57 protein-coding genes and 2 tRNA genes (2 of these 59 cut by a window edge) are annotated in these 57671 nt (G+C 49.0%); 50 read left to right on the top strand and 9 right to left on the bottom strand.

Features of this window, described 5'->3' with window-relative positions:
• Positions 1-1776: the 5' portion of a pyruvate dehydrogenase (acetyl-transferring), homodimeric type gene (gene aceE / locus LG200_RS08985; RefSeq protein ID WP_226757219.1), read on the bottom strand. Its footprint begins 879 nt before the window's first position; only the first 1776 of its 2655 coding nucleotides appear in the window; it begins with the start codon at positions 1774-1776; its stop codon lies beyond the left edge, outside the window.
• The gene (locus LG200_RS08980) at positions 1767-2039 is read right to left on the bottom strand and encodes a hypothetical protein (RefSeq protein ID WP_226757218.1); all 273 of its coding nucleotides are present in this window, start codon (positions 2037-2039) and stop codon (positions 1767-1769) included. Before LG200_RS08980 ends, aceE begins: the two co-directional genes overlap by 10 nt.
• Positions 2040-2176: 137 nt before the next feature.
• Between LG200_RS08980 and LG200_RS08975 the strand changes: the two genes are divergently transcribed.
• Both LG200_RS08975 and arfB read left to right on the top strand, forming a co-directional pair.
• Positions 2177-2317, top strand: coding sequence for a hypothetical protein (locus LG200_RS08975; protein ID WP_226757217.1), 141 nt, complete (start codon positions 2177-2179; stop codon positions 2315-2317).
• Between the two features lie 8 nt (positions 2318-2325).
• Positions 2326-2739, top strand: coding sequence for an alternative ribosome rescue aminoacyl-tRNA hydrolase ArfB (arfB, locus tag LG200_RS08970; RefSeq protein WP_226757216.1), 414 nt, complete (start codon positions 2326-2328; stop codon positions 2737-2739).
• A gap of 56 nt (positions 2740-2795) precedes the next feature.
• On the opposite strand, the gene LG200_RS08965 is transcribed toward arfB, so the two are convergent.
• The 5 genes from LG200_RS08965 to LG200_RS08945 form a co-directional block, all read right to left on the bottom strand.
• On the bottom strand, positions 2796-4493 hold the full coding sequence (locus LG200_RS08965) for a potassium channel family protein (RefSeq protein ID WP_226757338.1): 1698 nt from the start codon (positions 4491-4493) through the stop codon (positions 2796-2798).
• 74 nt (positions 4494-4567) lie between these two features.
• Complete coding sequence (locus tag LG200_RS08960) at positions 4568-4939, bottom strand: DUF6394 family protein (protein WP_226757215.1); 372 nt, start codon at positions 4937-4939, stop codon at positions 4568-4570.
• An 82-nt stretch (positions 4940-5021) separates the two neighbouring features.
• A complete protein-coding gene (locus LG200_RS08955; RefSeq protein WP_226757214.1) occupies positions 5022-6506 on the bottom strand; it encodes a CYTH and CHAD domain-containing protein in 1485 nt (494 codons plus the stop codon).
• On the bottom strand, positions 6496-7155 hold the full coding sequence (locus LG200_RS08950; RefSeq protein ID WP_226757213.1) for a ParA family protein: 660 nt from the start codon (positions 7153-7155) through the stop codon (positions 6496-6498). Before LG200_RS08950 ends, LG200_RS08955 begins: the two co-directional genes overlap by 11 nt.
• Before the next feature lie 37 nt (positions 7156-7192).
• Complete coding sequence (locus tag LG200_RS08945; protein ID WP_226757337.1) at positions 7193-7645, bottom strand: SixA phosphatase family protein; 453 nt, start codon at positions 7643-7645, stop codon at positions 7193-7195.
• Between the two features lie 73 nt (positions 7646-7718).
• Between LG200_RS08945 and LG200_RS08940 the strand changes: the two genes are divergently transcribed.
• From LG200_RS08940 to LG200_RS08780, 33 genes are all read left to right on the top strand, one after another.
• Positions 7719-8690, top strand: a complete 972-nt coding sequence (locus LG200_RS08940; protein ID WP_226757212.1) for a hypothetical protein — start codon at positions 7719-7721, stop codon at positions 8688-8690.
• Positions 8662-10356 carry a single-stranded-DNA-specific exonuclease RecJ gene (gene recJ / locus LG200_RS08935; RefSeq protein ID WP_226757211.1) on the top strand — a complete coding sequence of 565 codons (1695 nt, stop codon included), beginning with the start codon at positions 8662-8664 and terminating at the stop codon, positions 10354-10356. Before LG200_RS08940 ends, recJ begins: the two co-directional genes overlap by 29 nt.
• A 102-nt stretch (positions 10357-10458) precedes the next feature.
• Positions 10459-11217: a triose-phosphate isomerase gene (gene tpiA, locus LG200_RS08930; protein ID WP_226757210.1), complete on the top strand. Its 759-nt coding sequence runs from the start codon at positions 10459-10461 to the stop codon at positions 11215-11217.
• A 23-nt stretch (positions 11218-11240) separates the two neighbouring features.
• Complete coding sequence (gene secG, locus LG200_RS08925; RefSeq protein ID WP_226757209.1) at positions 11241-11576, top strand: preprotein translocase subunit SecG; 336 nt, start codon at positions 11241-11243, stop codon at positions 11574-11576.
• Positions 11577-11599: 23 nt separating this feature from the next.
• Positions 11600-11684 (top strand) — tRNA-Leu (locus LG200_RS08920).
• Between the two features lie 620 nt (positions 11685-12304).
• The gene (locus LG200_RS08915) at positions 12305-12661 is read left to right on the top strand and encodes an NADH-quinone oxidoreductase subunit A (protein ID WP_226757208.1); all 357 of its coding nucleotides are present in this window, start codon (positions 12305-12307) and stop codon (positions 12659-12661) included.
• A gap of 58 nt (positions 12662-12719) precedes the next feature.
• Complete coding sequence (locus LG200_RS08910) at positions 12720-13196, top strand: NuoB/complex I 20 kDa subunit family protein (protein ID WP_226757207.1); 477 nt, start codon at positions 12720-12722, stop codon at positions 13194-13196.
• Positions 13197-13208: 12 nt separating this feature from the next.
• Positions 13209-13802, top strand: a complete 594-nt coding sequence (locus LG200_RS08905) for an NADH-quinone oxidoreductase subunit C (protein ID WP_226757206.1) — start codon at positions 13209-13211, stop codon at positions 13800-13802.
• On the top strand, positions 13795-15048 hold the full coding sequence (locus tag LG200_RS08900; RefSeq protein WP_226757205.1) for an NADH-quinone oxidoreductase subunit D: 1254 nt from the start codon (positions 13795-13797) through the stop codon (positions 15046-15048). Before LG200_RS08905 ends, LG200_RS08900 begins: the two co-directional genes overlap by 8 nt.
• Positions 15045-15524, top strand: coding sequence for an NADH-quinone oxidoreductase subunit NuoE (gene nuoE / locus LG200_RS08895; protein WP_226757204.1), 480 nt, complete (start codon positions 15045-15047; stop codon positions 15522-15524). Before LG200_RS08900 ends, nuoE begins: the two co-directional genes overlap by 4 nt.
• Positions 15521-16831 carry an NADH-quinone oxidoreductase subunit NuoF gene (gene nuoF / locus LG200_RS08890; protein ID WP_226757203.1) on the top strand — a complete coding sequence of 437 codons (1311 nt, stop codon included), beginning with the start codon at positions 15521-15523 and terminating at the stop codon, positions 16829-16831. The genes nuoE and nuoF overlap by 4 nt, the downstream gene beginning before the upstream one ends.
• Positions 16824-19247 carry an NADH-quinone oxidoreductase subunit NuoG gene (gene nuoG / locus LG200_RS08885; RefSeq protein ID WP_226757202.1) on the top strand — a complete coding sequence of 808 codons (2424 nt, stop codon included), beginning with the start codon at positions 16824-16826 and terminating at the stop codon, positions 19245-19247. Before nuoF ends, nuoG begins: the two co-directional genes overlap by 8 nt.
• Positions 19244-20263, top strand: coding sequence for an NADH-quinone oxidoreductase subunit NuoH (nuoH, locus tag LG200_RS08880; protein WP_226757201.1), 1020 nt, complete (start codon positions 19244-19246; stop codon positions 20261-20263). Before nuoG ends, nuoH begins: the two co-directional genes overlap by 4 nt.
• Positions 20264-20332: 69 nt before the next feature.
• On the top strand, positions 20333-20824 hold the full coding sequence (gene nuoI, locus LG200_RS08875) for an NADH-quinone oxidoreductase subunit NuoI (RefSeq protein WP_226757200.1): 492 nt from the start codon (positions 20333-20335) through the stop codon (positions 20822-20824).
• A gap of 129 nt (positions 20825-20953) precedes the next feature.
• Positions 20954-21598, top strand: a complete 645-nt coding sequence (locus LG200_RS08870) for an NADH-quinone oxidoreductase subunit J (protein ID WP_226757199.1) — start codon at positions 20954-20956, stop codon at positions 21596-21598.
• Entirely contained in the window at positions 21595-21903 is a 309-nt protein-coding gene (nuoK, locus tag LG200_RS08865; protein ID WP_226757198.1) for an NADH-quinone oxidoreductase subunit NuoK, read from the top strand. The genes LG200_RS08870 and nuoK overlap by 4 nt, the downstream gene beginning before the upstream one ends.
• Positions 21904-21956: 53 nt before the next feature.
• Positions 21957-24026, top strand: coding sequence for an NADH-quinone oxidoreductase subunit L (nuoL, locus tag LG200_RS08860; protein WP_226757197.1), 2070 nt, complete (start codon positions 21957-21959; stop codon positions 24024-24026).
• 6 nt (positions 24027-24032) lie between these two features.
• On the top strand, positions 24033-25520 hold the full coding sequence (locus tag LG200_RS08855; RefSeq protein ID WP_226757196.1) for an NADH-quinone oxidoreductase subunit M: 1488 nt from the start codon (positions 24033-24035) through the stop codon (positions 25518-25520).
• A gap of 19 nt (positions 25521-25539) precedes the next feature.
• The gene (gene nuoN / locus LG200_RS08850) at positions 25540-26988 is read left to right on the top strand and encodes an NADH-quinone oxidoreductase subunit NuoN (protein WP_226757195.1); all 1449 of its coding nucleotides are present in this window, start codon (positions 25540-25542) and stop codon (positions 26986-26988) included.
• Between the two features lie 4 nt (positions 26989-26992).
• The gene (locus LG200_RS08845) at positions 26993-27280 is read left to right on the top strand and encodes a DUF2818 family protein (RefSeq protein ID WP_226757194.1); all 288 of its coding nucleotides are present in this window, start codon (positions 26993-26995) and stop codon (positions 27278-27280) included.
• A gap of 2 nt (positions 27281-27282) precedes the next feature.
• Positions 27283-27867: an NUDIX domain-containing protein gene (locus tag LG200_RS08840; protein ID WP_226757193.1), complete on the top strand. Its 585-nt coding sequence runs from the start codon at positions 27283-27285 to the stop codon at positions 27865-27867.
• Positions 27864-28697 (top strand): SDR family oxidoreductase, encoded by an 834-nt coding sequence (locus tag LG200_RS08835; protein ID WP_226757192.1) that lies wholly within the window; start codon positions 27864-27866, stop codon positions 28695-28697. Before LG200_RS08840 ends, LG200_RS08835 begins: the two co-directional genes overlap by 4 nt.
• A 367-nt stretch (positions 28698-29064) precedes the next feature.
• Positions 29065-30864, top strand: coding sequence for a methanol/ethanol family PQQ-dependent dehydrogenase (locus LG200_RS08830; RefSeq protein ID WP_226757191.1), 1800 nt, complete (start codon positions 29065-29067; stop codon positions 30862-30864).
• An 87-nt stretch (positions 30865-30951) separates the two neighbouring features.
• Entirely contained in the window at positions 30952-31794 is an 843-nt protein-coding gene (moxJ, locus tag LG200_RS08825) for a methanol oxidation system protein MoxJ (protein WP_226757190.1), read from the top strand.
• A 33-nt stretch (positions 31795-31827) separates the two neighbouring features.
• The gene (gene moxG / locus LG200_RS08820; RefSeq protein ID WP_404809793.1) at positions 31828-32322 is read left to right on the top strand and encodes a cytochrome c(L), periplasmic; all 495 of its coding nucleotides are present in this window, start codon (positions 31828-31830) and stop codon (positions 32320-32322) included.
• Between the two features lie 99 nt (positions 32323-32421).
• Entirely contained in the window at positions 32422-32697 is a 276-nt protein-coding gene (locus LG200_RS08815; RefSeq protein WP_226757189.1) for a methanol dehydrogenase [cytochrome c] subunit, read from the top strand.
• 124 nt (positions 32698-32821) lie between these two features.
• Positions 32822-33841, top strand: a complete 1020-nt coding sequence (locus tag LG200_RS08810; RefSeq protein WP_226757188.1) for an AAA family ATPase — start codon at positions 32822-32824, stop codon at positions 33839-33841.
• Positions 33842-33860: 19 nt separating this feature from the next.
• Positions 33861-34724, top strand: coding sequence for a DUF58 domain-containing protein (locus LG200_RS08805; RefSeq protein WP_226757187.1), 864 nt, complete (start codon positions 33861-33863; stop codon positions 34722-34724).
• A complete protein-coding gene (locus LG200_RS08800) occupies positions 34724-35605 on the top strand; it encodes a hypothetical protein (RefSeq protein WP_226757186.1) in 882 nt (293 codons plus the stop codon). The genes LG200_RS08805 and LG200_RS08800 overlap by 1 nt, the downstream gene beginning before the upstream one ends.
• On the top strand, positions 35602-36603 hold the full coding sequence (locus tag LG200_RS08795) for a vWA domain-containing protein (RefSeq protein WP_226757185.1): 1002 nt from the start codon (positions 35602-35604) through the stop codon (positions 36601-36603). Before LG200_RS08800 ends, LG200_RS08795 begins: the two co-directional genes overlap by 4 nt.
• Positions 36588-37160, top strand: coding sequence for a soluble NSF attachment family protein (locus LG200_RS08790; RefSeq protein WP_226757184.1), 573 nt, complete (start codon positions 36588-36590; stop codon positions 37158-37160). Before LG200_RS08795 ends, LG200_RS08790 begins: the two co-directional genes overlap by 16 nt.
• Positions 37157-38188 (top strand): vWA domain-containing protein, encoded by a 1032-nt coding sequence (locus LG200_RS08785; RefSeq protein ID WP_226757183.1) that lies wholly within the window; start codon positions 37157-37159, stop codon positions 38186-38188. The genes LG200_RS08790 and LG200_RS08785 overlap by 4 nt, the downstream gene beginning before the upstream one ends.
• Positions 38185-38688 carry an SRPBCC family protein gene (locus LG200_RS08780; protein WP_226757182.1) on the top strand — a complete coding sequence of 168 codons (504 nt, stop codon included), beginning with the start codon at positions 38185-38187 and terminating at the stop codon, positions 38686-38688. The genes LG200_RS08785 and LG200_RS08780 overlap by 4 nt, the downstream gene beginning before the upstream one ends.
• A gap of 60 nt (positions 38689-38748) precedes the next feature.
• Here the strand turns inward: LG200_RS08780 and LG200_RS08775 are convergent, their stop codons facing one another.
• Complete coding sequence (locus LG200_RS08775; RefSeq protein ID WP_226757181.1) at positions 38749-40209, bottom strand: pyridoxal phosphate-dependent decarboxylase family protein; 1461 nt, start codon at positions 40207-40209, stop codon at positions 38749-38751.
• On the bottom strand, positions 40206-40844 hold the full coding sequence (locus LG200_RS08770; protein WP_226757180.1) for a 2OG-Fe(II) oxygenase: 639 nt from the start codon (positions 40842-40844) through the stop codon (positions 40206-40208). Before LG200_RS08770 ends, LG200_RS08775 begins: the two co-directional genes overlap by 4 nt.
• A 155-nt stretch (positions 40845-40999) precedes the next feature.
• On the opposite strand from LG200_RS08770, the gene LG200_RS08765 reads away from it, so the two are divergent.
• From LG200_RS08765 to LG200_RS14150, 15 genes are all read left to right on the top strand, one after another.
• A tRNA-Val gene (locus tag LG200_RS08765) sits at positions 41000-41076 on the top strand.
• A gap of 294 nt (positions 41077-41370) precedes the next feature.
• Complete coding sequence (locus LG200_RS08760) at positions 41371-43998, top strand: TonB-dependent receptor (protein ID WP_226757179.1); 2628 nt, start codon at positions 41371-41373, stop codon at positions 43996-43998.
• Positions 43999-44631: 633 nt separating this feature from the next.
• Complete coding sequence (locus LG200_RS08755) at positions 44632-45471, top strand: PEP-CTERM sorting domain-containing protein (RefSeq protein WP_226757178.1); 840 nt, start codon at positions 44632-44634, stop codon at positions 45469-45471.
• 118 nt (positions 45472-45589) lie between these two features.
• The gene (locus LG200_RS08750) at positions 45590-46429 is read left to right on the top strand and encodes a PEP-CTERM sorting domain-containing protein (protein ID WP_226757177.1); all 840 of its coding nucleotides are present in this window, start codon (positions 45590-45592) and stop codon (positions 46427-46429) included.
• 141 nt (positions 46430-46570) lie between these two features.
• Entirely contained in the window at positions 46571-47245 is a 675-nt protein-coding gene (locus tag LG200_RS08745) for a CAAX prenyl protease-related protein (protein WP_226757176.1), read from the top strand.
• 19 nt (positions 47246-47264) lie between these two features.
• Positions 47265-48488: an XrtB/PEP-CTERM-associated polysaccharide biosynthesis outer membrane protein EpsL gene (gene epsL, locus LG200_RS08740; RefSeq protein ID WP_226757175.1), complete on the top strand. Its 1224-nt coding sequence runs from the start codon at positions 47265-47267 to the stop codon at positions 48486-48488.
• 10 nt (positions 48489-48498) lie between these two features.
• Entirely contained in the window at positions 48499-49884 is a 1386-nt protein-coding gene (locus LG200_RS08735) for an undecaprenyl-phosphate glucose phosphotransferase (RefSeq protein WP_226757174.1), read from the top strand.
• A gap of 34 nt (positions 49885-49918) precedes the next feature.
• On the top strand, positions 49919-50878 hold the full coding sequence (locus LG200_RS08730; RefSeq protein ID WP_226757173.1) for an EpsD family peptidyl-prolyl cis-trans isomerase: 960 nt from the start codon (positions 49919-49921) through the stop codon (positions 50876-50878).
• Between the two features lie 30 nt (positions 50879-50908).
• Positions 50909-51703 (top strand): polysaccharide export protein EpsE, encoded by a 795-nt coding sequence (gene epsE, locus LG200_RS08725; protein WP_226757172.1) that lies wholly within the window; start codon positions 50909-50911, stop codon positions 51701-51703.
• Between the two features lie 30 nt (positions 51704-51733).
• The gene (gene epsF / locus LG200_RS08720; RefSeq protein WP_226757171.1) at positions 51734-53131 is read left to right on the top strand and encodes a chain length determinant protein EpsF; all 1398 of its coding nucleotides are present in this window, start codon (positions 51734-51736) and stop codon (positions 53129-53131) included.
• 8 nt (positions 53132-53139) lie between these two features.
• Positions 53140-54021 (top strand): chain length determinant protein tyrosine kinase EpsG, encoded by an 882-nt coding sequence (gene epsG / locus LG200_RS08715; RefSeq protein WP_226757170.1) that lies wholly within the window; start codon positions 53140-53142, stop codon positions 54019-54021.
• A 14-nt stretch (positions 54022-54035) separates the two neighbouring features.
• Positions 54036-54908, top strand: a complete 873-nt coding sequence (gene xrtB, locus LG200_RS08710; protein ID WP_226757169.1) for an exosortase B — start codon at positions 54036-54038, stop codon at positions 54906-54908.
• Positions 54905-55597 carry an exosortase-associated protein EpsI, B-type gene (gene epsI, locus LG200_RS08705; RefSeq protein ID WP_226757168.1) on the top strand — a complete coding sequence of 231 codons (693 nt, stop codon included), beginning with the start codon at positions 54905-54907 and terminating at the stop codon, positions 55595-55597. The genes xrtB and epsI overlap by 4 nt, the downstream gene beginning before the upstream one ends.
• A complete protein-coding gene (locus tag LG200_RS08700; RefSeq protein ID WP_226757167.1) occupies positions 55597-57108 on the top strand; it encodes a hypothetical protein in 1512 nt (503 codons plus the stop codon). Before epsI ends, LG200_RS08700 begins: the two co-directional genes overlap by 1 nt.
• Positions 57105-57671, top strand: partial view of a glycosyltransferase family 4 protein gene (locus tag LG200_RS14150; protein ID WP_226757166.1) — the beginning only. It continues 651 nt past the right edge of the window; only the first 567 of its 1218 coding nucleotides appear in the window; it begins with the start codon at positions 57105-57107; the stop codon falls past the right edge of the window. Before LG200_RS08700 ends, LG200_RS14150 begins: the two co-directional genes overlap by 4 nt.

Here is a 57671-nt window from a genome sequence, read left to right as displayed (position 1 = left end):
CGGGACCATCTGCACGCCGCTCACGCTGTAGGAGGTGGCAGCAGCAATCCATGACGAGAACGAGCCAGCCTCGTTGATGCCTTCCTCCAGGATCTGGCCGTCCTTGGATTCCTTGTAGAACATTACCTGGTCGGCATCCTGCGGTTCGTAGAGCTGGCCGACGGAAGAGTAGATGCCGAGCTGGCGGAACATGCCTTCCATGCCGAAAGTTCTGGCTTCGTCAGGCACGATAGGTACGACATACTTGCCGATCTGCTTGTCCCGCAGCAGGGTGGAGAGGATACGCACGAATGCCATGGTGGTGGAGATTTCACGCTCACCGGTGGCGCCCAGCATATTCTCGAAAGCCGAAAGCTCTGGCACGGTCAGCTCATTGCCCTTGCGACGGCGGGATGGCACAAAGCCACCCATCGCTTCACGGCGGGATTTCAAGTACTGCATTTCCGGGCTGTCATCTGCCGGACGGTAGAACGACAGGTTTTCCACCTGTTCATCAGTCAGCGGCAGGTCAAAACGGGTACGGAAGGCCTTCAGCGTTTCCACGCCCATGCTCTTTTGCTGGTGGGTGGTGTTCTGGCCTTCGCCTTCCTGGCCCATGCCATAACCCTTGACGGTCTTGGCCAGGATCACGGTAGGCTGGCCCTTATGGTTAACCGCGGAGTGATAGGCCGCATAAACCTTGTGCGGGTCGTGGCCGCCACGGTTCAGGCGCCAGATGTCTTCATCGGACATCGCTGCGACCATTTCCTTCAGTTCAGGATATTTGCCGAAGAAGTGCTCGCGCGTATAGGCGCCGCCCTTGGCCTTGAAGTTCTGGTATTCGCCGTCCACGCATTCTTCCATGCGTTTTTTGAGCAAGCCGTCCTTGTCCATCGCCAGCAATGGGTCCCAGTAGGAGCCCCACAATACTTTCAGTACGTTCCAGCCGGAGCCACGGAATGCGGCCTCGAATTCCTGGATCACCTTGCCGTTGCCGCGTACCGGGCCATCCAGGCGCTGCAGGTTACAGTTGATGACAAAAATCAGGTTGTCCAGCTTTTCACGGGCGGCCAGTGAGATGGCGCCCAGTGACTCAGGCTCATCCATTTCGCCGTCGCCACAGAACACCCAGACCTTGCGGTCTGAGGTGTCGGCAATGCCACGGTCATGCAGATACTTGAGGAAACGAGCCTGGTAAATGCCCTGCAATGGGCCAAGCCCCATGGAGACGGTGGGGAACTGCCAGAAGTCAGGCATCAGCCAAGGATGCGGGTAAGAGGAAAGTCCATTGCCTTCCGTTTCAATACGGAAATTGGACATTTGCTCCTCGGTCAATCTGCCTTCAAGGAAGGCGCGTGCATAGACGCCTGGTGAGGAATGGCCCTGGAAGTAAATCAGGTCACCGCCGAAGTTTTCATTGGCGGCACGGAAAAAGTGGTTGAAGCCGGTGTCATACAGGGTTGCGGCTGACTGGAAGCTGGCGATATGGCCGCCGACGCCGGGGGATTTCTCGTTGGCGCGCAACACGGTCATGATCGCGTTCCAGCGGATCAGGGCGCGGATCTTGCGTTCCATGGCAGTGTCGCCAGGATGCTTGGGCTGCAGGTGCGCGGGAATGGTGTTTACGTAAGCCGTGGTTGCGTTGTACGGTAAATATGCACCTGAGCGGCGAGCCTTGTCGATCAGCGTTTCCAGCAGGAAGTGCGCTCGCTCGGTTCCCTCGTTCTCAAGTACCGATGAGATGGCTTCAAGCCATTCCTGGGTTTCTTGAGGGTCAATATCGGGGGTCAATGCCATGTAGGATTCTCCGGGAAACTTTTATGATTCGCTTGGGTATAATCAACTTGATGCAGCATCAAGCTTGAAATGTCGTTATGGCTTGAGGCCGTTTTGAAGTCGCTATATTGGCTTTTTTGGCTGTTCAGGTCAAGTTTTGCCGCTTCAGCCAGCGCATGAAACCAAGGGCCTAACCCGCTAAAAACAAGAGGAATCTTATAGCCGTGCAATTCAAGCAGCTTGCGGCGGTGGCTGATGAAAAATCCCTCGCCAATGCCAGTCATATACTGTTTGTTCTACCCAGAAATAAACCATCAGCATTACCGTTGGCGTTAGTGCTGGAGGCCAGGCTGCAATGTGCACCCAGCAAATATACCGACCTGGCAAATACCCCTGTCTGCTGACTTGCCTAATGGTGGCTATGGGTGAAGCGGTGGGCGCGAGTGTGCAAGCTTTTGATGAGGATTATAAGGAAGACCTCGAAAGCAGTATTGCCGATATCAAGCAATGCACGATGGAAGGTGGTGCTGATCATACTATTGGCCGCCCTTTTTCTTTATGATTGGCAGCATGATGGATTATTTTGATTTGTTAATCCCTTTACATGAAGTGGAATTGAGTGCTGTTCGCGCGCAAGGAGCGGGCGGGCAAAACGTCAACAAAGTTTCCAGTGCCATACATCTTCGTTTTGACGTAAAGGCTTCCTCCTTGCCCGAACCTGTGAAAGCACGTTTGTTGCGTTTGCATGACCATCGTATTACAAGAGACGGAATGGTGATCATCAAGGCCCAGGTTCATCGCAGCCAGGAGCTCAATCGTGAGGATGCATTGCGGCGTTTACATGAGCTGGTGGCCAGTGTGGCGGTATTGCCCAAGGTACGCAGGCCCACCCAGCCTACGCGAGGTGCTCAGAGACGCAGGCTGGATGGAAAAAGTCAGCGTGGCGAAGTCAAGGCGTTACGGCGCAAGGTCGTTGATGGTTGAGGTCAGCGTATTGGGTGCAGATGTTTCTCTCCAGGGCTGGCCGTGCGTGAGGGCTGCTATTTTGTTTTTTCTTGAGGTCTGCCTGGCCTGCGCAGTCGCATGATTTTTCTTGTCATCCAGCGCCACAGCCAGCCATCGGCAATTTCCCGGCCATTGATGATCCAGGTCAGTGTCTTGTGATTGCTCAAGGCGATAGGTTGCGCAGCCTTGCCAGACGAGCTGCCACAGAATAGCAGGCGATCACCTACATATAATTGCGTAGTCAGTTTGGGCAGGAGCTCATACTTCCCGCTGCGTACCAGCATCAGCGGCACCAGCGGCAGTTTTCGCACCCGGTTACCTGGATCGCGTGTCAGTGCATCCAGGGTGACCGGAAGGCCCCATGCAATCAGGTTGGCAACGGCAGGGCTATGTTCGTTATCCACAGTGACCCCCCAGGCGTCCGGCACATTCTCCCCTACAATGCCGACCAGTTGGCTGATGAGCTGGTTGGCCCAGTTGTTGTCCTGTGTGCGTACCAGTTGCAGGAAGTGCGTCATCATGGGCGTAATCATGCGGGCCAGGCATTCATGGGCAATGATGTCGCTGGGGTCCATCGAGATGTCAGCGTTGAAGTGCTCAAACAGGGGTTCATTAAAACGACGGTTCTTGCGGACAACCACGAATAGGTCAGGGTTGATTTTTTGTGCTGTCATCACAATGGACAGGTTATTGATGTCGTTATTGGTACCGGCGATGATGCCGACTGCATCCTCAATTCCCGCCTCTATCAGGGTTGCTGCTTCAGTGCCGCTGCCTACGATACAGTTTTCACAGTGAGTGAGTTCAGGGTCAGCCTCAATGACTACCGTCGTGATCTGTTCTCGCTCCAGGTTTTCGACAACGGCTTTGCCAAATCGGCCATACCCGCAGACAATCCACTTGCCTATGGGCGGTACCTTAGGCAGCACCAGCGTGTCTCCGGGTACTCCCGTTAGCCATTTGTGCAATAAATAAGTGCCAATAGCATGCACTTCCATCCCCAACTGGTCGCCAAATAGCAGGTAAGGGTTGAGAATGTGGTCAGTACCGAATGAGGCCATATTGGCAGCCACTTCATCATCTTCGGCCCTGGCCAGTACTGTGAGGTTGGGGTTGAGCAATTTGGCTCCGACAGCGACAGCCAGGTTGACGTGGTCATTGTCTGTGAGTGCTGCAATGCCCTTGCACATGGGATGGCGTACCCCTGCCCTCAGCAGGGTGTCGGGTAATTGAGCATCCGAACATAGGGCGGGGATATCGAACTGGTAGTCCTCAAGCTCGAGGTCGTTGACCCTGTCTTGGTTCATTTCAGTGACCACCACGCGTATACCTTTGTGATCCAGTGCCTTGACCAGCAGGCTACCGGTTTCGCCATAGCCAGAAACAATATAGAACGGCTCATGCAGGTGGTTGACCGCGCGCGCAAAACTGGCAGTAGTGAGTGCCTGCTTTAGGGCAGGATCCTGGAATAGTGAAATGATTTTCCCTATGGCATAGAACCAGGGAATCACTGTCAGGTAAATCGAGAACGTCATCCACAGGCGCTGGGTGGGGCTGTACGGGTAAGGAACCTCCCCAAACCCAATGGTGGTGGCGGTATAGCTGACGACATAGAGCGCCTCGAAAATGCTCATATGCCAGGGCTGGCCTTTGTCGTCCAGTCCCGGCATCAGGGTCAGCCCGATGATCGCGATGGTATACGTGACGATGACCGTGATCAGCGGCGCTCGCATGCGTCGCAGGATCAGGAAAAATATATTATTCAATCGCGAATTCCGCCAAGGCCGGGATGGCTAGGTGCCTAGCATCAGCGACGCAGGGTAATGGTTTCTGCCAGCAGCAGGATGACAGAGGTGATATTGGCAAGCAAGGCACCACCGCTGAGGGAGACTACGCGCGCTGTAGTGCCGGCCTCGTCGCTTCCGACAAATGCAACCCAGACTACAGCGGCTGCAATCAACTGCAAGTCCGCCACCAGGCTGGTGGAAAGATGGATGGCACCAATCTGCGTACGATCGCCAAACTTGAGCACGGTGGCAATCAGATTCACCACGATGGCGGCATAAAGCTCATATATATGGTGGTGGATAGGGTTATCGCTACCACCAATAAAAAAGCCGAAATTCAGCGTCATTGCTAATACGATGAAAAATCCAAAAACAACTTTTTCCAGGTTCATGGCAATCTCTTGAAATTAACAGGCAGGCATTCGCTACCGTGAATGGTTGCGAGTTTAGTGGATTTTCCCTGACAGGGCATCCTTACCAGAAATTTTTTGCCTCTTTGAGGGTTTTCCATGCGCTGATCAACGATTTCCTGTTGCGTTTTTCATGTTTGTTGGCCCAGTTGAGGTAGGCCGTTAACTCAGGCTGCAATTCAGGGGCACGTTTGGCCAGGTTGCCGACCAAGGTGCGTGTCACACTGATATCATTGAGCTTGCCTAGTAGTTGCTGTAATTCCCCCAGCGCTTGGCGAAACTGTACGGCATGGCGTTGTGTTTTTTTGCCAGGATAAAGCGGGCTGAAAAAATCAATTGCATAGCGCAACCGACGGGCAGTGATTCGAACGCGGTGCCGTTCATCATCGACCAGTGTGTGCAGTTTCTTGCCTTGAAAGAGCAATTTCTGCCATATTTTTCCCAGTTTTTTACTGGCGGTGCTGGCGAGTGCATGCTTGCCAGCTGTCGGGCCATTCGCCACCGTCAAGCCCAGTTGCAGCAGCAAGCGCTGATAGCGCTGGCTATTCAGGCCAGCACGCAACTTGCCATAGGCACGTTTATGTGCACTTTTTGCGCGCTGGTAGAGTCCGGCAGCATTGGCCTGGGACAGGTTGGCCTTGGGCAATGACTCTGTCAGTAATACGTCCAGATCGCGTGCACTGGCCAGCAGTTCATTGAGCCAGCGCAGCTCTGCATCCAGGAATTCGTCATCCAGCCGGAACAGGCGGAGTGCGATGCGTAGTCGGCGCAAGGCTGTCCGCATTTGATGCACGCCTTCAGGATCTGTGCCAATCACGACAATATCCTGATTGTCCTGTAAGTGGCGCAGGCATTCCCAGCCGATTTTTTCAAACGCCTGCTGCTGGTTGTCTTCTTTGGCAAGACCTGCAGGCCTGGTTCTTGATGGGGTGCTCGGAAACTGGCGATAATAGGCATAACCGCGTTGCGCCTTGCTGGCATTTTCTATGGTCAGCGGTATATTGTCCTGCAATGCCAGTGCCAGTTCAAACAAATGCTTGATATCTCCTTGCTTGAGCTCCAGTTCAATTTCTATCAATGGTTGCTGGTGGTTGCCTGCAATCAGCAGACCGTCATCCAGCGATAGTTCGATATGGCTGCCTTCGTATTGCAACTGCCATTCGGTACGCCGCATATCCGTTGTAAAAATAGGTTGCAGGGCCTTGCGTAATTCAGGGTCATCAAACACTGGCGTCAGCGCCGGATCGACAATTTTGGTGAAATCAGGTTCGCCTTTTGCAATGATATCTTCCCACTCCAGACGTTGGTGCAACCCGGCCGATGAGTGACCCGCTGCCTTGACGGCCTGGAACCAGCCGCCCGACATGCGGCGCACACGCAGGCTCAGCCGCTTGTCCAGCAACTGCAAGTCTTGAGTATCATAGTAAGTGCTGATCAATCGGCGTGTAAGCGCTTTTCCGCTGAGAGTCCTGCGTATCGCCGGATGGCGTCTCAAGCGAGGAATGTCGGCGGGAGCGATGCGAAGTTTGAGTTCTATTTCATTTGGCATTACCGGCCCCCAGTTTTTTGGTGCGCTTGCTTGCATTTACGAGCCAATGCAGCAACGGAGCCCACTGCTGCAAGTCCCTACTTACCTGCGATGGACGAATATCAAAGAGGCTGGCGCCTTGTTCAGCGGCTAGCGCATATATTTGCGCATTACGTAAATTGCCCAGCACAGGAAACCCTGACTCAGCCAGAAAATCCTGCAGGGCAAACGCGGCACGTGTACGACTGTCGACCCGCATGCCGACCATGGCGACAAAAGTACGTTCTTTGCGTATGGATTTTTCCTCGCGCAACACCTGCAGAAAATCGCGGGTGGCGCTCATGTCAAAAGCGGAAGGCTGCATGGGCACAATCACCCAGTCTGCATGTTTGACTGCACTGCTTAACTTTTCTCCCCGCAGGCCTGCTGGTGAGTCCACGATATTCCAGTCTGCACTCAGGCTGCCTGTATGTTCACCCCGTCCATCCAGCCCATGGATGAGAGGCAGTTTGTAAGGGCGTCGTTCCAGCCATTGCAGGGCAGAACGTTGTCTGTCCATGTCTGACAGCACCACGTGGCGTCCACGGCTGGCAAAGTAACCGGCGAGGTTGGTGGCCAAGGTTGTCTTGCCACTCCCGCCTTTGGGGTTGGCGATCAGGACTGTACTCAAGACTGCTCCATGTTGTTATTTTGTGACGGGAGAGCCATCAAATTAGCTCGGGTGTCAGCATTGCACGCAATACCGTTTGTTCTTCCTCGCCTCGCCGGCGGTTTGAAATCCACCAGATGGCCCCTTTTTTCACACTCCAATATTGCAGCCTGCGCGTCATGGCATAGGCGGCAGCCATGCCCAGGGTAGGTTGGTGGCCGATGATCAATACACTGTCCTTGCCCAAGGGCCAGCCAGCAGCATCCAGCAATACCTGAGGGGATGAACCGGGAGCCAGTTCATCCAAAGTGGTAAACTCCAGCTCAAGGGCGCGGGCGGTTTGCTGGGTGCGTTGTGCTGGGCTGACCAGAATGCGCGTATTTTCTGGCATATGCTGTTTAAGCCATGCTGCCATTTTTGCAGCTTGCTGCTCGCCTTTGGCAGTCAGTTTTCGCGCGAGGTCTGGAAAGCCTTCCTCGGCTTCGGCGTGGCGCCATAAAATAATATCCATCATATTGCGCTTTTAGGGAGAGAATGTTTTCTATCTTAGCGCTCAACGCGCATCATGACAAAGTGACATCTGTGTGAAACTACAACTTTACCTGACCGATTTCTCTGATATTTTCCAGCATGTGCTGGATGATAGCGCCTTGGCGCGACTGCTTGCGGCAGGTAAAAGCCTGTGGCTGGATGCAGCCATGGATGAGAAGTTGTGCCATTTATTCAGCGTGGCTCGGCAGGAGGATTGGCCGCTTGCTCCATTTTCCAGGTTAGGGCAGGGCTTTTTGCCAGATGATGTCCACTGGCTATTGCTGAGCCCCGTCAATTTTTTGCTGCAACGTGATCATTTTCTGTTGAATCAGCCTGCCCCCTTGCCTCTACCTGAGAGCGAAGCAAAGATACTGATTGCTTCACTTAACCAGCATTTTTCTGCACAAGGCCTGGAGTTCTCATTGGGGGATGAAGGGCATTGGTATTTACGATTGCCAGAGCCTCCGGGGATACAGACCCGACTTGTTGCGGAGGCGGTAGGCCGGGATATCAGGTCTTTTTCACCCCAGGGTCAATCCGCAGCGAAATGGCGCAGTTTTGTCAATGAAGTGCAAATGCTGCTATTCGAGCATGAGGTCAATCACGCGCGTGAATCACGTGGCGAATTGCCAGTGAACAGCCTCTGGTTATCGGGGGGAGGCCGATTCCCTGTAGTTGCACAGGCCCCTGGTCCGCAATTGTTTACCGATAGCAGTTTGGTGCGTGGCATGGCGGTGGCTGCCAATATGCCTGCTGAGGAGGTGCCTGACTTTGAGACTATCCTGGCGCATGCGGTGGAAGATGTTATTGTCGTTTCCCGCACTGGCATACTGGGGCCGCAATGGAGTCATCTGTCGCTACAGGCGCTGAAAACTCGGAAACTCAGTCAGCTGGACATTTTTTTTTCAATTCATGGGCGCGTGTTGCATTTGCATTTGCAGCCGTTTGACCTCTGGAAATTCTGGCGTAAGCCACAGGCAATAGAATCATATTTTCATGGTACAGATCATACAAAGAAATTTTGATACTCAAGTTGTCGAACGACTGAGACAAGCTGGGATCAGCATGGCATTGGCACGATTGTTGGCAGGGCGTGGTATTACCCAGCCTGCACAAATGGAAGCTACCCTGGCACGCTTGCTGCCGCCGGAGCTTTTGACCAATAACACGGACATGGCCAATTTGTTGGCGGATGCCATCTTGGCTGGGAAACGCATTTTGGTGGTCGGCGACTATGATGCTGACGGCGCTACAGCAACAGCTGTGGCAGTCAAGGGCTTGCGCAGCATGCAGGGCAAGGTGGATTTCCTGGTGCCCAATCGGTTTGAATATGGATATGGGCTAACCCCAGAAATTGTCATGCTGGCTGCTCAGAGAAAACCTGACATCATCCTGACTGTAGATAACGGCATTGCCAGCGTAGACGGGGTGGAAACCGCTAATCGTCTCGGTATACCGGTGCTGGTGACGGATCACCATTTGCCCGGAGACGAAACACCCCTTGCTGCCTGTATCGTCAATCCCAACCAGCGCGGCTGTACGTTTCCCAGTAAGCATCTGGCAGGCGTGGGCGTGATTTTTTATGTATTGCTGGCCTTGCGCGCAGAGATGCGGTCGCGAGGTGCATTTGACAATAACCCTGAGCCCAATCTCACTGAGTTACTGGACCTGGTGGCATTGGGCACAGTGGCTGACCTGGTCAAGCTGGATGACAATAACCGGATCCTGGTGGAGCAGGGCTTGCGCCGCATTCGTGCTGGCAAGTGTTGTGCGGGTATTCTGGCGCTGTTCCAAGTAGCAGCGCGAGATCACCTCAAGGCGGGTGCGCAGGACATGGGGTTCAGTATTGGTCCCCGCCTTAATGCCGCAGGGCGCCTGGATGATATGTCCTTGGGCATTGCCTGCCTGCTGGAGGAAAATCCGGCAGCCGCCTTGCGCATGGCGCAGCACCTGCATGACCTCAATCAGGAGCGGCGTAGTATTGAATCTGGCATGCAGGACACCGCGATGCTGGTGCTGGATGATGTGGATACCGAAGGACGATTTAGCCTGAGCATGTTCAATCCTGACTGGCACCAGGGTGTTATTGGTATCCTGGCATCTAGAATCAAGGAAAAATATCATAGACCGGTCATTGCATTTGCGAGAGCGAACGATGGGCAGATCAAAGGGTCCGGGCGCTCTATCCCCGGTCTGCACCTGCGTGATGCGCTGGACCTGCTTTCCAAGCGATATCCAGGCCTGTTGCTGAAGTTCGGCGGTCATGCCATGGCTGCGGGGCTTGGCTTGATGGAAGCTGATTTTGAGCGGTTCAATCTGGCATTTGAAGAAGTGGTGTCGAGTTTGCTGACGCCTGCAGACTTGGAGGCCGTGATAGAGGTTGATGGTGCATTGGCTACCGATGAACTGGCGCTGGATATGGCGCAAACCATAGAGCGCCAGGTATGGGGCCAGGGCTTTCCCGCCCCCTTGTTTTTTGATGAGTTCAGCGTGGTTAGCCAGCGTATTGTCGGTGAGCGGCACTTGAAATTGAGCCTGGAGAAATCCGGTAGCCAGTTTGATGCGATTTTCTTTCGGCAGGAAGAGTTTCTGCCGGATACCATACAAGCTGTCTATCAATTGCAAGTCAATGAATACCGCGGCGTAAAGTCGCTACAGTTATGTTTGCAGCACTGGCAGCAGGTCAAGTGATGTCTTCTGGCTAAAAGCCTCGCCACTACTGGCATTCAGCGCCTCTGCGTTGACCATGGTGGCAACCACAAGTTAATATCGGGAAAATTTTCGGGTCTATTTATGCGTCGCAAGCTGGTTGTCGGTAACTGGAAAATGAATGGCAACCTTGCACAGAACAAGAGGTTGTTTGATGCGCTTGTGCGTGGCTTGCATGGCATCAATCATGCCGATTTTGCGGTGTGTGTGCCTTATCCCTATCTATTCCAGGCCCAAGCTATCTTGAGTGGCAGTAATATTGCCTGGGGCGCACAAAATATCGCCAAGCATGAAGCGGGAGCCTATACCGGTGAAGTCAGTGCAACCATGCTCAAAGAGTTTGGTTCCAGCTACGTGATTATTGGCCACTCCGAGCGTAGCAATGCTTATTGCGAGAGCGATGCCAATATTGCAGACAAGTTTGCCGTGGCAAAGAAACATGGCATCACACCGATCTTCTGCGTTGGTGAAACCTTGCAAGAGAGGGAGTCTGGTGTAATGGAGTATGCGATTGCCAACCAGCTCGATTTTGTCTTGTCGGTTTCAGGGGGTGCCTTGCTTGATCATGCCGTGGTTGCTTATGAGCCAGTGTGGGCAATCGGGACCAATAAAAATGCTACGCCGCAACAAGCGCAAGCCGCGCATTCATTCATTCGCGAGCGTATCTCAGCCTTGCATCCGGGCGCTGCGGAAAGTGTAAGAATCATCTATGGGGGTAGCGTAAATCCAATAAATGCGGCACAATTACTGTCTATGCCGGATATAGACGGTGGTCTGATCGGACGCTGTTCTCTGGATGCCGCTGATTTTGAAAGAATTTGTCGCGCTGCTTGTAAAATTTAAGCAAGCAGGGGGATGTGAGGGAAATGGAAACTTTAGTTACAGTTATACACGTCATTGCTGCATTGGGAGTTGTTGGTCTTGTGCTTCTGCAGCATGGCAAGGGTGCTGATATGGGAGCTGCTTTCGGTAGTGGTGCATCAGGCAGCCTGTTTGGTGTGAGTGGCTCTTCAAATTTCATGAGCCGTGCGACTTCAATTTTTGTTGCCATCTTTTTTATTACAAGCCTGAGCCTGGCATACCTGACAAGTCATCGTGTGCAAGGTGGAAGCATTGTGCAAAAGGTGACAACAACATCTGCTCCTGCAGCGGATGCTCCCAAGCCTGCTGAACCTTCATCAGCCAAGGATGTTCCTCAGTGAAATTTCCAGGGGTAAGCCCCAATGCCGTCGTGGTGGAATTGGTAGACACGCTATCTTGAGGGGGTAGTGGCGAAAGCCGTGTGAGTTCGAGTCTCACCGTCGGCACCAAAGAATAAATCAAGCAGTATCAAACCATATCAAAGCCCGCATTAATCCTAGAGATTGGCGGGCTTTTCTTTTTAGCCTATCTCTATGCCCATTCTGGTCGCCATCATGTCCGGCCTCTTAAATTCGGCCCAGGACGCTTACTTATTACTTTATGAGGTATTGATTGAGTTGTGTCTTGATGGTTATTAATCAATTTGGTGTGTCCTGAAGCTCTTCCTTTTAGAGAAAAACATGTAACTTATAAGGTTATTTGTGTAACAAAAAGTTAATTGATTTTCATTTAATCCTGATTTTTATAAGGGCATTATTTGATTACTCCAATAAAAACAGTGAATAACCTAAATGCCCCGTTATTGGCTGGATCTGGCGGTGTTTAATTGTAATTTATGTGTTACAATTCATTAACAAATACAGGGTATATTATGTATCTTGATGTGTTGTTTTGACCGCTTCAAATGCGGGTTGGCCTGTGAAAGCCCTAATTTTTTTAAGGGTGCTTCCTGAGTCGCTACATCCCCCGGAAGTGTTGATGGTAAGTTTGGGTGTCAGTGAATCTTGTTGGATTTGCTGACGCGTTGCACTGTACAGCTTTCAAAAGCTGATTTGGATGGGACTTGAACGTGCTGGAGAATTATTTTCCAATTTTGCTGTTCATCATTGTCGGCCTCGCGGTCGGTGTTGCTCCTATTGTCCTTGGCAAATTGGTATCCCCTAATCGGCCCGATGGCGAGAAAAACTCGCCATACGAGTGTGGCTTTGAAGCATTTGAGGATGCGCGCATGAAATTCGATGTGCGCTATTACCTTGTTGCCATTCTGTTTATTCTCTTTGATCTTGAAATTGCATTCCTGTTTCCCTGGGCAGTGGTTCTCCAGGAAATAGGACTATTTGGTTTTCTCGCCATGTTGGTTTTCCTCGGTATTCTAGTCGTGGGCTTTGTTTACGAATGGATGAAGGGGGCATTGGAGTGGGAGTGATCGTGATATTGGTAAATAAACTGGCAATGAATCATTTTTGGGCCATGGGTGATCTTGCATGAGTATCGAAGGCATACTTGAAAAGGGGTTTGTTACCACTACGCTGGATACGGTGATCAACTATACCCGCACCGGATCTCTCTGGCCCATGACCTTTGGCCTTGCCTGTTGTGCGGTTGAAATGATGCATGCGGGGGCTGCCCGTTATGATCTAGATCGGTTTGGTATCGTATTCAGGCCAAGCCCGCGACAATCAGATGTAATGATTGTCGCAGGCACCCTGGTAAACAAGATGGCACCAGCCTTGCGCAAGGTATATGACCAAATGGCAGAGCCCAGGTGGGTGATTTCCATGGGGTCATGTGCCAATGGCGGTGGTTACTACCATTATTCGTATGCAGTGGTGCGTGGTTGTGATCGCATCGTTCCTGTTGATGTCTACGTGCCGGGTTGTCCTCCAACTGCCGAGGCTTTGTTATATGGAATTATCCAGTTGCAGAGCAAGATCCGTCGTACTAACACGATTGCACGGTAAGAGCAGAGCCATATGACACGATTGGAACAGTTAAAAGATAATCTGCAACAAGTACTCGGTGATAAGCTTTCCAGGCTGGTTGAGCATGTTGGCGAGGTCACCATAGAGTGCAAGCCAGGCAACCTGCTTGATGTGTCAGCTTTGTTGCGTGATCATTCCCAGCTCAAGTTCGAGCAGTTAATTGATCTTTGTGGTGTGGATTATGCGGATTATGGTGAAGGCTCCTGGTCCGGCTTGCGTTTTGCCACCGTCTATCATTTTCTTTCCATCAGTCTGAATCAGCGTGTGCGCTTGAGAGTGTTTGCCTCTGATGACGACTTCCCCGTGCTGCCTACGTTGGTTGATCTGTGGTCTGCTGCCAACTGGTTCGAGCGTGAGTCTTTCGATCTCTACGGCATCATGTATGAGGGCCATCCTGACTTGCGTCGCCTACTTACAGATTATGGTTTTGTCGGTCATCCTTTCCGCAAGGATTTTCCGATGATTGGTAATGTGGAAATGCGTTATGACCCAGAGCAACAACGCGTGATCTACCAGCCTGTAACTATAGACCCGCGTAACAATGTGCCTCGCGTCATACGGGAAGAGGGCTTCCACCATGGCTGAAATTCGAAATTACACCATGAATTTTGGGCCACAGCATCCTGCGGCTCATGGAGTGTTGAGGCTGGTGCTGGAGTTGGATGGTGAAGTGATTCAGCGCGCGGACCCCCACATTGGCTTGCTGCATCGCGGTACCGAGAAGCTTGCGGAAAACCGGACATACCTGCAATCCGTCCCCTATATGGATAGGCTGGATTATGTATCCATGATGTCCAACGAGCATGCGTATGTAATGGCGATCGAGAAGTTGCTGGGGCTGGAAGTGCCGTTGCGTGCGCAATATATACGTGTGATGTTTGACGAGATTACGCGAATCCTCAATCACTTGTTATGGCTGGGTGCACATGCGTTGGATGTGGGTGCAATGACAGTGTTTCTCTATGCATTCCGTGAACGTGAAGATCTGTTTGACTGCTATGAGGCAGTATCTGGCGCGCGTATGCATGCTGCTTACTATCGTCCCGGCGGTGTTTATCGCGACTTGCCAGATCGTATGCCTCAATACGAGGAATCCACAGTCCGTAGCAAGGAAGACGTCAAGCGTCTCAATGAAAACCGTCAGGGCTCGGTACTGGATTTTATCGAGGACTTTACAAATCGTTTTCCGACTTATGTTGATGAGTATGAAACCCTGCTGACCGATAACCGCATCTGGAAACAGCGGACTGTGGGTATAGGCGTGGTATCGCCTGAGCGTGCACTAGCCTTGGGAATGACAGGCCCAATGTTGCGTGGTTCCGGTTTTGCCTGGGATTTGCGCAAGAAACAGCCTTATGAGGTTTACGATAAGCTGGATTTTGACATTCCAGTGGGTGTGAATGGAGATTGCTATGACCGCTACCTGGTGCGCATAGAAGAATTTCGCCAGTCCAATCGCATTGTCAAGCAATGTATTGATTGGCTGCGTAAAAACCCAGGGCCTGTCATCAGTGATAACACCAAGGTTGCACCTCCACAGCGCGAAGGGATGAAGCACGACATGGAGGCGCTGATTCATCATTTCAAGCTGTTTACCGAAGGGTTCCATATTCCGGCAGGTGAAGCCTATGCCGCGGTGGAACATCCAAAGGGCGAGTTTGGCATTTACCTGATATCTGATGGCGCGAACAAGCCTTACAGGCTCAAGATACGCGCACCAGGTTTTCCGCATCTCGCAGCACTCGATGAAATGACACGTGGCCACATGATTGCCGATTTGGTGGCGATCATAGGCACGCAGGATATTGTATTCGGAGAGATTGATAGATGAGCTTGTCTGCTGAGTCTCTGGCAAAAATTGAACGTGAACTGGCCAAGTATCCCCCTGAACACCGCCAAGCGGCCGTGATGTCTGCCTTGCGTATCGCGCAGACGGAAAAGGGCTGGCTGTCCAAGGACACGATTGCGGAAGTGGCGGACTATCTTCGCATTCCAGCCATTGCTGCCCTGGAAGTGGCAACTTTCTACAATATGTATGAGCTGGAACCGGTTGGTAAATACAAGATTACGGTATGTACCAATATTTCCTGCATGCTGAGGGACTCTGAAGAAATCGTTGATCACCTGGAAAAGAAACTGGGCATAGGATTTAACGAAACAACCGCAGATGGCCGATTCACCCTGAAGGAAGGGGAGTGCATGGGATGTTGCGGTGGTGCGCCGCTATTCCATATCAATAACACTGATATGCATGAATACCTAACGCCAGAGAAGGTGGACAAGATTCTGGAAGGGCTGGACAAATGACTGCAACACAAACCTTGGTTTGCTTGCGTACTGCTGGTCAAGCAGATCCAGCATCCCTGGAGACTTACCTGAAATTGGGCGGTTATGCCCAGCTTAAGCGCCTGGTGACAGAAAAGGTCAAGGCTACGGAAATTATTAGCCAGGTCAAGCTTTCAGGCTTGCGCGGTCGCGGTGGCGCGGGTTTCCCCACAGGGCTCAAGTGGAGTTTCATGCCACGTTATTTTGATGGCACCAAGTACCTGGTATGCAATACCGATGAAGGTGAGCCAGGGACTTTCAAGGACAGGGACATTATCCGCTACAACCCGCATCAACTGATTGAGGGCATGGCGATTGCCGCTTATACACTGGGTGCACGGGTAGGTTACAACTATATACATGGTGAAATCTGGCAGGATTACGAGATTTTCGAGGCCGCACTTGATGAAGCGCGCCAAGCGGGATATCTCGGTGAAAACCTGTTTGGTACCGGTTTCAGTTTCGATCTTCATGCGGTCCATGGTTATGGTGCCTATATTTGTGGCGAGGAAACTGCATTGATCGAATCGATAGAGGGCAAGAAGGGGCAGCCGCGGTTCAAGCCGCCTTTTCCTGCCAGCTACGGCGTGTTTGGCAAGCCGACTAACGTGAACAACACAGAGTCCTACACGTCGATTCCATGGATCATGGAGCACGGTGGCCAGGCATTCCAGGAGCTTGGCGTAGCCAATTCAGGAGGAACCAAGATTTTCTCGATCTCAGGGCACGTAGAAAAACCCGGGAATTACGAGGTGAATATGGGGATCTCGTTTGCAGAATTGCTTGCGCTGGCTGGGGGTGTATGGAAGGGGCGTCAGTTGAAAGCCGTCATCCCCGGAGGGCCGTCAACTGCCGTTTTACCAGCTTCAGCCATTATTGGGGCGACCATGGATTACGATGGTCTTTCCAAGGCAGGTTCCAGCCTGGGTGCCGGCTCCATGATTGTCATGGATGAAACCACGTGTATGGTCAAAGCGCTAAAGCGTTTGTCCTATTTCTTTTTTGAGGAATCATGCGGGCAGTGTACGCCTTGCCGTGAAGGCACTGGCTGGCTTTACCGGGTGATCAAGCGGATTGTGGATGGACAAGGCAGGATGGAAGACCTTGACCTGCTCACTGACGTCAGCAGCAACATTTCCGGGCGCACCATTTGTGCATTGGGTGACGCAGCGGCAACACCGGTGCTGAGTTTTATCAAACATTTCCGCCCGGAGTTCGAGTATTACATCCAGCACGGCAGGAGCATGGTGGAAGATGGCGTGGCGGTGGAAGAGGTAGCTTATGCTTAATATTGAGATCGATGGCAAGGTGGTCGAGGTAGAGCACGGTTCTACCATTATTGACGCTGCTGACCAGCTGGGTATTGCCATTCCCCGTTTCTGTTACCACAAGAAATTGTCTGTGGCAGCCAATTGCCGCATGTGCCTGGTGCAGGTTGAAAAGTTCAACAAGCCCTTGCCTGCATGTGCCACCCCCGTGGCTGACGGCATGAAGATATTTACACGCTCTAAAGCCGCAGTTGAAGCTCAGCAGAGCGTGATGGAGTTCCTCCTGATCAATCATCCGCTGGATTGCCCCATTTGTGACCAGGGCGGCGAGTGTGATTTACAAGACATCGCCATGGCTTATGGCGCTCCAGCCTCGCGCTATACCGAGGAAAAGCGTGTTGTCATCAACAAGAATATAGGCCCCTTGGTGGCTACTGATATGACGCGTTGCATACAATGCACGCGTTGCGTGCGCTTCCTCAAGGAAGTGGGCGGCATGATGGAGCTGGGCCTGATCAACCGTGGCGAACACGCCGAAATTACCGCCTATGTGGACAAGAGCGTAGATTCTGAATTGTCAGGCAATATTATAGACCTGTGCCCGGTGGGTGCGTTGACCAGCAAGCCATTCCGCTATACGGCCCGTAGTTGGGAGCTGGTGCGCCGGCCTTCCATTGCTCCGCATGATGGCCTGGGATCGCAGATTGAAGTGCATATCAAGGATGGCAAGGTGCTGCGCGTATTGCCGCGTGAGAAGGAAACCATCAATGAATGCTGGCTTTCCGACCGTGACCGTTTTTCATATGAAGGCTTGAACAGTCCAGATCGACTCAAGGTACCCATGATCAAGCATCATGGAGAGTGGCATGAAACCGATTGGAAAACCGCACTGGAATTTGCTGGTGGCCATCTCAAGGAGATTGTGGGCACGCATGGTAGCGACGAGCTGGGTGTATTGATATCACCTAACAGCACCATGGAAGAAGCGCATTTGGCCACCAAGTTTGCGCACGGACTGGGTTCGGATAATGTGGACTATCGTCTGCGTCATACCGATTTCCGCCATGACGGCAAACGGCTGGGCGTGATCTGGATGGGTTGCAATATCCCTGATGTGCAGGAAATGGACCGCATCCTGGTGATCGGCAGCAACCTGCGCAACGAACATCCATTGCTGGCACAGCGCATACGCCGTGCCGTTGCCAATGGCGCGGAGCTGTCTGTAGTCAATCCGCTTGACGATGATCCGCTGATTCCGATCAAGCATAAGGCAATCTGCTCACCGAACGACATGGTCAACGTGTTGTCGCAAATCCTCAAGGCGGTATCGGGCATGGAACGTCTCTCCTTGTGCCTGCCCAAGTCATTGAGCGATTTGCTTGAAGGTGTCAGGGTCTGGGATAACAGCCAGGCGATTGCCTTGAGCCTGACTGGACATGGCGAGACCATGGACCTGATCAGCCCGCGTTCTGCCGTGTTCCTGGGCAATATTTCCCAGCACCACCCGCGCTATACCGAGATATTCAGCCTGGCGGAGGCGATTTCCTCATTATGTGGTGCCACCTTCGGGGTACTGAGCGCAGGAGCCAACAGCGTTGGTGCGAACCTCGTCGGTGCCATGCCCAAGGCCGGTGGCCTGAATGCCAGGACCATGCTGGAATCTCCACGCAAGGCTTATGTGCTGGTGAATGTGGAACCAGAATTGGATTGCCATAACGCCGCACTGGCAAAGCAAGCCATCGAGCAGGCGGAATGCGTGGTAGCGCTGACGGCCTATAAATCCGAAGCCTTGGAAGATGCCACAGTGCTACTGCCAATTACCCCATTCACCGAGACTTCCGGCACTTTCATGAGTATGGAGGGCCGGGTGCAGAGTTTTACTGCTGTGACCAAACCCTTGGGTGAGGCTCGTCCTGGATGGAAAGTGTTACGGGTGCTGGGAAATGTGGCAGGACTGCATGGCTTTGAGTTTGACAGCAGTGAAGAAGTCAAGGACGAGATTTTCGGTGGCGAAAAACCTTCGGCAGTGGTCTGGCGTACACTTAATAACAACCTGCGTGAGTTGATTGATGTGGAAATCAAGGTCAAGCTGGATAGCGACCTGCAACGCGTGGGCGAGATTCCGCAGTTCCAGTCCGATGCGATTGTTCGGCGTTCCCCACCATTGCAGAAGACCAAGCAGGTAACCAAGGCAGTGTTAGCCGGAATACACCCTGAACAGCTGACCAAGCTGGGTATCAATGAAGGTGAAAAGATACTGGTCAAACAGGGCACGGGCAGTGCCATACTTGAAGCCAAGGCCGATATCCATGTGCCGCACGGTTGTGTACGTATTCCAGGTGCGATTGCTGCTACAGCAAGCCTGGGAGACCTACTGGGCGAGATTTACATAGAACGGATTCCTGCAACAGCGCCCCAGGAAGAGGTGAGTGCATGATGGATGCCGCACAGAACCTGTTGGGGCCATTGTGGCCCGTGGTCTGGACCATGGTCAAAATCGTCGCTATCGTATTGCCCTTGATGGGGGCTGTGGCCTACCTGACCTTAGCGGAGCGCAAGGTAATCGGTTTCATGCAAGTGCGCCTCGGGCCTAACCGCGTTGGCTATGGCGGCCTGCTTCAACCAGTGGCGGATGGCCTCAAGTTGCTGATGAAGGAAATCATCATCCCTACTGCGGCCAACCGCACCTTGTTTCTGCTTGGCCCTGTGCTGGCGATTGCGCCTGCGTTTGCCGCCTGGGCGGTGGTGCCGTTCGATTTGACACTGGTGCTGGCTGACATAGATGCCGGATTACTCTACATATTGGCGATGACATCAGTGGGGGTTTATGGCGTGATCATTGCGGGATGGGCTTCCAACTCGAAATATGCCTTTCTCGGATCGCTGCGTTCAGCCGCGCAGATCGTTTCATACGAAATTGCCATGGGCTTTGCGCTGGTTGGTGTCCTGATGTCCGCGAACAGCCTAAATCTGGGCAAGATCGTGCTCGCCCAGTCCGGTGGTTTCTGGCAATGGTACTGGCTGCCGCTGTTCCCCTTGTTTATCGTCTACTTCATCAGCGCAGTGGCGGAAACCAACCGTGCGCCGTTTGACGTAGCCGAAGGGGAGTCGGAAATTGTTGCCGGTTTCCATGTCGAATATTCGGGGATGGCGTTTGCGGTATTTTTCCTGGCGGAATACGCCAATATGATACTGGTTGCCATGCTGGCGGCGCTCATGTTCCTGGGAGGCTGGCTGTCTCCAGTGCCTTTCCTGCCGGACAGCATCTTGTGGCTGCTGTTCAAGGTGGCGGCCCTGTTGTTTTTCTTCCTATGGTTCCGCGCGACGTTCCCGCGCTACCGCTATGACCAGATCATGCGTCTGGGCTGGAAGGTATTTATTCCTGTAACACTGGTTTGGATTCTGTTTGTAGGCGGAATGATGCAGACACGGTGGGCTTATTTGTTTCATTAAAGGATATGCAGGACATCAATGGCATATTGCCATGAGGTGTTTTGCCAAGGCCTCAATTAAGAGTTGAACATGATAAACAAGATCAGAGAACTGTTTTCCAGCTTTATGCTGTTGGAGCTGGTCAAGGGCATGGCGCTGACCGGGCGCTACTTCTTTGCGCGCAAAATCACAGTGCAGTTCCCCGAGGAGCGTACACCAATGAGTCCGCGCTTCCGCGGCCTGCATGCCCTGCGCCGCTACCCGAACGGCGAGGAGCGCTGCATTGCATGCAAGCTTTGTGAGGCTGTGTGTCCTGCGTTGGCGATCACCATAGAGTCTGAACAGCGCGAGGATAATACGCGCCGTACCACCCGCTATGACATTGACCTGACCAAATGCATCTTTTGCGGATTTTGCGAAGAGTCCTGCCCGGTTGACTCCATTGTTGAAACCCGGATTTTTGATTATCACGGCGAAAAGCGTGGTGACCTGTTATACACCAAGCCCATGTTGTTGGCTGTGGGCGATAAATATGAAGCACAGATCGCGGCGGACCGTGCTACTGATGCCAAGTATAGGTAAGTGATTCTAACAAAATAGAAGTTACAGGTAAAAAGCACAGGAGGAGGAATGTGACGGGATGAATGTGAGCGTGAGACCGCCTGCCCAGGCAGCTCATTTCCCATATTTTGACTTTCACAGAGTTTAAACATGATATTCCAGGATTACGTTTTCTATGCCTTGGCAGCCATCCTGCTTTTCGCAGGCTTGCGAGTCATCACTGCCCGTAACCCGGTACATGCGGCGCTCTTTCTGGTGCTGGCATTTTTCACGGCAGCTGGCATCTGGTTGCTGCTCGAGGCTGAGTTTCTTGCCATAGCCCTGGTACTGGTCTATGTAGGGGCTGTCATGGTGCTGTTCCTGTTTGTGGTCATGATGCTGGACATCAACCTGGACAAACTGCGCGAGGGCTTCTGGAATGCCCTGCCCATTGCGTTGCCAATCGGGCTGCTGATGGCGGCAGAAATGGTCATGATCCTGGGCAGCAAGCATTTCAGCCCGGATATGATGAGTACGCCTACTCCCCGTCCAGCTGGGTACAGCAACACTGCAGAGCTAGGGCGCCAGCTTTATACCGATTATTTGTTACCGTTCGAGCTTGCCTCTGTGGTGTTGTTGGTGGCGATTGTGGCCGCGATTGCACTGACCTTGCGCGAGCGCAAGGACTCCAAGTTCATCGATCCAGCCGAGCAGGTCAAGGTAAAGCGTGCGGACAGGATTCGTATTGTCAGCATGCCATCTGAAAAGGAAATTATTCCCGTAACGGCTGAAGCTGTGGAGGAGAAGAAAAAATGAGCGTCGGCCTTTCACATTATTTGATTCTTGGTTCCCTGTTGTTTGCTATCAGCGTCATTGGCATTTTCCTCAATCGCAAGAATGTGATTGTGCTGTTGATGGCGATTGAGCTGATGTTGCTGGCCGTCAACATGAACTTTATTGCATTCTCCCATTACCTGAATGATATAGCTGGCCAGGTGTTCGTCTTCTTCATACTGACAGTTGCAGCTGCTGAGTCAGCAATAGGCCTGGCGATTCTGGTATTGCTGTTCCGTAACCTCAAAACCATCAATGTTGATGATCTGGACAGACTGAAAGGTTAAACAAGAATGGATATTCAGCCTGTATCCCTGCAAATGAGTGAGCGGGTGTGTCGATGAGCAACGTGCAAAGCCTCTATATCTGGATTCCGTTGCTGCCATTGATCGCTGCCGCAATCGTCGGCCTGTTTGGTCGCCAGCTGCCACGGGCATCCGCGCATTGGATCACGATTGCTGGCGTCGCGGCTGCGTTTTCCCTGTCTGTATGCGTATTCATGAATGCGCTGGATGGGCATGTATTCAATGGCGCAGTCTATACATGGCTGACCAGCGGCGGTAGCCAGTTTGAAGTTGGTTTTCTGGTAGACCGGCTGACTGCTACCATGATGGTGGTGGTGACGTTCGTCTCGCTCATGGTGCATATCTATACTATAGGCTATATGCATGAAGATCCCGGCTACAGCCGTTTCTTCAGCTATATCTCCCTGTTCACCTTTTCCATGCTGATGCTGGTGATGAGCAATAACTTCATGCAGCTCTTCTTTGGCTGGGAAGCGGTGGGCTTGGTATCCTATCTGCTGATTGGATTCTGGTTCAAGCGGCCCACAGCCATTTATGCCAATCTAAAGGCTTTCCTGGTTAACCGGGTGGGCGACTTCGGATTTCTGCTTGGCATCAGCATGGTGCTGTATTACCTGGGCAGCCTGGATTACGCCGCCGTATTCTCGATTGCTCCGCAGTTCGCCGATACAAAAGTAACGCTAATCCCCGGCACCGAATGGTCATTGATGACGGTAATCTGCATCCTGCTGTTTATCGGTGCCATGGGTAAGTCTGCGCAGGTGCCATTGCACGTTTGGCTGCCGGACTCGATGGAGGGGCCAACCCCCATTTCAGCATTGATTCATGCTGCCACTATGGTGACTGCCGGTATTTTCATGGTGGCACGGATGTCGCCATTATATGAATTATCTACCACCGCACTTTCCTTTGTACTGGTAATAGGTGCCATCACGGCCTTGTTCATGGGCTTCCTCGGTATCATCCAAAATGATATCAAGCGTGTCGTTGCCTATTCGACACTCTCCCAATTAGGGTACATGACAGTGGCTCTGGGCGTGTCTGCCTATTCTGTCGCGATATTCCATCTGATGACTCATGCCTTCTTCAAGGCCTTGCTGTTCCTTGGCGCAGGTTCAGTGATCATGGGCATGCACCACGATCAGGATATGCGCAATATGGGCGCCCTGCGTAAATACATGCCTATCACCTGGGTTACCTCGCTTATTGGTTCCCTCGCGTTGATTGGCACGCCATTGTTTTCGGGGTTCTATTCCAAGGATTCCATCATAGAAGCCGCCCAGTTTTCGCAGATTCCCGGCAGTGGTTTTGCCTACTTTGCTGTGCTGGCTGGTGTGTTTGTGACAGCCTTCTATTCATTCCGCATGTATTTCCTTGTATTCCATGGCAAGGAAAAATGGATGCAGTCAGGGCATCATGCCCATGAGCAGCAGCACGCCCATCATGATGAGCATGCACATGATGCTGATCATGGCGACAGCCACACTGATGACGAGCATGAGGAACACCATGGTCTGGGCCCACATGACAAGCCGCACGAATCTCCTTGGGTGGTGACCATACCACTGATCTTGCTGGCCATTCCTTCGGTATTTATCGGCTATTTCGCGATAGAGCCCATGCTGTTTGGCAACTATTTCCATGACATCATTTACGTAAATCATGAGGCTCATGGTGCCATGCATATGCTGGCCCATCATTTCCATGGTGCCGGTGCCATGGCCCTGCATGGCCTGACATCGTTGCCATTCATTCTGGCAGCCTCAGGAGTAGCGCTGGCCTGGTTCTTCTATATGAAGCGCCCGGACATCCCGGCCGCTATCCAGGCGCGTTGCTCACTGATTTACTACATTCTTGATAATAAGTACGGCTTTGATAGCTTCAACGAGAAATTCTTTGCAGCAGGATCGCGCTTTCTTGGTGGCAAGCTTTGGCACTATGGCGACGTGAAGCTGATTGATGGTTTCCTGGTCAATGGTACAGCTCACCTGATAGGGCGAATTGCCGGCCTGGTGCGTCGCCTGCAGACTGGCCTGATTTATCACTATGCCTTTGCCATGATCATAGGCGTATTCCTCCTGCTCACCTTCTTCATGAAGATATAAAAAGCTATGACCGATCTACCAATACTCAGCCTGTCTATCTGGGTGCCTATCGTGGCAGGCTTTCTGGTGCTTTGTACCGGCGGGGACAGAAACGCGCCCTTGGCACGCTGGCTCGCCCTTGCTGGCAGTATTGCCGGGTTTGCCGTGACTGTGCCTTTGTACCTGGATTTTGATATTGCCAATGGAGGCTTCCAGTTTCAGGAACACTTGCAATGGGTTCCTGCCTTCAATATCAATTACCACCTTGGGGTAGATGGCATCGCTGTCCCATTGATTCTCCTGACCAGTTTCACAACTTTCATTGTTGTGCTGGCTGGCTGGGAGGTCATCCAGAAGAGGGTGGCGCAGTATATGGCTTCATTCCTCATCATGTCCGGCATCATGATAGGGGTGTTCTCGGCACTGGATGCCATTCTTTATTATATTTTCTGGGAAGCAATGCTGATTCCCATGTTCCTGGTAATCGGCATCTGGGGTGGGCCCAACCGTGTCTATGCCACCATCAAGTTCTTTCTTTATACCTTGCTTGGTTCGCTGCTGATGCTGGTTGCATTTATTTACCTCTATCACCAGAGCAACAGTTTCGAGATTTCCGAGTACTACAGCATGCCGTTAGACCTGCATGTGCAGGTGCTGATATTCATTGCGTTTTTCATGGCATTCGCCGTCAAGATCCCAATGTGGCCGGTACATACATGGCTGCCTGATGCGCACGTTGAGGCGCCAACTGGCGGTTCCGTCGTATTGGCTGCGATTGCACTCAAACTTGGCGGCTACAGCTTCCTTCGTTTTGCCATGCCCATTGCACCGGACGCCTCGCATTATCTGTCCGGATTTATGATCACGCTGTCATTGATTGCCGTGGTGTACATCGCGCTGGTGGCCCTGGTGCAGAAGGACATGAAGAAGCTGATCGCCTATTCTTCCATTTCACACATGGGCTTTGTCACACTGGGGTTTTTCCTGTTCAATCCTCTTGGCCTAGAAGGCGCGATTGTGCAGATGGTCTCGCACGGGTTTATCTCTTCCGCCATGTTCCTGTCTGTGGGCGTGCTGTATGACCGCATGCATTCACGCCAGATTGCTGATTATGGTGGCGTGGTGAATACCATGCCGACCTTTACCGCATTTGCCGTGCTGTTTGCCATGGCCAATGCCGGTTTGCCTGGGACTTCTGGTTTTGTAGGCGAATTCCTGGTAATTCTAGGCTCTGTACAAGTGAACTTCTGGTACGCATTCCTGGCTTCCACTACCTTGATTTTCGGGGCTGCTTATACCTTGTGGATGATCAAGCGCGTGTATTATGGCCCGGTCGCCAATGCACATGTTGCCGCACTGACCGATATCAACCGTCGCGAGTTCCTAATACTGGGATTGCTGGCAATATTAGTGCTTGGTTTCGGTATCTATCCACACCCCATTACCGAGATGACGCATGCCACAGTCAGCCAGTTGCTTGAGCATATGGCCTTAAGCAAGTTGCCGACCCTGTAAATGTGACGAGAAAACAATCATGAATGCCATTCAATATGACGTGATGACAGCGCTACCGGAGATATTGGTACTCTGCATGGCCATGTTCATCCTGTTGTTGGATCTGTTTTTAAAACCATCCAATCGCTTCCTTATTTATGTCTTGTCGCAATTGACCCTGCTTGGGGCGGCTGTACTGACTACGGTGACACATGTACCCGCAGTCGGTTATGCCTTCAGCGGCCTGTTCGTGGATGACCCATTGGCGGATGTATTGAAGCTGGGCGTCTACCTCAGTACCGCAGTGACGTTGGTCTATACCCGCCAATACACTGCTTTGCGAGGTATGTTCCGTGGTGAGTTTTATGCGCTGGTGCTTTTTTCCACGCTGGGCATGATGATCATGATTTCCGGCCAGCATTTCCTCACGCTATACATGGGGCTTGAGCTATTGTCTCTTTGTCTTTATGCCCTGGTGGCGCTGGACAGAGACAACGCCAATTCAACAGAGGCAGCCATGAAGTATTTTGTGCTGGGGGCATTGGCGTCAGGCATGTTGCTATACGGCATGTCCATGTTGTATGGCGTGACGGGTAGCCTTAATGTTTCCGGCGTGGCTGACGCCCTGCTGAGTGGTGCGCCTGATCATGGTGTGCTGGTGCTTGGACTGGTGTTCATTGTAGCTGGATTGGCTTTCAAGCTGGGCGCGGCACCTTTCCAGATGTGGGTGCCTGATGTGTATCATGGCGCACCTACCGCCATTACGATGTTTATCGGTTCCGCCACCAAGATTGCTGCTTTTGCCATGGTGATAAGGCTGCTGGTGCAAGCCATGTTTGTATTGGCTGTCGACTGGCAGGGCATGCTGGTGATTATGGCCATCATGTCAATGATTGTCGGCAATATTGCGGCCATTGCCCAAACCAATATCAAACGTATGCTGGCATATTCCACCATTTCGCATATTGGTTTTCTGCTACTTGGGTTCCTGAGTGCAAGCCTGAACGGCTATGCATCTGCTACTTTCTATATCCTGTCTTACGTGCTGATGACACTGGCTGGTTTCGGCATCATTCTGCTATTAAGCCGCAAGGGGTTTGAGGCCGACAGGCTGGAAGACCTCAAGGGGCTGAATCAGCGCAGTCCTTGGTATGCATTCATGATGCTCATTGTCATGTTCTCCATGGCAGGCATACCCCCTACACTGGGTTTCTACGCCAAGTTCACCGTGCTGCAATCTGCCCTGCAGGCAGGTTTTGTGGCGCTAGTGGTGTTTGCCGTCCTCATGGCTTTGATAGGGGCGTTTTACTACCTGCGCGTGGTCAAGTATATGTATTTTGATGAGCCAGAGGATCATAGCCCCATCGTCGCACCAGTTGACATGAAGCTGGTCTTGAGTATTAATGCTATTGGTTTACTTATTCTTGGCATGTTGCCGCAACGCCTGATGGATGTTTGCGCGTATGCCATTATTCATAGCATTCAATAGATAGATGACAATCACAATACTTCTGCTGCTGGCATTGCTGGCAGCAAACCTGCCATGGTTTTCCGGACGCCTGTTCTACCTGATTCCACTCAAGCACAAATCACTGGCCTGGTGTTTTTTCGAGCTGGTTGTTTTGTATTTTGTAGTAGGCGCGATTGCCATTGAAGTGGAGCAGTCGAGCGTGGGACAGGTGGCTGAGCGTCGTTGGGAGTTCTATGCAATTACCTTCAGCCTGTTTGTGGTGTTTGCATTTCCGGGATTTGTCTATCGTTATCTCTGGCGCAAGCACTGAACATGGCCAGCATTGATCAAGATCTGCAAGACCTCACCGAAACCGCTATTTCCTCTGAAACAATTGCACAGGGCGGAATGCTTCTGGTCAAGCGAGACCAGGTGCGCGTTCCTTCGGGTGCTATCAGCCAGCGTGAGTACGTCATACATCCAGGGGCAGTAGTGGTAATTCCTCTGCTGCCCAATGGAAATTTGTTACTTGAGCGGCAGTTTCGCTATCCTTTGCACCAGGTATTCATAGAGCTTCCGGCAGGCAAGATAGATGCTGGTGAGCCACATTTGCGCACTGGTCAGCGCGAACTATTGGAAGAAACCGGATACAGTGCCGATGAGTGGATATACCTCGGCCTGCAACATCCCTGCATAGGGTATTCCAATGAAGTCATTCATATTTATCTTGCCCGCAACCTCCGGGCAGGTGAGCACAATCGCGATGAAGATGAAGCTTTGCAGCTTTTCGAAGCAAGCCTGGATGAGTGTCTGGAGATGGTGCGCGGCGGTGAATTGACCGATGGCAAAACCATAGTGGCATTGTTCCGTGCCGAGAAATTTATTCAGGGACAATGGCCTGCGGAGGTTGTGACATGAGCCATGTACTGATCGCTGGTTGCGGTGACTTGGGATTGGAACTGCTGCGCAATCTTCGCGCAAGCGGCTTTGAGGTGACAGGGTTGAGGCGTTCTTCGCAATCTTTGCCTGACGGTGCCAGCCTGATCCAGGCTGATGTAACAGATCCTGAAAGTTTATCTGTGCTTACAGAGCTCGAAGTGGATATCCTGGTTTATTGTGTTGCTGCCAGTGAGCATTCTGATGAGAGTTACCGGGCAAGCTATGTTGATGGGCTCAGGAACGTCTTGAGTGTATTGAGCTCGACGAGACTTGCACATATCTTTTTTGTTTCCAGTACAAGTGTCTACGGTCAGGAAACGGATCAGTTCCTTGATGAGGATACACCGGCGCTTGCCAGTGACTTTAGCGGCAAGCGCATGTTGGAAGCAGAGGCTTTGCTGGCAGGGCATCCCGCTTCAATATTGCGTTTTTCCGGAATTTACGGCCCTGGACGTCACCGGATGATAGAGTTGGCTAAGGAGCCTCAGCGCTGGCCGGCAAGAAATGGGTGGACTAACCGCATTCATCGGGATGATGGGGCTGCATTTATCCAGTTTCTGATCCAGCGTGTCCAGGCAGGGCAACTCCTGGATGCCATATATCTGGTCACTGATCAGCAGCCTTTGCCGGTGTACGATCTGCTCATGTGGCTGGCAAAGCAGCAGCAGGTAAAAATTCCCGAGATGGAAATACCTGTCGTGGCAGGTAATAAACGCCTCAATAACCAGCGCATGCGATCCACGGGATATCACTTCATCTACCCGGATTACCAAGCCGGATACACCGCATTATTAAGCCAGCTTGCCTAGCGATTTCCTCTCATCAATTTCCTGAATTCTCGATTAACGCCATGCGCCAGTGCCCATGGCGTTTTTTATTGCCCTCCGCATGTTACGTAATTTACTTAGTGGCCTCGGGTGTTCTTCCTGACCAGGTTCCGATCGATAGCATTTCCTAAACAGCATGTTAGCTAACAATACTTATCCCCATTCTCGCAAATAAGCCGTGGCTGGGGCTTTGACTTGTGAGTAAGCCATGTATCGCATATGAATACTTACCCAATTCATCGGGAATCTTTCATCTATTGTATTTGTTACAAATTGTTAAGAATTGTTTCCGCCGAGTAACAACCGATCGGCAGGGAGTTTGTAATCAAACCAGAATGAGGAGAAGTATATGAAAGGCAGAGTAACCAACGTCGGTATCGGCGCTGCTGTCGGCAGTTTGCTAGTACTTGCGACGATGCAAGGTGCTCAGGCAAATTCAGGTGTGCAGGAATTGACCAAGAATGCAGATAACTGGGCCTTGCAAACTGGTAATTATACCGGGCAGCACAATAGTACGCTGAATCAAATCAACAGGGGCAACGTTAAGAACCTGAAGGCAGCATGGTCGTTCTCAACCGGTGTGTTGAATGGTCACGAAGGTGCTCCATTGGTGATTGGCGACATGATGTACATTCATAGTGCCTTCCCTAACAATACATACGCTGTTAACTTGAATGATCCAGGCGTGATTGCTTGGCAACACAAGCCTAAGCAAGTTGCATCAGTTAAAGCTGTTGCTTGTTGTGACATCGTTGACCGTGGTTTGGCATATGGCGATGGCAAAATTATCAAGAAGCAACTGGATGGTAAATTGCTTGCCCTGGATGCCAAGAGCGGCAAGGTCGTCTGGGAAATCGAAGTTTGTGATCCTAAAGTTGGCGCTACGCTGACTCAAGCTCCATACGTTATCAAGAACACTGTTCTGATTGGCTGTTCCGGTGCTGAGCTGGGTGTTCGTGGTGCGGTTAATGCCTTCAATCTGAAGACTGGTGAGCTGCAATGGCGTGCTTTTGCAACTGGTCCTGATGAAGAAGTCAAGCTGGCTAAGAACTTCAATAGCGACAATCCTCACTATGGTCAATTCGGCCTGGGTCTGAAGACTTGGGAAGGTGATGCATGGAAAATCGGTGGTGGTACTAACTGGGGTTGGTATGCCTACGATCCTAAGCTGAACCTGTTCTACTACGGTTCCGGTAACCCAGCACCTTGGAATGAAACAATGCGTCCAGGTGATAACAAATGGACCATGACTATCTGGGCTCGTGATCTGGATACTGGTGAAGCCAAATGGGGTTACCAAAAGACTCCTCACGACGAGTGGGACTTCGCTGGTGTTAACCAAATGATCCTTTCCGATCACAAGGTTGACGGCAAAGTAACTCCTCTGCTGACCCACATTGACCGTAACGGCATCATGTACACCCTGAACCGTGACAACGGTAACTTGATCCAGGCTGCTAAGGTTGACCCGGCAGTGAACGTATTCAAGAAGGTGGACCTGAAGACTGGTACTCCAGTTCGTGATCCAGAATTCAGTACACGTATGGATCACAAGAGCACCAACGTTTGTCCTTCCGCGATGGGCTTCCATAACCAAGGTCTGGATGCTTTGGATCTGGATGAGCCGATTGTTTACGCTGGTCTGAACCACATTTGTATGGATTGGGAGCCGTTCATGCTGCCATACCGTGCAGGTCAGTTCTTCGTTGGCGCAACGCTGGCTATGTACCCTGGACCTAGCGGCCCAACCAAGAAGGAAATGGGTCAAGTACGTGCCATGGACATCGTGACTGGCAAGTACAAGTGGACTAAGTGGGAGAAGTTTGCTGTTTGGGGCGGTACTCTCGCTACCAAGGGCGGCCTCGTTGCTTACAACACGCTTGATGGCTATATCAAGGCTCTTGATAAAGACAATGGTAAGGAACTCTGGAAGTTCAAGATGCCTTCTGGTGGTATCGGTGCTCCAATGACTTATCAGTTCAAGGGTAAGCAATACATCGGTTCTATGTACGGTGTAGGCGGTTGGCCTGGTGTTGGTCTGGTATTCGACTTGACCGATCCTAGCGCTGGTCTGGGTGCTGTAGGTGCCTTCAAGGAACTGCAAAACCACACTCAAATGGGCGGCGGCCTGATGGTATTCAGCCTGTAATTGTAGTTTGTAGCTGATGTCATATTTCCGGGGCGGCTTGGCTGCCCCGGTATTTAAGTTGAACCGTTTTTTTGGAATTAAGTACACATGCATATTGTTAATAAGAAATCCTGTATTACTGGCCTGAAGACTGTCTTGCTTGGTATTGCTGGAATGGTCGCTTTTCAGGCTAATGCTGCAAATGAGCTGAGAGTTTGTGCGGGCAAGGACGAAATGCCGTACTCAAATGACAAACAGGAAGGGTTTGAAAACAATATAGCGAAGTTACTGGGCAATGCGCTAAATCGTAAGGTGACTTTTGCCTACTGGTCTGATGCGCGTTATGCAGTCAGGGATTTTCTAGATAAAAAGCAGTGTGATGTATTGATGGGCCTGGATAAGGGTGACCCTCGGGTTCTGAATACCAAGCCTTACTACAAGTCCGGTTACGTTTTTGTTACACGCCAGGACAGAGAAATTGATATTACCTCCTGGGACCATCCATATCTTAAGGAGCGTACTTTCCGCATAGGTGTTTTGCCCGATAGTCCTGGCAAAAACATGCTTCTGGAACTTAACCGCTTTGATGACATGTTTGACTACCAAGTTGAGCTGACCGATTTTAAGTCTACACGCAACCGCTACGTCAAAATCGATGAGCGCAAGCTGGTGGACGATGTTGTGAGCATGCATTTGCATGCTGCTGCCTTGTGGGCGCCGTCTGTGGCCCGTTATGTTCATGACTCCAAGACGCCACTGAAGATGGTGTTGATTGAAGATAATGCGACACGCGCCAATGGCGGCAAGATACCGATGCAGTATGAAGTGGTAATGGGTGTGCGCCTTGGTGATGAGGCTCTAAAAGAGGAGCTGGACAAGGCAATTACATCTAATCAGAAAGAGATTGATGCGATTCTTGAGAAAGAAAGTATTCCTCTCTTGCCAATCTAGCAATCTAGTTTTTTTGTAACTCCGGGGTAGTAAATGTTTAAAAAATTAGCAGTAGTAGGTGGTTTGAGTGTTTTTCTTGCTTCAGGCTTTGCCCTGATGCCAGCGCAAGCCGATCTTGATTTCAGAGGAACCGTTTCAGGTGATCCATTGGACTTGTCTGGTGAGAATGAAACTCCAGCTTTCAAGGAGTTTAAGAATACAGGTGAGAACCCATACAACGGGAAGCAAGAAGAGCTCAATAAAGGTTATGTGATTTTTTCAACCGCGTGTTCGGGATGTCATGGTCACTTGGCTGAAGGCAAGCTTGGTCCGGCATTGAGTGATGATTATTGGACTTATCCAGCCAACCTTCAAGACAAGGGCCTATTTGAAACTATCTATGGCGGCGCTGCTGGCATGATGGGCCCACAACAAGGTTTGCTTGAGGCTGACGAAATTCTGCATGTAATGAGCTGGGTGCGCGCTTTGCAGAATGATCCGGAAAAAGCCAAGAAAGCTGTGGAAACATTTGAACATCGCAATGGTTAAACACGGTTAGCCGTGCTCAGGAATTCTGCCGGGATGCTGACTGGTGGCTCCCGGCGGATTAAGTAGTACCACCAGCAACCATAACACAAGGAGATATCAATGAAACGCGTTTTGACATTAGTAGCAACCGTAGGTGCGATGGTTGCCTCTGGCTTGGCTTTTTCATATGACGGCCAAACCTGTAAAGAAGCTGGTAACTGCTGGCAAGCCAAACCTGGCTATCCAGAAAAGATTGCTGGCTCCAAGTACGATCCTAAGCATGATGCTGCTGAACTGAGCAAGCAGGAAGCTGCAATCAAGGCAATCGATGAGCGTAACGCAAAGCGTATTGCTAACGCTAAAGCAACTGGCACATTCAAGTTTGATGTGAAGTAAGTTTGCTTCATGGAAAAAGCTGATGCTCCTACGGGCATCAGCTTTTTTACTGGGTTTTATTTAAATCATATTTATTTCAAAGTGTAATTCAAATAAATCTTCAGTCAGCAGGACACACGACATCATGCAAGAAAAAATTGATCTGAATGAGTGGCGGGAACGGGCACTTGGTTTTGAACAGTCCACGAATAAAGTGGTGCTGGGACTGGAGCAACAAGTCAGGGCGCTGACTATTGCGATTTTCTCGCGTGGACATGTATTGCTGGAAGGCGATGTTGGTGTTGGTAAGACAACTTTGCTTAAGGCAGCTTCGAGGTTGCTGGGCGGCGCTTATCAACGGATTGAAGGCGCGATTGACCTGATGCCTGGCGATTTTCTCTACCATGCTTATATCGACCAGAATGGCCAACCTGCAGTAGCGCCCGGCCCATTGTTGCGGCACGAGGAAGATCTTGCGGTATTCTTTTTCAATGAAATCAATCGCGCACGGCCCCAGGCACATTCACTGCTTTTACGTTTGATGGCTGAGCGCAGTGTCAATGCGTTTAACCGTGATTATGCGTTTCCCCATTTGACCGTGTTTGCTGACCGGAATCGATTGGAACGTGAAGAGACTTTTGAATTGCCTGCTGCGGCACGTGACCGTTTTTTCATGGAAATCTCTATATTTGCCCCTGATGACAAGGAAATGCAACGTGACTTGATGTTCAGTACACGCTTTCATGATGCAGACGCGCTTATTAACACACTAGAGCTGGGCTTGGTTCCTTACGATCAATTGAATGCGGTATCAGAAACAATCCAGGAAACCGTACGTGCCGAATTGGCCTTGCAGGATTATGCAGTCAATCTCTGGCGTGCTTTACGGAATCCCGAGGAGGCCGGGGTTCAGATCGAAGATGTGGACATCAGTCGCCTGGTGGCTGGTGGCGCCAGTCCACGCGGCATGGCAATGTTGATGCGTGCGGCACGTACACGGGCATGGCTGGAAGGGCGCGACTACCTAACACCTGATGATATTCGTGCCGTGTTCCAGCATACCGTAGGGCATCGTGTATTTTTCACACCTGCTTATGAGCTGCGCCGTGATGAAATTGCTCCAGCATTGCTTCAGGGCGTCCTGAACAAGATTCCTGCACCTTAAACGGCTTGGCAGGTTTATTTTGACTAGTTTTACCCCACAGGAATTCTATTATCGCCTGCATTGGCGCGCCCGAGGTGCCCAGCCCGGTGCGCACGCAACCCGCACCCCGGGCAGTGGGGCTGATTTTGCCGGCCATGTACCTTTTATGGATAACCCAGATCCGCGGCGGTTGGATCTGCGTGCCAGTTTACGCGTAATTCCCAGGCGCTATGTAGTGCGCTCATTCTATGAGCGTGGCGCAATCGTCGTATATGCATTGCTGGATACTTCTACCTCCATGAGGTTTGCCGGCAATGCGGAGAAAAAAAGGTTGTTGGCAGATATTGCAGCGGCAATTGCATGGTCTGCTACCCGTAGTGGAGATGCTTTCTCATTGGTCGCTTGCGATGATGTAGTACGCCAGGATTTGTTTTCCCCTCCTTCTGCTAGGCGTGGTCTGGCACAGGAGGTGCACAAGAAAATACTGGCCACTGATATTGGCAATAATGTCGGTGCGCAGGCGCTGCCTTATGCCACTGAGCAGTTGAGGCCAAGCCGTTCCTTAATATTTTTGATTTCAGATTTTCACCTCGATGAAGAGTTGCTGACTCGGACTTTATCTTCATTTTCTGCTCACGACGTAGTGCCTGTCGTGCTCTGGGATAGTAGTGAATACAAGGATCTGCCCAATTGGGGCTGGGCAAGGGTGCGGGACATGGAGGGCGGTGGTGATAGATCCCTATTCCTTCGCCGCAGTCTTACACAGCAAATCCAGCAGCAATACCTGCAACGCAAGGATGACCTGAAAGTCTTATGCCGCAAGTTTGGTGCGCGTGCCCCGTTTTTTGTTGAAGATGAATTTGATGCCGGTTTATTGACGCGTCATCTTTTGGAGGCTGGTTGATGATACGTTTACTGTTGCCTTTACTATTGCTGGCATTGCCAGCATTTGCCGCTGAGAAAAGCGTCAATGCGCAGTCGCTTGTTCGCGATGTTGGTTATCGTATCGGGGATATTGTCGAGCAGCGGGTTGAGGTGATTACCCCTGAAGGATATGTGCTTGATGAGTCTTCCTTGCCCAAGAAGCTGGGGGCTGGAGCCCATATTGAGTTGCGCAAGGTGGATATTCAGACCCAGAAGGTGAATGGCAGCCTGAAACATGTGATGAGGTTTGACTGGCAGGTATTCCGTACATTGCGCGATGTACGCCCAATTCCCCTACGCGCTCTTGAGCTCAATTTTCGCAAGGGTAATGATGTATTGGTCGCCAGGTTACAGGCCGCCGAGGTACTGATGGCTCCCATGCTACCCACTATGCTCACTAAGGAGCAGGCAACGCCGCGTGAGGCAATCGCACCTCAGCCAGAGCCGCTTGAACCCATATGGCAGCAGATGGTGTTTGCCTTGACTGGGCTGGGGATTGCAGGAATTTATTTTGCCTGGCGCTTTGATCTGTTACCTATTTTTGGCGGGCGTGCTTCACCATTCCGCCAGGCGGCGCGGGATATACACCGTGCCCGCAATGAACAGGATGAACTTGCCAGGTTGCAATCTTCCATGCGCATATTGAGTCGGGCATTCAACGTGTATGCCAGCAACGCTGTGACCTATGAAACCCTGTTGCCGTTGTTTGCTGCACGGCCCGAATTGCAAGTGCGAAAAGCAGAAATTGAACAGTTCTTTTTGGCCACACAGCAGGTGTTTTTTGCCGGAAAAACGGACGGCATGTCTTACATCCAGGTTGATAAGCTGGCACGCCAGCTCAGTCTGTTGGAGACACCGTGAGCGAGTTTCTGCAAAGTACCGGTGCAGGATTGCATTCTCCGGCTTGGTTGTTTTTGCTGGTGTTGGCTCTGGTACCTTTGATGGTACGCGGGCATGCGGCATTTCCTTATCCATCGGTTTCCAGGTTGCCAGAAGATGAACTTTCGGTATGGATTGAGCGGCTCTGGCGCTGGGCTGGCTCACTTGCGATAGCCACTTTGGCAATTGCCATGTCCGGGCCATATTGGGGTGAGCAACGGCTGGAAAAGGTTGGCCGTGGCGCCCATGTGATGATCGTGCTGGATCGTAGTGCCAGTATGAACGACAGCTTTGCCGATACAGCCAAGAGTGACAGTGAATCAAAAATGGCAGCTGCCAGGCGTGTGTTGCAGTCTTTTGTCAGCCAAAGCCGTGAAGATCTGCTGGGCATGGTGACATTTAGCACCTCCCCCATCCTGGTTGCCCCTTTGGGCGGAGACCGGGAAGCTGTGCTGGCAGCCTTGCGTGCAACAGAGGCGGGGGGCATGGGGTTTACTGCTGTTGCCCGTGGGTTGGGCATGGCGCTGGATTATTTTGAAGGCAGGCCAGTCACTGGCGCGCGTGCCATTTTACTGGTGTCTGACGGTGGGGCGCATCTGGATGTGAAAACACAAGATCTGTTACGTGAGATGTTCCATCGCCAGGGCGCCTCCTTGTACTGGGTATATTTGCGCTCTGCCAATGGGGCCAGCCTCAAGGATGCGCCTGAAGATGAAAACCGGGATGCTTTTCCGGAGTATCAACTGCATGAGTATTTCCAGTCACTGGGCGTGAACTACCATGTTTACGAGGCGGAAAGCCCTCAGGCGGTGGAAGAAGCGCTGGCTGACATATCACGTTTGAAGAACCAGCCGGTCAAATATTATGAAGCTGCAGCCAGACAAGACTTGAGCTGGGTTTTTTATTTAATTGCGTTGCTGTGTGCTGCAACGCTCTTTGCCTTACACCTGACGGAGGTTAAAAAATGGCGCGCCGTTTAAGGCTTTTCCCATGGATGCTGTTATTGCTGGCGCTCTCTCTTGTAGCGCAGGTGTGGACTGGCATGAATTTATACAAAGCACATACCTATAATCAGAAGCTGGCTACGGAGGAAGTGCAGGGCGGCAAGTCGGCGCGCGAATTGTTTGCCGATGCCTGGCTGCTGGCGGACAAGGGGCAGGTGGAAAAGGCGCTGGAGCTTTATATAGAAGCTGCTGCCAAGGGTAATGATGCTATACGCAAGGCGGCCTATTTTAACTCTGGCAATCTGTATTTAAGCCAGAGTGTGGAAATCCTCGAAAATGAAGGCTATGTTGCCTGGGACAAAGTGGGACCATTGATGGCCCTGTGCAAGGAAAACTACAGCAAGGCATTATTGATAGACCCTGACTGGATAGATGCCAAATATAATCTTGAGCTGGCGCTCAGGCTTTCTCCCTCTTTCGCCGGCGTGAAGACTCCCAACCGGTATAACGAAGATGACGATGAAGTTGATGAAGCAGAAAAGCGTCCTGACGGATGGCCCTCCATCCCCGGTTTTCCTAGAGGGATGCCTTGATCTTGCGTCGCTTCAAGCTTTCCAATCTGGATCTGCGCGGCAGATTGATGCTGGCTACAGTATTCCTGTTGGTCCTCTGCATGTTTCAACCACACGCTACATTACCTCGCCGTGTGTTTGACTGGTTCTTTGTGCTGGATATCACGCAAAGCATGAATGTGCGTGATTACACCGTCGATGGCAAAAGCGTCAGTCGTCTGGAATATTCAAAAAAGGCCATGCGCGAGGCGTTGCGGGATATGCCGTGCGGGTCCACTGTGGCATTAGGTATGTTTACCGAACGTGGTACGCAGAATATTGTGCAGCCGCTTGAGGTATGCGCTCATTTCTCGGCCCTGGATCAGACTATAGATCATATGGACTGGCGCATGGCATGGGCTGCGGACTCGTTTATTACCCATGGCGTGCTTAGCGCCGTCGATCTGACCGCCAAGCTGGGCCAGAATACACATTTGGCGTTCTTTACTGATGGCCATCAGGCACCCCCATCCAATCCGGATTACCTGCCAAAGTTTGAAGGCAAGCCTGGAGAAGTGAGGGGCATATTGGCCGGTACTGGCAAGGAGGAGCTGAGCCGTATTCCCAAGCTTGATGAGCATGACAATATCATTGGCTATTGGGAGTTGGAGGAAGTCATGCGCTTTGCCACCTTTGGCATGTTCACTTCCAAATCTGTGGAAAGCATGGAGAAGGACATGGAGGTGGTGGAAGATGATGATGGCCTCAACCGGCGGAATGCCTCTCATGGCCGTAATCCCGCCGAGGATACCCAGGCCAACCTTTCCGGTCTGGATGAAAAAACCTTGAAGCATTTGGCAGAAATTACAGGCCTGGATTATGGGCGCCTGGGTTCACTGCGAGGTTTTGCACGTGATGTGACATCAACCAATATGGCAAGTTGGCGTTCAGGAAAAACTGATTTGCGCCCTTGGTTTGCCCTGCCTGCTTTGCTGTTGATTCTGGCGTTTTTTATGCCACCAAGATTTTTCAGTTTCGTTCAACAACATTTGAGGTTCAAGAAAAGATGAAATTACTGATTGCAATATTAAGTCTGGCAATTGCCACACCTGCGTTGGCACACGGGCCAACTCCACGCAAGACGGATGAAACCGTGACAGTCAAGGCCAATGCAGAAAGTGTCTGGGCAAAGGTTTCCGAGCCTTGCGCTATTGCCAAATGGCACCCTGAAGTCACCGCTTGCGAGAAGGTGGACGACAAAACCAGCAATATCACCCTGAAAAATGGTGGCAAGATCCAGCAACAAGTGGATGAGCTGGATGTGGCCAACAAGACTTTATCTTATCGTCTGGGTGGTGAAATTGCCTTGGAGGCGTTACCTGTGAGCTCCTTGACCGGTCGGATCAAGGTTGATGCCGACGGCAGCAATGCCAAGGTAAGCTGGATGGCACGTTTTTATCGCTTCGATACAGGGAATGAACCGCCTGAAGGTCAGGATGACGAAACTGCACAGAATGCGGTAGATGGATTTATCAAGGCTGGCCTGGCTGGCCTGGAGGCTGGTAAGTAATTTACTGGCTGCATTAATAAAAGGGGCTTCTGCCCCTTTTTGTTGGAAAATATCAATTCCTTAACGAGATGAAAGCGCTAGCGCTGTTTGGCTGATAGTATCCAGCAGTTCATCCATATCCGCCTCAGTGCTAAATGGATTCATCAAAGTGCTGCGTAACCAAATCACGCCATTGATTTCGACTTGTGTCAGGTGAAAACTTCCACTTTCAACAATACTTTGCCTGATCTGACTTTGCAATTTGCTTGATTTTTCAAGGGTGATATTTGGGTACTGATAGCGAAAACAGACGATATTGGTATCTGGCTCCATCAGTAGCTCAAACCCAGATTTCTGCTTGATCTTGCTTGCAAATGTCCTGGCTTGGGCCCATGCATGGTCAATCAGCGCAGCCATGCCTTGCCGTCCATATAAGTTAAATGCGGCCCATAATTTAAGCCCCATCATGCGCTTGGTACATTCCAGCGTGCGATAGCTGATGTTGAAGGATTCATCTTCGTGGTGATCGCCCTGAAACAAGTATGAGGCATCCTGCGCAAAGGCCTTGTAACTGTCATCCTTGTTGCGGAACAGCACGGCAGAGACAGTGGCAGGCATATACATCAGCTTGTGCCCATCCCATACAACGGACCTTGCCATGGTGACGCCCTGCAAGGCATGTTTGTGCTGGTCTGAAAGCAATGCCGAGGCGCCATGGGCGCCATCGACATGCAACCATAATTCGTGGCGCTGGCAATATTCGCCAATGGCTTGCAATGGATCAATGCTGCCTGTGGGGGTGCAACCCGCAGTTGCCACGATGGCCATGACGATTTCATTTCTAGCCAGGCATTGTTCATGTGCTGCTTGTAAGACATCCGGCAACATGCGCCCATTACTATCCACCTCGATTGCTATCACAGCCTGGGTGCCCAAACCCATGATGCCGGCGGCACGGCTGATGGCATAATGGGAAAAGTCTGAGGCCAGAATACGCATGGGCCTGCTATCGTTCATGCCCTTTTGCCATACGTCTGTTGCATGTTGTCGTGCGGCCAATAGCGCGGTCAAGTTAGCCTGGGCACCACCTGATGTCAGTACTCCGTCACCTGCAGTCCAGCCCACAGCCCTGTTGAGCCAACGTATGACCTGGCGCTCTATCATGGTGGCGCTGGGGCCTGTTTCGTAAACCACCATTGCCTGATTGGTCAACGCAGCTACCAGGTCGCATAGGGCGGCTAGTGGTAAAGGGGCGGCAACTTGATGGCCAAAATTGTGAGGGTGATGTACGGCAAGGTTTCGTGAGATGACTTGTTGTTCCAGCCATTTCAGCAAGCCTTTGCTGTCTAACGTTGGATGCTCCGGCAGAGAGTGTTGCCAGTTCATATCCGCTGCTTGAGGAGATTGCCAGTCGAGAATATTCGATTCACCAGCAATATCGGCTGATATCCGGTTGGCTAGCATATCTATCAATGCGTGGCCGGTGCGACGGAAATCCTCGATGTCGAACATCTGGTTGAGCCAGTCTTTTTGCTGGCTCATGAGAGGTTAGTGCCTCGTTTCCTGAACCACCCAGTCAGGCTCATGCGTTCGCGCCTTGCGGGTAAAACTTCATGCCAGAAACGGCCAGACATAAATACCGCCAAGGTGCCGCTTTCCGGCAATACGTCGATAACTGATGGTTCGGCAGTGCCATCCATATAGATACGCAGAGCGCCGCCGTCATCAATTTTCCAATTATCATTAAGATACAGGATACAACTGATCTGTCTTTCTTCATTGCCGCGGAATTGATCCAGGTGCTTGCGGTAAATGGCGCCGGGTGGATAAATGGCGAAATGGTTCTCAAGTTCAAAGAGGCCCAGGTACAGATGGCGATTCAATGCTTCACGCAACTGTTCCATTGTGGCAAAAAACGCCTGTTGCGCAGCGCTGGATTGGGCATCGTCGAGCCAGTGTATCAAATCTCCCCGAGTGGCAGTATCGAGTTTTGCCGTGTCTTCCCTGCCCGTCGTTGCGCCTTGCATCGCGCCGGCATGATGCAGTTGGTGCGCTTCTTCCCTGAGCGCAGCAATAAAATCTGCAGGAAAGAAACCCGGAATCACGGCATAGCCATGCTCGGCAATGCCTTCAATAATCTGGTCTATCTTGCTGGTGGGAAAGGTATTGGAAGTCATGACGGTGATCATCTGTTTAGCCATATTATAGCGGTAGCGTTCATGTCGTATGCTGATTTCACGGGAGATTTTGAAGTGACTCAGTAAAAATCACATTGCCTGGGCAGTGACATTGCGCTAGAATGCGCAGCTCTTTTGTTCGATCAAGAACATACAGACCCGTAGCTCAGCTGGTTAGAGCGCTGCCTTGACATGGCAGAGGTCGATGGTTCGAGTCCATTCGGGTCTACCAAAATTCCAAAGCCACCGTCAGGTGGCTTTTGCGTTTCTTCTCAGCCAACTTCCAGTATAAATCACAGCCAATTGGTGGCTGTATATAACCACATGGTTGTATAAGTAGCCAATTTGCAGCCAATTGGTCGTAGTTGTTTCTGTGTAAAAAGCAATATTATTAATAATAAACAATTGCTTGATGACTTTTCTTTCATGTGGCTCAACTCTTGCTGCCCATTGCTAAGCTGGCTATAAAAGCCGCAAGTTCAATAAAAATAAAATGTTAATGGCTATGGAGTTTGGAGGAGGGCGCGTGTTTGCAGAATCAAGGCTGGGGCTTGCCAGTCGATTAAGGCTATTTTTTCTTCTGATAGCAGTCTGTGCTTGGGGCTGTCCCGCACTAAGTCTTGCTGCTGAAGAGACTGCTGAGACTCAGCAGGAGGTTGATGCCGATAGTACCAATGCAGTGCCAGAGCCTGCTATCAGGGTGCAGGAAATCGTAATCAGGGCCCCCAGGGTGAGGATTGTAAGTCCCTTGCCTGGCGTTGGGATAGATCGTGAACAATCTGCAACCAATATCCAAAGTGCTACCGCCAAGGAGATTTCTGAATCTCGGGCCATCAATATCACCGAATTTATGAACAACAACATGCAATCGGTGAGTATCAACGATTATGCCGGCAATCCCTTCCAGCAGGATCTCAATTTCCGTGGTTTTACCGCCTCTCCTATGATCGGCACTCCGCAGGGAATTTCCGTTTATCTGGATGGCGTGCGGGTCAATGAAGCCTTTGGAGACGTGGTGAATTGGGATTTGTTACCCATGAATGCCATTGCTTCTATCGATTTGCTCCCTGGCTCCAGTCCGTTGTTTGGCTTGAATACCTTGGGCGGCGCTCTGGCAATCCGTACTAAGACTGGCTTTACCGACAACCATGCCCGCGGCGAAGTGATTGCTGGTGCCTGGGGTCGCCAGCAAGTGCAGATTTCTAATGGCATTAACAACGGCACGCTAGGCCTGTTTACGGCCTACAACCATTTTGAAGAAGACGGTTGGCGTCAGAACTCACCCAGCAACCTAAGGCAGCTCTATAACAATGTGACTCTCAAGTTGCCAAAAGGTGAACTCAACTTCAGTGCGCTCAATGTTGAGACGGCGCTGACGGGAAATGGATTGGTGCCATTCGAGATGGCGGAGACCAATCGCAAATGGGTATTCACATCTCCTGACGAATCCGGTAATAAACTTAATCACTATAATTTGAATGGCCGCTGGGATATCAATGATTACATTTCGGTTTCTGCGATGGCATATAAGCGCAAGATGCATCAGACGGCTACAAGCGGGGATGCATATGATGAGGTGAACAGAATGGCGCTAGACTCATCATATAGATTGACGGGCTTGTTCAATCTCAGTGATTTGAATCAAGCGGCAAAAGGCTGGACATTACAGGCTATGTTTGATCTGGATAAGCACCAGATCACGGCTGGGGCAAGCTATGACACTACTGATATACGCTTTTTACAATCCCAGCAGCTTGCTGAAATGACTCCTGGTCGAGAGATTTATTACGTTGACCCAGCTTTATATGACGAGGCCTGGGTAATTGTAGCGGCTACACGCCCAATTATCAGAAATAACTTGACGGGCAGCAGCCGAACCAAGGGATTGTTTTTTAGTGATACCTGGTCGCCAGTGGATAATTTTCATATCACTTATGGAGCAAGGTTTAATTGGGCAAATGTAAAAAACAAGCTGATATCTGACCGGGGTTTGAGTCTATATAATTTTGGCTATCAGCAGTTCCAGCCTAGTCGTGATTACTGCAAGGGGAGTCGACCACTGGGACCAGGGCAGCAAGATCTGGCGCGATGGATATGCACAGATGGCGATTATGACTACAGAAGCTTCAACCCGGCGATTGGTGTGGTATGGCAGGCGCTTGACAGCCTATCTATGTACGGCAATATAAGCCGTGGAGCCAGAATTCCCACCGTGATTGAATTAGGTTGCGCGCGTGACTATACAAAAGATGACAGTTTGGGCTCTACCAATTATCAATATGGTTGTTCCATCCCCACTTCATTATCTGCCGATCCTTATCTCAAGCAAGTGCGTTCTACGGCCTATGAGATAGGTATGCGAGGCATAGGGGAGGGATTTAGCTGGAATGTGGGTCTGTTCCGAACCGAGCTCAAGGACGACATTCTGTTCATGCCCTTGGGACGTAAAAACCGGGGCGTATTCGATAACTTCGGGGAAACGTTACGGCAGGGCATAGAAATGGGGTTCCGGGGTGAGGTGGGCAGAAGCCGGTTTGGAGTGAATTATACCTATCTGCTAGCAACGTTCGAATCGCCTGCCACAGCGGTCAATCCTAACAATAGCTCTCATATTGTTGAACCTCCTCCAAGCTTGCAAACATTGGTGAATATTAAGCCGGGAGATAGTCTACCTGGGATGCCAAGGCATATTGTGCAAGCCAATTGGAATTACCGCTTCAGTGACAGGTTTGATGCCACATTGAGTATGATCATGCATTCATTCTCCTATGTACGCGGGAATGAAAACAATGAGCATCGGCCACGGTCAGCAGGGAATTATTATGTTGGTTCTAATCGGGTAGATACCTATGATTATTTGGGCAAAGGGACTATCCCTGGCTATGCCATATTCAATATGAGGGCGAGCTATAGGTTTGATGCCGGTTTTACCCTGTTTGTCAAAGCGGATAATATTTTTGACAAGAAATATGCCACGGCTGGTGATCTGGGGAGAACACCTTTTGATGCGGGTGGAAACTACCGCAGGCAGGCTGATGGTGATGTTTCATACAACAATACGACATTCATCGGCCCAGGCGCGCCGCGTGCCGTATGGATAGGGCTTGCCTATGACCTAGATTGGAAAAAAGTGGGTATAGGCAAGAAAGAATAGATTTGCAGTCTTTTTACCTTGTTGACAAGACCCAGGCGCTTAGGTCAGCGTGGTTGTTTCTCTGTAATGCCGGACTTGATCCGGCATTTTCTATATTCCTGTGTTATCGCGATATCCAGACTGGATTTCGGCGCATATTTCTGTTCACGGTAGAGGTCCGGGCTAAGAAACCAGTGTGAAAAATGTCGGTGTTATGTTGGAACGGTCTCGGCATTTCTCTTTCATTTTGTTTTTCTGGGGCGTAAGACCAAGGTTTCGACTAGCCTTCTTATTAAATTAAGTAAATTTGGTTGTTGGTGGTTGTAAATAACCAAGTTGGCTGTTTAAAGCCATAAAAAGATTGAGGATTATTGGCGAATAACAAATTTGTTAGAGGCGAGCATTAGTCCATTAGGACTAATCTGACATGGATTTTTACCCGGAGAACTTGTATTGAATAAGCTATATGTAAATGATTTGTAAATATTTTGTTACTTTTAGGTTGATTATTCAATGAATTTCCATTTTGCTCTGAGGCCTGAGCGGGCCCGGATTTTGCAACCATAGCAATAGCGATGGCCAGGCGATTCGGTTGTCCTCGAGGATATAACCTTGTTCATAGAGGTTATATGGTAAATAAACATAAGGAGATTGATGATGAAATTGATGTCTATTGCATTGGCATCTATGCTGGTGACAGCTACTTCAGCGTATGCAGGCGATTTTGTTAACTTGCGCGATGATTTGGCAGCACTGAGTGTAGCCAATGGTGGATTGGTCAGTGGCGCACAGAACCCAAACGCTGATGCACTGTATCTAAATGCTACCGGCTATACCTGGGTTGATGGTTATAGCACTGGAGACAATGATCTGGTTGCAAGCTCGATCTCGTATAGTTCCAAGTCCGGTAATTATGTATTGACATTACTGGATTGGCAGGTAACAACGAATGTGCCTTTGTTGTCTGGCGTACCACAGGCGACTGTTTACGATTTTGTCTATCAAGATAGTCGTGATGGCGCCTTGGTGTTTGGGACTCGTTACATCAACCTGGTTGACAATAACCAGGAAGTGAACTTCCTCTACCGTTACGGTTTTGAAGGTTTCAGCGCTTCTTCAGCTTGGTTGTTCCTATCTGATAATGATTTGCGCATGTACGAAACAGGTCGAACTGATGATTACTCTTACCTTAGAACTGTTGATTTTGATGCGGATGCTGTGCGTCAAAAGTCTGATATCAGCGTGAGTGAAGGCAATCCACGTAGTGGCCTCTTTCTGGTCAAGACGGATGCTACTGAGTACGTTCTAGGTGATAAGGCGATTGGCTATTATCAGGCTGGTGAAGAAGGCCAGACTATTGTTGGTGGTTACCTCGGTGGTTTTGTTCCAACTGTCGCTGCAGTACCTGAGCCATCAGAGTACGCTTTGATGCTGCTTGGTTTAGGAGTGGTAGGTTTTGTGGCTGCGCGCCGCAAAAAACAGAATCTGGCCTAAAGCCAGTACGCTTTGTATGAAATTCATGCAGGGCATTATGGAGAAAGTTGTTAATTTTTAAGAACAGAGTCATTGTCCGCTCATAGGACAATGACTCGATTTAGAGGGGATTTAACAAATGCAAGTACAATTCAAACAAGTTATCGCCGGTGCAGCTCTGGCAATTGTTAGTGTCAGCAGTGCTTATGCTGGTGGTTTTGTTGATGTTCTGAACACTGGTGAACGCACACCTGGTAGCACTAACAACTCAGCAACAGATCCATTCTTCCTGACCGGTGGCATTCCATCTACTTGGACCCAGCAAGCTTCCGTTACTACTTCGGTATACTCTCCTATTAATAATAGTATTCAGGTTGGCAATTTTATTGATACCGTATGGATTGATGCGACTACTAATCAGCTGATTATTGGTAGCTATTTCCAATTGTTGCCAAATTATCCTACAGGTAACATCCATGGCGGCGGCGGTATTTCTGAAATCAACTCCATTGTTCGCACTGGTTTCTCTGATGTAGACACTATTTCTGCTGCTTGGTATTTTGCTGATGGAATTTATAGCGGTGCAGAAGGTGGCTACCGTCTGCGCGATCCATCTCGCTCTGGCTATCAGGCTTCCTACAATGATGCTGCTGCCGCTTCGGGCGCTTATCTGGACCTCGACAAGGTGGCAATTCGCACTGACGTCAGCATCGGCGAAGATAACCCTAATTCTGGTATTTATTTCCTGAGCGTAGATGCATCCCAGTACACCTATGAATTTGGTAGCAATGCTATCGGTATCATCCAGGGTGCTTCTACCAACGAAGGTGGTCGTGTGGGTCAGGAAATCTGGCTGAGCGGTTTCCGTGTCGCAGAAGTGGCTGCAGTTCCTGAGCCTTCTGAATATGCTCTGATGCTGATTGGTCTTGGCATGATGGGTTTTGTGGCTCGTCGTCGTAAAAACAAAGAGCTGTCATAAATCTATAGCAGTAATTAAGTAGCATAAATAAGTCGGCTTATGCCGACTTATTTTTTTACTTATAGCTACTGTAAATGAGAATTTGTATCATTTGTTGGTAAAATTTTGTATCATCAAACACCTTGTGTAGATTAAATACCCATGCCCAGTTTGAATTTAGGATCTGTTTGGAATCGTGCGCTTCCTTTTGCAATCTATATAGCATTGATGGCTGGTGTAAGTATATTTGAGCAGTATGGCCCCGCAGGCATTGATTTACGCTGGTTCTATGGCATCAAGGTCACATTGGTTGCTCTTGTGCTTTGGGTGTTACGTAAAAACTATACAGAGCTGTTTCATGGATCAGTTTTAGATTTCAAAGCATGGTTGACCGCAATTGCGGTTGGTGTGCTAGTATTTGTTGCCTGGATTAATCTGGATGCCCCGTGGATGTTGCTTTCCGAGGTATCAGGTGGCTTTAATCCTGGTGTTGGTATTGAGGCGTGTATCCTTATGGCGACAAGAATTGCAGGAGCAGCATTAGTTGTGCCTCTAATGGAAGAATTGTTCTGGCGCTCATTTTTGATGCGCTGGATCCAAAATCAGAACTTCCTGAAAGTGGCGCCACGGCATGTGGGATGGATGGCGTTAGCAGTGTCATCCGCCCTTTTTGCTATAGAACATAGCCTCTGGTTTGCCGGCTTGGTTGCTGGCTTGGCATATGGGTTGCTTTATATCCGTAGCGGAAAAATATGGATGCCGATTATCGCGCATGCGGTGACTAACGGCGTATTGGGAGTTTGGGTCATATATACCGGTAACTGGCATTACTGGTAGTAATTGGGGAAGTTTTTACTTGCGTTTACCTAACTCAATTTTTTTAAAGCTGCTATTCGTAATTTCTTGTCAGCAGCTACCTTTATTGATTTCACCTGCGTATGCGTTGGAGGGAGATGTCATTCGTCCTTATGCAAGTGCAACTTACATGTATGACGACAATTTGCGAAGATTTTCTGGTAAAGATCAAGCGCTTGCTAGTACAGGTAGCGAAAAAATGGCTGATACCATGCTCATGACAGAAGTTGGAATTATTCTGGACAAGAAAATTAGCCAGCAAGTATTCTTTATTGATTTGGGCTTAAATAGATCCAAGTTCGATAGAAACTCTGCTTTAGATAGTAATGGCAGAGAGCTGAATGCTAAATGGAATTGGCATCTAGGCAATTTTTGGCAAGGTAATTTTCAGGCCTTCCATAAAAAAGCATTGGTGCCATTTGCTGATTTTTTAGAGGTGGGTGGGCTTGGTTTGAATATACGAACTGAGGACAAAAAATCTGCTGACGCTATTTGGAAGTTGCATCCAAGGTGGCAAACCCGTATAGCACTTGTTAACTATGAGGTTGAGTATAGTGCCGAAAATCAAAAAGCTGCTAATTTAAACGAAAACTCTCAGGAGGTTGAGCTGGATTATATTTCACCAAGTACTAGCAAAGTAGGTGTTGTGTATAGGCATGCAAGAGGTGATAGACCTGTAGACCAAATTTTCATTGGTATTCCTATTAGTAATGATTACACGCAGAATGAAATTAAGCTAAATGTTGACTGGAGTTTGTCTGCAAAGTCAAAATTTCAATTTCTAGGCGGATTGGTTGATCGAAAACATGATGAGGTTTCTTCGCGAGATTTTCGTAAATTTAATGCTAGAAGTAATTTCAATTGGATGCCTACCGGTAAAACGAGTATGAATTTGTCAGCGTGGCGAGAAAATAACGCCCAAGGATTTGTTACCTCAAGCTATACCCTCAATAAAGGAACATCTTTATCTGCGAGTCTTTATGCTACAAGTAAAGTCACTTTCCAAGGAAACTTGCGTTATGAAAAAAGAGACTTTGTAGGGGATGACATTTTTGGATCACAGCGATCTGATCGAGATAAAACATTTTCATTGGGAGTTGTATATAAGCCTACCTTGTCTTTTGTTTTGAATGCTTCACTTATGCACAGTATCAGGGAATCAACTCTAAATACGTTTGAGTTTGATGCAAATAGTGTTTCTTTGACTGGGCAGTACGAGTTTTGATGGTGCCTAAATGACCGTTAATGATATTCCGTTGGTTGCTTTTTTTAAGCAATTGTTGGACCCTCTTATTATACTGGGAACTCTTTATGGGTTTACTTTGCTATATGGTGAGCCATTTAATGGGTATTATCTAATTCTAGCTCTGCTGGCATATTTTATTTCCTCAAATGTATATGAGCGCCTTGACCTATACCGTACTTGGCGGAGTGGAAAGGTTCTGGGCTACATTCGGGACATCCTCTTTGGGTGGTTGATTGTGGTAGCAATGTTGGTATTTATTGCGTATGCGGCAGATCTTTCAAGTCAATATCTAGATGAAATGATTTATATTTGGTTTGCTAGTGTGCCGGTTATTTTAATTATTGCGCATCTTGCTATCCGCAAAATTGCTTCCGATTTGCACAAAAATGGCGAAGTTCGTTCAGTTGTCATTATTGGTGCTAATGATATTGGCGTTCGATTGGTTAACCGTATTAATGATGACCCTTACCTTTTTATGGAGGTTAAAGGGCTATTTGATGATCGAGATGTGATGCGTCATCCCAAGGGGATGCGTAATGTACCACTGTTAGGTTCAATGTCTGATATTGCTCCATATGTGCGTGCCAATAACACGCAAATTATCTTTATTAGTTTGCCAATGTCCGCTCAGCCTCGAATCCGGCAGTTGTTTGAGGAGCTGCAGGATACTACCGCGTCCATCTATTTTGTGCCTGATATTTACATCTTTGATTTGGTGCAGGCTCGTTTTGATGACGTGGCTGGTGTGCCCGTGGTAGCAATCTGTGAAACACCATTCACTGGTTTCAATAGTTTAATCAAACGGACTAGTGACATTATTCTTGCCTCGCTTATCCTATTAATACTTTCTCCTATCATGCTGGCGATTTCACTGATTGTGAAGTTGACGTCTAGGGGGCCGGTTATATTTAAGCAGCGCCGTTATGGTCTTAATGGTGAAGAAATTATTGTCTATAAATTTCGTTCCATGACAGTTATGGAAGATGGTGACAAAGTAGTGCAGGCACAAAAGCGTGATCAACGGTTAACTCCTGTCGGTGGATTCTTACGGAAAAACTCTCTTGACGAGTTGCCCCAATTCATCAATGTGCTACAAGGGCAGATGAGTATTGTTGGGCCACGTCCACATGCAATTGCCCATAATGAGCAATATCGTAAATTAATTCGTGGATATATGTTGCGCCACAAAGTTAAACCAGGCATTACCGGCTGGGCGCAAGTGAATGGCTTGCGAGGGGAAACAGAATCTCTAGATAAAATGGAAGCACGTGTTGAGTACGATCTGGATTATCTGCGGCATTGGTCATTGGCATTTGACTTCTGGATCATCGTCCGGACAGTACTCGTCGTATTTAAAAAAGATAATGCCTATTAATGGTGATTTTGCAGAATTTTGAGGAGATTTTAAGTTGAATACCCAATATGGAACAGCCATGAAGCAATGCTCGAAATTAACTATTAATGCTTTAATTGTTTTAATTATTGGTACTGCTGTGTCTGGATGCGGTGATAAATCACATGAAAGCAAGGCCAGCCAATCCTTAGCTAGTGTAAATGGTAAAGAAATCACCGTGCACCAGCTGAATGAAGAGCTTGCACGTGCCAATGTGCAACCTGCACAAAAAGATGCTGCAAGTAAGCAGATCCTTAATGCTTTAATAGATCGTCAGTTGCTTGAGCAAGCAGCTTTGAAAGCCAAAGTGGATCGGGATCCTAATGTGATGCAGACAATTGAGCGTGCTAAGTCACAAATCATTGCCCAGGCATACCTGCAAAGTAAGGTTGCAAATATTAGTAAGCCAGAGAAAAACGAGATAGAAGATTTTTATAAAAAAAATCCTCAATTGTTTAGTGAGCGAAAATTAGTCGAAATGGAACAGCTGTTAATTGACTCTCGCTATGTCAATGATGAGCTTAAGTCAGCTCTTGGTGGCTTTAAGACATTACAGGAGGTTGCTGTATGGTTGGATGCAAAAGGTATTCAATATGACCGTGGTGAGGTGGCGCGGAGTGTGGCAGAGCTTCCCCCTCAAATTTCAGAGCGCTTGAAAGATGCGCGTAGAGGGCAATTGTTTGTTATTGGAATGGGACCACGCACCATGTTGGTATTGATGGATAGTGTGAAAGAAAGTCCAATTTTGCTAGCTGATGCTACACCTCAAATTGAACAGGTATTATTGAATAATAAACGCAAGCAACTAGGCGAAGCTGAAATTGTTAAGTTGCGTAGTGATGCGAAGATTGAATATCTGGATAACGCAATGCGCAATGTTGAACCTGCGAAGCCAGGGGTATCAAATGCTCAAGAAAAAGGTAGCGCGTCTACAGCTAATGATGATATTGCTCGTGGTGTTAATGGACTTAAATAACTTTAACTTACAAATTTTTATTGGATAGCTATGAATAAGCTCATTAAGATTGTGTTGATATTTCAATTGTTCTTCTTAGCAGGTGCAGCAAATTCTGCTACGAATGACATTCTTTTGGGGCCTGGAGATATTCTTAAAATTTCTGTATTTGAACAACCTGATTTAGCTTTGGAAGTACGAGTGAGTGAGTCGGGCACAATTACTTATCCCTTGATTGGCGAGGTTTCTGTAGGAGGGGAGACTCCAGCAGCAGCTGAAAAGAAGATTGCATCTAAATTGGAAGCTGGTGGATTCTTAAGAAATCCTCATGTCAGTATTATTGTTTCGCAACTCCAAAGTCTGCAGGTCTCAGTTTTAGGGCAGGTTAACCGTCCTGGGAGATATCCACTGGAAGGGCAAAGAACACTTGCCGATGTTTTAGCACTTGCAAGTGGTATAGCACCTGAGGGCGGGGAATTAATTACATTGATTCGTACTAGAGAAAATGAGACTACACGAGAAGTAATAGACTTGGCAGAAATGATGAGAGTTGGGGATGTTGCTCGCAATATAACTATTACTGGTGGAGATATTTTGTATGTAGAGCGTGCTCAGCGCTTTTACATATATGGAGAAGTACAACGGCCAAGCCAATACCGACTCGAATATAAGATGACCGTACTGCAAGCACTTGCTATTGGCGGTGGATTGACACTTAGAGGGACTGAGCGTGGTGTCAAGATAAAACGACGAGATTCAAATGGAGTCGTACAGATTATTAAAGCAAAGCATGATGATTTAATTCAGGCAGATGATGTCGTATATGTGCAAGAGAGCTTGTTTTAAGCGTTATTAGAAAATTTAAAGGCAATAAATATGAATTTATCCCAGATACTATTGATTTTAAAAGCACGATATAAAATTGTGTTACTTACATTAATAGTTACTGTAGCAGTTACCACGTTGGTAAGCATCTTGTTGCCAAAAAACTATACGGCTAACACAACTGTTATTGTAAATTATAAAGGTGTTGATCCTGTTACAGGTGTTGCGTTGCCTGCCCAGTTGATGCCAGGGTATATGGCAACACAAGTTGATATTATCTCTAGCAAAAATGTAGCATTAAAGGTAATAGATGCTTTAAAACTTGCTGAAAATGATGCGGTTGTTAAAAGTTTTGAGAGTGGTACAGAGGGACAAGGTAATATTAAAGACTGGCTGTCTGAGCTTTTGTTGAAAAATCTTGATGTAACACCGTCTAAGACTAGTAGTATTATTGATATTGGTTTTAAAGGATCTAATCCTCAATTTGCTGCGGCTATTTCTAATGCGTTTGCTGAAGCATATATTCATACAAATATACAGCTTAAAGTAGAGCCATCGCAAAAAGCAGCTAAATACTTCACAGAGCAAGTGAAGGACTTAAGGGTCGATTTGGAACATGCTCAAGAGCGTTTGTCTAAGTACCAGCAGGAAAAAGGTATTATTAGTGTAGACGAGAGATTAGACGTTGAGCGTGCAAGGCTTAATGAGCTGTCCTCCCAATTGGTTATTGCACAGTCTCAAAGTATGGAGGCTCAATCAAGGCAACGAAATACTATTGGAAGTGGTGTGTATGATTCTCCAGACGTTGCATCTAATCCTCTAATTCAGGGACTAAAAACGGAAATTGCACGCGCCGAAGCAAGATTTGCTGATATTTCTCAAAAGGTTGAAAGAAACCATCCATTGTATCAAGGTGCAAAGGCTGAAATTGATAACTTGAAAGCTGAACTTAGCCGACAAACTCAAAGTGTTTCTGGTAGCGTTGCAACAAACTCAAAAATCTTGAAGCAGCGTGAATCAGAACTTCGAGCCGCACTAGAGTCGCAAAGGGCTAAAGTTTTGGATTTGAATCGAGACCGTGATGCATTGGCCGTATTAACTCGCGAAATTGAAAATGCTCAACGTGCATATGATGTGACGACACAGCGGTATACTCAAAGCAATATTGAAGGTCAGTCAAATCAATCGGATGTGGCCATTTTAAATCCTGCCACTGCTCCAATACAACCATCAAGTCCAAAGGTTTTATTGAATATTGTCTTGTCAGTATTTGTAGGAGTATTACTAGGGATAGGGTTTGGGGTAGTAGCAGAAATGCTTGACCGCAGAGTAAGGTCTTCCGAGGATCTACTTGATGTTTTAGAGGTGCCTGTATTGGCTGTGCTGCCAAAGGACAAAAGAAGGTTGCTTGGGTTAAAAAAAACCAATCCACTTAGAATCGCGAATTGAGAATATTAATGACTATAGAGAATATACCTAATGTTTCCCCTCAAGCTCCTATCAGCCCGTTTTCTGAGTTTAATATTGGTAGTTTGTTACTTCGGATGGGGAAAATAACTCCCGCTGATGCGGAGCGCATTATGTTATTGCATAAACAGCAAGGAGTGCGTTTTGGTGAGGCTGCAAAGAACTTGGGGCTAATTACTGAGAGTGATATTCAAGATGTGCTAGCACGTCAGTTTGATTACCCGTACCTGAATCCCGAAGATGATGGTATTTCATCAAGCCTCATTGCTGCATATCAGCCCTTTGGGCCAAAAGCAGAATCATTTAGGGCATTGCGTAGCCAATTGATATTTAATTGGTTTGCAAAAAATAGAAAAGTTCTTGCTATCTCTGGTGTTGATGCTGGGGTTGGAGCTAGTTATTTGATTGCTAATCTTGCTGTTGTGTTTTCTCAGTTAGGGGAAAACACATTGCTAATTGACGCTAACTTACGGCATCCAACTCAGCATAATCTATTTGGGCTTAAGGGTGGTCGCGGTTTATCGGATATCTTAGCTGGTCGTGCCGCAGTCGATGTAATCAATAAAGTGAATGCGTTTGAAAGCTTATCTGTGCTTGCTGCTGGAACTTTGCCACCTAACCCTTTGGAGTTGGTTAGTAAGGCGAATTTTAGATCTCTTATCAAAAGTTTGTCGAACTCTTATGACATTATTCTTGTTGATACTCCTGCATTTTCCGAAAGTACGGATTCTCAAGCAATTGCTTCAGCAGCAGGCGGTGTTGTTATGGTAATTCGTAAAAATATTACGAAAATGAATGCTGCTGCAGTTGCAATTGATCAACTCCAAAAAAATGGTACCCATGTTGTTGGTACAGTTCTTTCAGAATTCTAGCTTGGTTCCTTTAAATGAAAAAAAGCTCGCTTGCAATATTGGTACTTGTAATCGCAGGGCTATTGGCTTTATATATTCCTACATATTCAAGCCTCGCAACAAAACTATGGAGTACTGATGAGCAGGCCCATGGCCCCATTATTATTCTTGTAGTTGCGTACTTGATTTGGTTGCGTCGTGATTTTTTCACAGATCCATGGCAAAACATTAAGCGCAAGCCGCTCTTGGGCTTTCTCTGCATTATTCCAGGTTTGTTGTTCTATGTTTTGGGGCGTTCCCAGGATATCTGGCTGTTTGATGTAGGCTCGCAAATTCCTGTGCTATTGGGTTTGTTACTATTACTTTATGGCACTCGTGGCGCTAAGACCTTTTGGTTCCCGCTATTTTTCTTGTTCTTCATGATCCCGCTGCCAGGTGCGATTATTGATGCTGTCACCATGCCGATGAAGATTTCTGTTTCCTATGTTGCGGAATACATCTTGTATGGTATTGGCTACCCTATAGCGCGTAGTGGCGTAATACTACAAATTGGACAGTATCAGCTATTAGTCGCAGATGCTTGTGCTGGTTTGCATACTCTGATGTCACTAGAAGCTCTTGGGCTTTTGTATTTGAATATCGTACGTAGCGACTCAGTATTCAGAAACGTCACCCTGGCAATTTTGATTGTGCCTATATCATTTACCGCCAATGTGATTAGGGTAATGACATTGACCTTAATCACATATTACTTTGGTGATGCTGCAGGTCAGGGTTTCATGCACGGTTTTGCTGGCATGTTGCTGTTTGTCGTAGCATTGATTTTGATCTTGTGGGTAGATACCTTCCTTAGTTTCCTTGAGCGTAAATGGCGCACACCTAAAAGCCAGCCTGGTATTGCCAAATGAATAAATTAATCATCCAAGTCATTATTGTTTTTGTCACTATGGTGAGCGCGTCAGTAGCATCCACCATATTGCGCCCTACACATAAGATAGCCAAGGACGGTGACCCTATTGTTCTGGAAACCTTGATACCTAAGCAATTTTCGGGCTGGCATGAGATTGAGCTAGGCGGCGCTAACATTGTGAATCCTCAGCAAAAAGAAGAAATTGAGCGGATTTATTCCCAGACGCTTTCACGTACCTATGTGAATGACAAGGGCGAATACGTCATGCTATCGATAGCATACGGTGAGGATCAGAGTGATTCCAATCAGCTACACTTGCCGGATGTTTGTTATCCAGCACAAGGGTTCCAAGTGAAAAGCTCTAGCAAAGATACTATTGCTACTGCCTTTGGAGCTATACAGGTAAAGAAGTTGCTCACAGTGCTAGGCACAAGGTCAGAGCCACTGACTTACTGGACTACCGTTGGTGACAAGGTGGCTATCGGTGGCAAGGCGGTTAAACTTGAGCAACTCAAATATGGCTTTAATGGAAAAATTCCCGATGGCATGATTGTGCGGGTGTCGACTATTACGCTAGATGAGCAATACGGTTTTGATGTCCAACAGCGGTTTATCCAGGATGTTGTAGCCTCCCTTAATCCCCAAGATAGGCAAAGAGTAGCTGGTTTACATACCGGGATTGAGTAGTGCAGGAAATGATCCTGTTTCTGCGTCCGCTGCTGTTTGTCGTCTTCCTAATGACCTTCAACAGTGCTCAGGCCTGTTGGGGGGATCCAACTCTGTCATGCGCACTTACGCGGGATATCACAACAATTGAGATATCCAGTGTCGCTGCGAAGAATGTGTTGCCGTCTGATCGTAAACTCAGTGATTTCCTAGGTGTGCATGCACTGTTTTGGGGAGTTCAACATGATTTATATGCTAGTAGCCCCTCAAAAGTTTCGCCAGAAGCGATTTCACTGTTAAGCAGCACAGGGGTGGGCAGCATACGATATGGGGGAGGGGTCAATGAAATTGACTGGCGTGGTTGCCAAGGTTTTGTATTAGAGCGACCCAAACAGAAAGTTGCACCTTGGATTGATGCAGTACGCTGTATCTTTGGTATTCAGGAATATGAAGTATTAAATGATGAACTAAATCTAGGAAGCACTTGGCATATTGCTAATGTTGTTGGTTTTGAAGGTGGTGTGATAGACACTGCATTCCTGGCAAAGGAAGCTGGCGACTATGCATTAAAGGTTAAGGAATTATCAAGTGGAAGAAAACGCTTTTGGGAGCTCGGAAATGAACTGGACAGGTCATGGCCTTCTTGGTCAGCGGAGAAAATAGTTGAAAGAAGCTTACCAGTTGCTAATGAAATTAAGCGAGTAGATCCTGGAGCTCGTTTAGTATTACCGTTGATTGAATTCAAATCAGCATTGGTTAAAGATGATGATGGCCATAATAAATTTCTAATAAGACATTTTAAAGGCTTAGTAAGTGATTATGCTTTGCACTTGTACTATGAGAATGACCCTTGGGGCCCAAGTGTTGCGAATCGACTAGCCTATACACGTAAAGTGATAGGGTTCATGTATCAAGCAGGGGTCAAATCTCCGTCAGTCTGGATTACTGAACATGCCAGACCACCGGCTGGAACACCGGCGGATGCTTTTTGGAAAAAAAATTGGTACCAAACCAACAATCACGATGCCGTGGTTGCAACTGCAGACTTCCTGATTGGAGCTACTCAGATTCCCGAGGTTCAGGGTGCATTTTGGCATGGGTTAAGAGCTGGGCCATGGAATTATCTTGAAATTGATAATGGTAAACTCCGACCTTCCAGGATAGCTAAACTATTCGAACTTTTAAAGCCATCTGAGAGTATGCAAGCTCTACCTACGCAGACACTCAATAAAACTAGTGTTTATGCTCCTACCCGATATATTGTTCGTGCCTCAGCATTCAGAGATAAAGATAGGAATCTTTGGTTATGGGTAGTTAATCGGGATGAGGGTGCACAGAGAATTCAATTTAAAGGCAATGCTATCCCGCAATCAGATTTAAAGGTTGAGCAAACATTTCTGACAAGTGGCGAGGTGAATGGCCTTGTGTCTACACAGCACTATGAATTCAAAAATTCAGACGCCATGAAAGCCGTTATCCTTCCTGGGCGTTCAATTGCTGTGCTCAAAATCCAAGAGGAGCATAAGCAGTGAGAAGAGTACTGTTATCAGCTTTTGCCTGCGACCCTGTATTTGGCTCGGATGAGGAGGTGGGGTGGCAATGGGCAAGGGAATTATCGAACAGGCAATTTGATGTCACTGTACTGACGCGTAAAACTCATCAAAAAGAGATTGAGCGTCATATCAGTGAAACTGGAGAATGTAATAAGGTACGTTTCGAATATATTGATATTGAATGGTTGTATCCGCTACTCAGTAAAATCAACAAACGTAACCATATCTATTACTACTTCTGGCAATACTGGGCATATAGGCGAGCTTGCCAACTGCAAGCGAAAAAAGCATTTGATTGTGTACACCATGTCACCTGGGTGAGTTTCAGGCAACCAAGTTTCATGGGAGGGCTAAATATACCTATGATATTTGGCCCAGTCGCTGGAGGGGATGAGGTACCTGCAGGCTATACCCAATATTTCTCACTCAAACAAAGGTTGGTAGAGAGAGTAAGGCGACTGGTCAATGGCTTAGTCCGATTTGATCCATTGATGAGAATGACTTACCGAGCAGCAGATAAGGTATTTTTTACATCAGCGCAT

The organism is Methylobacillus caricis, from assembly GCF_020532705.1.
Classification (GTDB): domain Bacteria; phylum Pseudomonadota; class Gammaproteobacteria; order Burkholderiales; family Methylophilaceae; genus Methylobacillus; species Methylobacillus caricis.
The sequence above is the reverse complement of the archived record's forward strand: the minus strand, read 5'-3'. Positions and strand labels throughout refer to the sequence as shown.

Excerpts from the sequence above, each read along its gene's own strand:
- LG200_RS08960 (WP_226757215.1), bottom strand. The coding sequence starts at position 4,939 with ATGAACCTGGAAAAAGTTGTTTTTGGATTTTTCATCGTATTAGCAATG.
- LG200_RS08800 (WP_226757186.1), top strand. The coding sequence starts at position 34,724 with ATGATACGTTTACTGTTGCCTTTACTATTGCTGGCATTGCCAGCATTT.
- nuoG (WP_226757202.1), top strand. The coding sequence starts at position 16,824 with ATGCTTAATATTGAGATCGATGGCAAGGTGGTCGAGGTAGAGCACGGT.
- LG200_RS08905 (WP_226757206.1), top strand. The coding sequence starts at position 13,209 with ATGACACGATTGGAACAGTTAAAAGATAATCTGCAACAAGTACTCGGT.
- epsE (WP_226757172.1), top strand. The coding sequence starts at position 50,909 with ATGAATAAGCTCATTAAGATTGTGTTGATATTTCAATTGTTCTTCTTA.
- LG200_RS08780 (WP_226757182.1), top strand. The coding sequence starts at position 38,185 with ATGAAATTACTGATTGCAATATTAAGTCTGGCAATTGCCACACCTGCG.
- LG200_RS08945 (WP_226757337.1), bottom strand. The coding sequence starts at position 7,645 with ATGGATATTATTTTATGGCGCCACGCCGAAGCCGAGGAAGGCTTTCCA.
- LG200_RS08980 (WP_226757218.1), bottom strand. The coding sequence starts at position 2,039 with ATGACTGGCATTGGCGAGGGATTTTTCATCAGCCACCGCCGCAAGCTG.
- secG (WP_226757209.1), top strand. The coding sequence starts at position 11,241 with ATGGAAACTTTAGTTACAGTTATACACGTCATTGCTGCATTGGGAGTT.
- LG200_RS08830 (WP_226757191.1), top strand. The coding sequence starts at position 29,065 with ATGAAAGGCAGAGTAACCAACGTCGGTATCGGCGCTGCTGTCGGCAGT.
- LG200_RS08770 (WP_226757180.1), bottom strand. The coding sequence starts at position 40,844 with ATGACTTCCAATACCTTTCCCACCAGCAAGATAGACCAGATTATTGAA.
- nuoI (WP_226757200.1), top strand. The coding sequence starts at position 20,333 with ATGATAAACAAGATCAGAGAACTGTTTTCCAGCTTTATGCTGTTGGAG.
- LG200_RS08810 (WP_226757188.1), top strand. The coding sequence starts at position 32,822 with ATGCAAGAAAAAATTGATCTGAATGAGTGGCGGGAACGGGCACTTGGT.
- nuoK (WP_226757198.1), top strand. The coding sequence starts at position 21,595 with ATGAGCGTCGGCCTTTCACATTATTTGATTCTTGGTTCCCTGTTGTTT.
- LG200_RS08955 (WP_226757214.1), bottom strand. The coding sequence starts at position 6,506 with ATGCCAAATGAAATAGAACTCAAACTTCGCATCGCTCCCGCCGACATT.
- nuoF (WP_226757203.1), top strand. The coding sequence starts at position 15,521 with ATGACTGCAACACAAACCTTGGTTTGCTTGCGTACTGCTGGTCAAGCA.
- LG200_RS08775 (WP_226757181.1), bottom strand. The coding sequence starts at position 40,209 with ATGAGCCAGCAAAAAGACTGGCTCAACCAGATGTTCGACATCGAGGAT.
- LG200_RS08790 (WP_226757184.1), top strand. The coding sequence starts at position 36,588 with ATGGCGCGCCGTTTAAGGCTTTTCCCATGGATGCTGTTATTGCTGGCG.
- moxG (WP_404809793.1), top strand. The coding sequence starts at position 31,828 with ATGTTTAAAAAATTAGCAGTAGTAGGTGGTTTGAGTGTTTTTCTTGCT.
- nuoE (WP_226757204.1), top strand. The coding sequence starts at position 15,045 with ATGAGCTTGTCTGCTGAGTCTCTGGCAAAAATTGAACGTGAACTGGCC.
- xrtB (WP_226757169.1), top strand. The coding sequence starts at position 54,036 with ATGAAAAAAAGCTCGCTTGCAATATTGGTACTTGTAATCGCAGGGCTA.
- LG200_RS08870 (WP_226757199.1), top strand. The coding sequence starts at position 20,954 with ATGATATTCCAGGATTACGTTTTCTATGCCTTGGCAGCCATCCTGCTT.
- LG200_RS08975 (WP_226757217.1), top strand. The coding sequence starts at position 2,177 with ATGGGTGAAGCGGTGGGCGCGAGTGTGCAAGCTTTTGATGAGGATTAT.
- tpiA (WP_226757210.1), top strand. The coding sequence starts at position 10,459 with ATGCGTCGCAAGCTGGTTGTCGGTAACTGGAAAATGAATGGCAACCTT.
- LG200_RS08755 (WP_226757178.1), top strand. The coding sequence starts at position 44,632 with ATGATGAAATTGATGTCTATTGCATTGGCATCTATGCTGGTGACAGCT.
- LG200_RS08840 (WP_226757193.1), top strand. The coding sequence starts at position 27,283 with ATGGCCAGCATTGATCAAGATCTGCAAGACCTCACCGAAACCGCTATT.
- LG200_RS08910 (WP_226757207.1), top strand. The coding sequence starts at position 12,720 with ATGAGTATCGAAGGCATACTTGAAAAGGGGTTTGTTACCACTACGCTG.
- epsI (WP_226757168.1), top strand. The coding sequence starts at position 54,905 with ATGAATAAATTAATCATCCAAGTCATTATTGTTTTTGTCACTATGGTG.
- LG200_RS08745 (WP_226757176.1), top strand. The coding sequence starts at position 46,571 with ATGCCCAGTTTGAATTTAGGATCTGTTTGGAATCGTGCGCTTCCTTTT.
- LG200_RS08750 (WP_226757177.1), top strand. The coding sequence starts at position 45,590 with ATGCAAGTACAATTCAAACAAGTTATCGCCGGTGCAGCTCTGGCAATT.
- epsG (WP_226757170.1), top strand. The coding sequence starts at position 53,140 with ATGACTATAGAGAATATACCTAATGTTTCCCCTCAAGCTCCTATCAGC.
- nuoL (WP_226757197.1), top strand. The coding sequence starts at position 21,957 with ATGAGCAACGTGCAAAGCCTCTATATCTGGATTCCGTTGCTGCCATTG.
- recJ (WP_226757211.1), top strand. The coding sequence starts at position 8,662 with ATGGTACAGATCATACAAAGAAATTTTGATACTCAAGTTGTCGAACGA.
- LG200_RS08965 (WP_226757338.1), bottom strand. The coding sequence starts at position 4,493 with ATGCGAGCGCCGCTGATCACGGTCATCGTCACGTATACCATCGCGATC.
- LG200_RS08845 (WP_226757194.1), top strand. The coding sequence starts at position 26,993 with ATGACAATCACAATACTTCTGCTGCTGGCATTGCTGGCAGCAAACCTG.
- LG200_RS08855 (WP_226757196.1), top strand. The coding sequence starts at position 24,033 with ATGACCGATCTACCAATACTCAGCCTGTCTATCTGGGTGCCTATCGTG.
- nuoN (WP_226757195.1), top strand. The coding sequence starts at position 25,540 with ATGAATGCCATTCAATATGACGTGATGACAGCGCTACCGGAGATATTG.
- nuoH (WP_226757201.1), top strand. The coding sequence starts at position 19,244 with ATGATGGATGCCGCACAGAACCTGTTGGGGCCATTGTGGCCCGTGGTC.
- moxJ (WP_226757190.1), top strand. The coding sequence starts at position 30,952 with ATGCATATTGTTAATAAGAAATCCTGTATTACTGGCCTGAAGACTGTC.
- LG200_RS08735 (WP_226757174.1), top strand. The coding sequence starts at position 48,499 with ATGACCGTTAATGATATTCCGTTGGTTGCTTTTTTTAAGCAATTGTTG.
- LG200_RS08815 (WP_226757189.1), top strand. The coding sequence starts at position 32,422 with ATGAAACGCGTTTTGACATTAGTAGCAACCGTAGGTGCGATGGTTGCC.
- LG200_RS08835 (WP_226757192.1), top strand. The coding sequence starts at position 27,864 with ATGAGCCATGTACTGATCGCTGGTTGCGGTGACTTGGGATTGGAACTG.
- LG200_RS08900 (WP_226757205.1), top strand. The coding sequence starts at position 13,795 with ATGGCTGAAATTCGAAATTACACCATGAATTTTGGGCCACAGCATCCT.
- epsF (WP_226757171.1), top strand. The coding sequence starts at position 51,734 with ATGAATTTATCCCAGATACTATTGATTTTAAAAGCACGATATAAAATT.
- arfB (WP_226757216.1), top strand. The coding sequence starts at position 2,326 with ATGATGGATTATTTTGATTTGTTAATCCCTTTACATGAAGTGGAATTG.